This window comes from Enterobacter cloacae complex sp. IR5401 (assembly GCF_049238425.1).
In the GTDB taxonomy this organism is placed as follows: Bacteria; Pseudomonadota; Gammaproteobacteria; order Enterobacterales; family Enterobacteriaceae; genus Enterobacter; species Enterobacter hormaechei_C.
In genome coordinates this window covers 230,227-276,461 of sequence record NZ_JBMKHN010000007.1, presented here as the reverse complement: position 1 = coordinate 276,461, position 46,235 = coordinate 230,227, and the positions used below count along the sequence as shown (strand labels likewise).

General features: G+C 53.6%; 46 protein-coding genes, 1 pseudogene and 1 riboswitch (1 of these 48 running past the window's edge). Of the genes and pseudogenes, 29 read left to right on the top strand and 18 right to left on the bottom strand.

The window, feature by feature from the left end:
• Positions 1-130 precede the first annotated feature (130 nt).
• The 13 genes from ACOTX1_RS13355 to ACOTX1_RS13295 all read left to right on the top strand — a co-directional run bounded on the left by ACOTX1_RS13355 (position 131) and on the right by ACOTX1_RS13295 (position 12,881).
• On the top strand, positions 131-1,093 hold the full coding sequence (locus ACOTX1_RS13355; RefSeq protein WP_052696119.1) for a hypothetical protein: 963 nt from the start codon (positions 131-133) through the stop codon (positions 1,091-1,093).
• 112 nt (positions 1,094-1,205) lie between these two features.
• A complete protein-coding gene (locus ACOTX1_RS13350; RefSeq protein WP_045892369.1) occupies positions 1,206-1,592 on the top strand; it encodes a hypothetical protein in 387 nt (128 codons plus the stop codon).
• Between the two features lie 84 nt (positions 1,593-1,676).
• Positions 1,677-2,027, top strand: a complete 351-nt coding sequence (locus ACOTX1_RS13345; protein ID WP_045892371.1) for a phage tail protein — start codon at positions 1,677-1,679, stop codon at positions 2,025-2,027.
• A complete protein-coding gene (locus ACOTX1_RS13340) occupies positions 2,027-2,797 on the top strand; it encodes a phage minor tail protein L (RefSeq protein WP_045892372.1) in 771 nt (256 codons plus the stop codon). Before ACOTX1_RS13345 ends, ACOTX1_RS13340 begins: the two co-directional genes overlap by 1 nt.
• Positions 2,798-2,809: 12 nt before the next feature.
• The gene (locus tag ACOTX1_RS13335; protein WP_045346860.1) at positions 2,810-3,541 is read left to right on the top strand and encodes a C40 family peptidase; all 732 of its coding nucleotides are present in this window, start codon (positions 2,810-2,812) and stop codon (positions 3,539-3,541) included.
• Positions 3,529-4,122 (top strand): tail assembly protein, encoded by a 594-nt coding sequence (locus tag ACOTX1_RS13330; RefSeq protein WP_045346858.1) that lies wholly within the window; start codon positions 3,529-3,531, stop codon positions 4,120-4,122. The genes ACOTX1_RS13335 and ACOTX1_RS13330 overlap by 13 nt, the downstream gene beginning before the upstream one ends.
• Positions 4,123-4,177: 55 nt before the next feature.
• On the top strand, positions 4,178-8,077 hold the full coding sequence (locus ACOTX1_RS13325) for a phage tail protein (RefSeq protein WP_232969754.1): 3,900 nt from the start codon (positions 4,178-4,180) through the stop codon (positions 8,075-8,077).
• Position 8,078: 1 nt separating this feature from the next.
• Entirely contained in the window at positions 8,079-9,044 is a 966-nt protein-coding gene (locus tag ACOTX1_RS13320; RefSeq protein ID WP_059476497.1) for a DUF6453 family protein, read from the top strand.
• Positions 9,045-9,104: 60 nt separating this feature from the next.
• The gene (locus ACOTX1_RS13315) at positions 9,105-10,418 is read left to right on the top strand and encodes a phage tail protein (RefSeq protein WP_253161869.1); all 1,314 of its coding nucleotides are present in this window, start codon (positions 9,105-9,107) and stop codon (positions 10,416-10,418) included.
• A gap of 82 nt (positions 10,419-10,500) precedes the next feature.
• The gene (locus ACOTX1_RS13310) at positions 10,501-10,740 is read left to right on the top strand and encodes a hypothetical protein (RefSeq protein WP_232969676.1); all 240 of its coding nucleotides are present in this window, start codon (positions 10,501-10,503) and stop codon (positions 10,738-10,740) included.
• Entirely contained in the window at positions 10,740-11,063 is a 324-nt protein-coding gene (locus tag ACOTX1_RS13305) for a hypothetical protein (protein WP_232969677.1), read from the top strand. The genes ACOTX1_RS13310 and ACOTX1_RS13305 overlap by 1 nt, the downstream gene beginning before the upstream one ends.
• The gene (locus tag ACOTX1_RS13300) at positions 11,063-12,331 is read left to right on the top strand and encodes a Y-family DNA polymerase (protein WP_232969678.1); all 1,269 of its coding nucleotides are present in this window, start codon (positions 11,063-11,065) and stop codon (positions 12,329-12,331) included. Before ACOTX1_RS13305 ends, ACOTX1_RS13300 begins: the two co-directional genes overlap by 1 nt.
• A 142-nt stretch (positions 12,332-12,473) precedes the next feature.
• Entirely contained in the window at positions 12,474-12,881 is a 408-nt protein-coding gene (locus tag ACOTX1_RS13295) for a cell envelope integrity TolA C-terminal domain-containing protein (protein ID WP_032666022.1), read from the top strand.
• Positions 12,882-12,947: 66 nt separating this feature from the next.
• Here the strand turns inward: ACOTX1_RS13295 and ACOTX1_RS13290 are convergent, their stop codons facing one another.
• Together ACOTX1_RS13290 and ACOTX1_RS13285 are read right to left on the bottom strand one after the other, a co-directional pair.
• On the bottom strand, positions 12,948-13,619 hold the full coding sequence (locus ACOTX1_RS13290; RefSeq protein ID WP_263521543.1) for an SOS response-associated peptidase: 672 nt from the start codon (positions 13,617-13,619) through the stop codon (positions 12,948-12,950).
• A gap of 477 nt (positions 13,620-14,096) precedes the next feature.
• On the bottom strand, positions 14,097-15,077 hold the full coding sequence (locus ACOTX1_RS13285) for a VirK/YbjX family protein (RefSeq protein WP_023314335.1): 981 nt from the start codon (positions 15,075-15,077) through the stop codon (positions 14,097-14,099).
• A gap of 167 nt (positions 15,078-15,244) precedes the next feature.
• On the opposite strand from ACOTX1_RS13285, the gene pphA reads away from it, so the two are divergent.
• On the top strand, positions 15,245-15,889 hold the full coding sequence (gene pphA / locus ACOTX1_RS13280; protein ID WP_023314334.1) for a protein-serine/threonine phosphatase: 645 nt from the start codon (positions 15,245-15,247) through the stop codon (positions 15,887-15,889).
• A 34-nt stretch (positions 15,890-15,923) separates the two neighbouring features.
• Here pphA and ACOTX1_RS13275 read toward each other — a convergent pair whose 3' ends face one another.
• The 4 genes from ACOTX1_RS13275 to yebS form a co-directional block, all read right to left on the bottom strand.
• Complete coding sequence (locus ACOTX1_RS13275) at positions 15,924-16,163, bottom strand: YebV family protein (protein ID WP_003859885.1); 240 nt, start codon at positions 16,161-16,163, stop codon at positions 15,924-15,926.
• Between the two features lie 106 nt (positions 16,164-16,269).
• Positions 16,270-17,733 carry a 16S rRNA (cytosine(1407)-C(5))-methyltransferase RsmF gene (gene rsmF, locus ACOTX1_RS13270; protein WP_023314333.1) on the bottom strand — a complete coding sequence of 488 codons (1,464 nt, stop codon included), beginning with the start codon at positions 17,731-17,733 and terminating at the stop codon, positions 16,270-16,272.
• A 56-nt stretch (positions 17,734-17,789) separates the two neighbouring features.
• Positions 17,790-20,423: a PqiB family protein gene (locus ACOTX1_RS13265; protein WP_023314332.1), complete on the bottom strand. Its 2,634-nt coding sequence runs from the start codon at positions 20,421-20,423 to the stop codon at positions 17,790-17,792.
• Positions 20,392-21,675, bottom strand: a complete 1,284-nt coding sequence (gene yebS, locus ACOTX1_RS13260) for a membrane integrity lipid transport subunit YebS (protein ID WP_003859890.1) — start codon at positions 21,673-21,675, stop codon at positions 20,392-20,394. Before yebS ends, ACOTX1_RS13265 begins: the two co-directional genes overlap by 32 nt.
• A gap of 132 nt (positions 21,676-21,807) precedes the next feature.
• Here yebS and ACOTX1_RS13255 point away from each other — a divergent pair, with 132 nt between their 5' ends.
• From ACOTX1_RS13255 to htpX, 4 genes are all read left to right on the top strand, one after another.
• On the top strand, positions 21,808-22,305 hold the full coding sequence (locus ACOTX1_RS13255) for a GAF domain-containing protein (protein ID WP_006811006.1): 498 nt from the start codon (positions 21,808-21,810) through the stop codon (positions 22,303-22,305).
• 96 nt (positions 22,306-22,401) lie between these two features.
• Entirely contained in the window at positions 22,402-23,088 is a 687-nt protein-coding gene (gene proQ / locus ACOTX1_RS13250; protein WP_003859895.1) for an RNA chaperone ProQ, read from the top strand.
• A gap of 19 nt (positions 23,089-23,107) precedes the next feature.
• On the top strand, positions 23,108-25,156 hold the full coding sequence (gene prc, locus ACOTX1_RS13245) for a carboxy terminal-processing peptidase (protein WP_023314331.1): 2,049 nt from the start codon (positions 23,108-23,110) through the stop codon (positions 25,154-25,156).
• 193 nt (positions 25,157-25,349) lie between these two features.
• Positions 25,350-26,231: a protease HtpX gene (gene htpX, locus ACOTX1_RS13240; protein ID WP_003859899.1), complete on the top strand. Its 882-nt coding sequence runs from the start codon at positions 25,350-25,352 to the stop codon at positions 26,229-26,231.
• 51 nt (positions 26,232-26,282) lie between these two features.
• On the opposite strand, the gene ACOTX1_RS13235 is transcribed toward htpX, so the two are convergent.
• Positions 26,283-27,656, bottom strand: a complete 1,374-nt coding sequence (locus ACOTX1_RS13235) for an MFS transporter (RefSeq protein ID WP_023314330.1) — start codon at positions 27,654-27,656, stop codon at positions 26,283-26,285.
• Between the two features lie 178 nt (positions 27,657-27,834).
• Here ACOTX1_RS13235 and kdgR point away from each other — a divergent pair, with 178 nt between their 5' ends.
• On the top strand, positions 27,835-28,626 hold the full coding sequence (kdgR, locus tag ACOTX1_RS13230) for a DNA-binding transcriptional regulator KdgR (RefSeq protein ID WP_003859903.1): 792 nt from the start codon (positions 27,835-27,837) through the stop codon (positions 28,624-28,626).
• Between the two features lie 63 nt (positions 28,627-28,689).
• Here the strand turns inward: kdgR and ACOTX1_RS13225 are convergent, their stop codons facing one another.
• Complete coding sequence (locus ACOTX1_RS13225; RefSeq protein WP_003859905.1) at positions 28,690-28,929, bottom strand: YobH family protein; 240 nt, start codon at positions 28,927-28,929, stop codon at positions 28,690-28,692.
• Positions 28,930-29,089: 160 nt separating this feature from the next.
• Between ACOTX1_RS13225 and mgrB the strand changes: the two genes are divergently transcribed.
• The 6 genes and pseudogenes from mgrB to rlmA all read left to right on the top strand — a co-directional run bounded on the left by mgrB (position 29,090) and on the right by rlmA (position 33,447).
• The gene (mgrB, locus tag ACOTX1_RS13220; RefSeq protein ID WP_003859906.1) at positions 29,090-29,233 is read left to right on the top strand and encodes a PhoP/PhoQ regulator MgrB; all 144 of its coding nucleotides are present in this window, start codon (positions 29,090-29,092) and stop codon (positions 29,231-29,233) included.
• A 74-nt stretch (positions 29,234-29,307) separates the two neighbouring features.
• Positions 29,308-29,595 (top strand): YebO family protein, encoded by a 288-nt coding sequence (locus ACOTX1_RS13215; RefSeq protein WP_003859907.1) that lies wholly within the window; start codon positions 29,308-29,310, stop codon positions 29,593-29,595.
• A 668-nt stretch (positions 29,596-30,263) separates the two neighbouring features.
• Positions 30,264-30,408, top strand: a pseudogene (locus ACOTX1_RS13210) (DUF2627 domain-containing protein).
• 12 nt (positions 30,409-30,420) lie between these two features.
• Positions 30,421-30,630, top strand: coding sequence for a transcription antiterminator/RNA stability regulator CspE (gene cspE, locus ACOTX1_RS13205; protein ID WP_001062678.1), 210 nt, complete (start codon positions 30,421-30,423; stop codon positions 30,628-30,630).
• A gap of 216 nt (positions 30,631-30,846) precedes the next feature.
• Complete coding sequence (gene ftsI, locus ACOTX1_RS13200) at positions 30,847-32,592, top strand: peptidoglycan glycosyltransferase FtsI (RefSeq protein ID WP_003859909.1); 1,746 nt, start codon at positions 30,847-30,849, stop codon at positions 32,590-32,592.
• 39 nt (positions 32,593-32,631) lie between these two features.
• On the top strand, positions 32,632-33,447 hold the full coding sequence (gene rlmA, locus ACOTX1_RS13195) for a 23S rRNA (guanine(745)-N(1))-methyltransferase (protein ID WP_023314329.1): 816 nt from the start codon (positions 32,632-32,634) through the stop codon (positions 33,445-33,447).
• On the opposite strand, the gene mntP is transcribed toward rlmA, so the two are convergent.
• The 5 genes from mntP to manX form a co-directional block, all read right to left on the bottom strand.
• The gene (gene mntP / locus ACOTX1_RS13190; protein ID WP_003859911.1) at positions 33,444-34,010 is read right to left on the bottom strand and encodes a manganese efflux pump MntP; all 567 of its coding nucleotides are present in this window, start codon (positions 34,008-34,010) and stop codon (positions 33,444-33,446) included. The two genes, rlmA and mntP, sit on opposite strands and share 4 nt — an antisense overlap.
• Position 34,011: 1 nt before the next feature.
• A riboswitch (yybP-ykoY riboswitch) is annotated at positions 34,012-34,213 on the bottom strand.
• Between the two features lie 198 nt (positions 34,214-34,411).
• Positions 34,412-34,870, bottom strand: coding sequence for a DUF986 family protein (locus ACOTX1_RS13185; protein ID WP_003859912.1), 459 nt, complete (start codon positions 34,868-34,870; stop codon positions 34,412-34,414).
• 54 nt (positions 34,871-34,924) lie between these two features.
• Complete coding sequence (locus ACOTX1_RS13180; RefSeq protein WP_006810994.1) at positions 34,925-35,776, bottom strand: PTS mannose transporter subunit IID; 852 nt, start codon at positions 35,774-35,776, stop codon at positions 34,925-34,927.
• Between the two features lie 12 nt (positions 35,777-35,788).
• Entirely contained in the window at positions 35,789-36,589 is an 801-nt protein-coding gene (manY, locus tag ACOTX1_RS13175; protein WP_003859914.1) for a PTS mannose transporter subunit IIC, read from the bottom strand.
• Positions 36,590-36,636: 47 nt separating this feature from the next.
• Positions 36,637-37,599 carry a PTS mannose transporter subunit IIAB gene (gene manX, locus ACOTX1_RS13170; RefSeq protein WP_023314328.1) on the bottom strand — a complete coding sequence of 321 codons (963 nt, stop codon included), beginning with the start codon at positions 37,597-37,599 and terminating at the stop codon, positions 36,637-36,639.
• Positions 37,600-37,865: 266 nt separating this feature from the next.
• On the opposite strand from manX, the gene ACOTX1_RS13165 reads away from it, so the two are divergent.
• The gene (locus ACOTX1_RS13165) at positions 37,866-38,075 is read left to right on the top strand and encodes a protein YoaL (RefSeq protein ID WP_071785693.1); all 210 of its coding nucleotides are present in this window, start codon (positions 37,866-37,868) and stop codon (positions 38,073-38,075) included.
• Positions 38,063-39,622, top strand: a complete 1,560-nt coding sequence (gene yoaE, locus ACOTX1_RS13160; protein WP_003859916.1) for a CNNM family cation transport protein YoaE — start codon at positions 38,063-38,065, stop codon at positions 39,620-39,622. Before ACOTX1_RS13165 ends, yoaE begins: the two co-directional genes overlap by 13 nt.
• Positions 39,623-39,628: 6 nt before the next feature.
• Here yoaE and ACOTX1_RS13155 read toward each other — a convergent pair whose 3' ends face one another.
• From ACOTX1_RS13155 to pabB, 4 genes are all read right to left on the bottom strand, one after another.
• Positions 39,629-41,227 carry an EAL domain-containing protein gene (locus ACOTX1_RS13155; RefSeq protein WP_022651433.1) on the bottom strand — a complete coding sequence of 533 codons (1,599 nt, stop codon included), beginning with the start codon at positions 41,225-41,227 and terminating at the stop codon, positions 39,629-39,631.
• Between the two features lie 129 nt (positions 41,228-41,356).
• Positions 41,357-42,721 carry an L-serine ammonia-lyase gene (gene sdaA, locus ACOTX1_RS13150; protein WP_003859920.1) on the bottom strand — a complete coding sequence of 455 codons (1,365 nt, stop codon included), beginning with the start codon at positions 42,719-42,721 and terminating at the stop codon, positions 41,357-41,359.
• Positions 42,722-42,905: 184 nt separating this feature from the next.
• Positions 42,906-43,484: a CoA pyrophosphatase gene (locus ACOTX1_RS13145; protein WP_003859921.1), complete on the bottom strand. Its 579-nt coding sequence runs from the start codon at positions 43,482-43,484 to the stop codon at positions 42,906-42,908.
• Complete coding sequence (gene pabB / locus ACOTX1_RS13140; protein ID WP_032634188.1) at positions 43,481-44,815, bottom strand: aminodeoxychorismate synthase component 1; 1,335 nt, start codon at positions 44,813-44,815, stop codon at positions 43,481-43,483. Before pabB ends, ACOTX1_RS13145 begins: the two co-directional genes overlap by 4 nt.
• Positions 44,816-44,876: 61 nt before the next feature.
• On the opposite strand from pabB, the gene ACOTX1_RS13135 reads away from it, so the two are divergent.
• Complete coding sequence (locus ACOTX1_RS13135) at positions 44,877-45,059, top strand: YoaH family protein (RefSeq protein ID WP_003859925.1); 183 nt, start codon at positions 44,877-44,879, stop codon at positions 45,057-45,059.
• Between the two features lie 5 nt (positions 45,060-45,064).
• On the opposite strand, the gene ACOTX1_RS13130 is transcribed toward ACOTX1_RS13135, so the two are convergent.
• Entirely contained in the window at positions 45,065-45,409 is a 345-nt protein-coding gene (locus ACOTX1_RS13130) for a RidA family protein (RefSeq protein WP_126497696.1), read from the bottom strand.
• A 133-nt stretch (positions 45,410-45,542) separates the two neighbouring features.
• Between ACOTX1_RS13130 and ACOTX1_RS13125 the strand changes: the two genes are divergently transcribed.
• Positions 45,543-46,235 carry the start of an ATP-dependent DNA helicase gene (locus ACOTX1_RS13125; RefSeq protein ID WP_003859928.1) on the top strand. Its footprint extends 1,218 nt past the window's final position, so 693 of the gene's 1,911 nt are visible here — the first part of the coding sequence; it begins with the start codon at positions 45,543-45,545; the stop codon falls past the right edge of the window.

The following is a 46,235-nucleotide window of genomic DNA, read 5'->3' as shown; positions in this document are numbered from 1 at the left end:
TGCTTCAGTTTTAAACTCTTCAGGATAACGCTTACCGCTCATGGGCACCTCTCTTTAAGTCATCTTAAATGACTCTGAGGTGTCTGTTAAACGCGTGGCGATTCAAAGTCATATATTTATGGAGGTTGTCATGGAACGCAATGGGTGGGAAGAGCTTGGTCCATTTAACCTAAGCATTTCTGGTTATAACAAGGAGGAAGATGCAAGAAAGGTTGGGGATAATGTTGGGGAAATTATAAGAGCATTATCTAAGTTCATTGATCTTAGCTATCTTGATGGTGTCACCATAAGCTATTTTTACGAAAATGCTCTTCTTTCCTTGGATCGCGGCATTGAAACCGATACTAAGTTGCAACCTTCATCGGGGGAAGTTGTTGGTGTTGCAATGACGCCAATGGTTTTGCGCAACGGAACGGTAAAAAGTCATATTGTTCTTAATGCGGCTTTTATCGAGGGCATTCTTGACAATGACCTTCGTGGTGATGCATTTCAGCAAGCCCTTGCCATCATTGCTCATGAGTGCGGTCATGTCTCCAATTGTGGCGCGCTAGATAGGTCATTTCCTGGTAGAGCCCTAAATCATAGATATTCTGATATCCATGAAAATCTTCGTGGTGAATGTTGGTTGTCAGTCATTGAAGAGTATTGTGCTACAAGGATTACCGGCACAATTGGTTTTGATAATAACAAGCTATATGAAGAAACGTTCATTGGTTGCGCTGAAAAATTACGCACTAATATTTTCAACGCAAAATTTGAATATAGGTTTCATCATAATGTAGATAAGGTTTTGAAAGAGGTTTATGATTTAATTTCAACGTCGCTAAAATTTGCAGCCTATTTCTTGGGGGATTGTGAGGCCAAAGGGATTAATTATGCTAATAATGAAGCGCTGAAAGGAAATGAAATCATCTGGTTGCATCCATATATTGAAAGCCTAAATGAAGTCTGTCGGAAAATTTTTGATAACTACGGAAAGTGGGAGTCAGTCAGAGAAATGGAGTTAATTTCTGATGTTCTTGATGCTATGGCGAAGGATTGCGGAATTATTATTCGCAAGGTTGAAAAAGGGTTTTGGGTTGATGTTTTATAGGGCTGCTTGCTAACTCATTTAAGAGTGCTGGCATACTAATTTGGGTATAGTCGCCAATTTGTTTTTTGTAAGGCTGCTGCGACCTATACAACACACCGCAAAGGATATGATAATGCTTAAAAAGATGCTAAGAAAAACCTTAAAGACAATAGGTATGTTACTTCTTCTTGTTGTTGTGATTATTGTCGCTGCGTTGGTTAATAAACCAACTGAGCAAGAAAAGAAGCAAAAAGAAGCCAAGGAACTTACGGATAAAAAACTGGATGAGCTTCGCGATGCCTGTGAATCATACGTAAGGATGTCAGTCATTAACAAAAGCACTCTGGATATGTCGGTGTTTGGCTCGAACAGATGGCTCGGTGACGACGGTAAGTTTTACGTCACGCAGGAGTTTAGCGCCAAAAATAAATTTGGTCTTGAACAGAAATTCAGGGCCGAATGTATTGAAGACAAGGATGGGAAGACTGATTACCGGCTCGTAGAAATGAATGGTAGTTAAATCAAAATGGTCTGATAACCTTCCCTCCCATACTTTCAACCAGATTAAGCCTCGCAAATGCGGGGCTTTTTTTATGGAGTATATATGGCAGCTGAAACATATAGCTGGCGCTCTCAGCTCGGTGCTGGCGCGATTGAATATAGCCAGGCGGTACGCGCAGCGCAGTTCGGTGATGGCTATGAGCAGGTTGCTGATAACGGTATTAACAGCACGGCTATTCAGATCCCTATGAAGCACACAGGCGCAGAATCGGAAGTGGACAGGATTCGTGATTTCCTCCTTGCTCATACCGTGAAGGCTTTCATCATTACGCCGCCAGGTGAAGAAAAGGGGCTTTACCGCGTCGTAGCCGATTCGGTTCGTAAAACGCAGATCAGCAGCAAATATGCTGAGTTGACGTTCACCATCAAACGGGCTTACGGAGTGTACGCATAATGGCATTAGTCGATCAGGCGGCGATGCTGGCTCCGGGTGGCAGGGTCCGCCTGGTTGAAGTTGACGCCTCAGAGTTCAGTGGCGGGATCCACCGATTCCACTACGCACCTTTCCCCCATACCCCCGAAGAGATCGATGTTGCCAATGGAGATGAACAAAAGCTCGGACCCAAGCCAATCGTCTTCGGTGGCAATACCTACGATTTTTGGCCGTTTCAGGTTTCAGGCCTGGAGCTTTCAACAGACCAGGCGGCGGAGCCCACCCTAAGCGTCTCAAACCTTGACGGCCATATCACTGCGCTGTGCCTGCAATTTAAGGACATGGTTAACGCCAAAGTGAGCATTATCGATACCTATGCGGTCTATCTCGATGCCGTAAATTACCCTGGCGGTGTAAATCCTACAGCTGATTCGTCAATGTTCACGATTCAAACCTTCTGGCTTGACACCAAAACCTCCGAAGACGACGAGGTAGTTACCTGGTCACTCAGCAGCCCGGCCGATTTGCAAAATCTGGTCATTCCTGCACGGCAAATCACCTCTCTCTGCGAGTGGGCGCTGCGCGGGCAATACCGTAGCGGCGACGGCTGCACCTACAACGGCACGGCGTATTTTGATGCGAAGGGTAATCCTGTCGCTGACCCGGCGCTGGATGTGTGCGGCGGCTGCCTCAGTGACTGCCGTAAACGATTTGGCGCTGGCCTGGCAGACCCTGACGCGGCAATCCTCGATTTTGGTGGCTTCCCGGCAACCGTTCTCTTTATCCGATAACCGGACGTACCAATGAATAAAACCATAATGGCAGCTATCCGGGCGCATGCACTGGAGGAATCCCCGCGTGAGTGCTGTGGCCTCGTTATTCAGTCTGGCCGTCGCCAGCGCTACATTCCTGTGCCGAATACGCACGAAATTCCGACAGAGCATTTTCGCATCGACGGCGAGCACTGGGCTAACGCCGAAGATATCGGGACGATTATTCGCGTCATCCACTCCCACCCGGGCGACGGTGCCCGGCCTATTCCGTCCGATCTGGACCGCCAGCAGTGCAACAACTCCGGCGTGATCTGGGGTATTTACTCACCTGACAGCGATGAATACGCCGAGATAATGCCGGAGGCGGTGCCGCTTATTGGGCGTCCGTTTATCCTGGGCTCGAATGACTGTTGGGGTCTGATTATGGACTGGCATGCCATCCAGGGCGTCACGCTGAACGATTTTCGCGTCGATTACCCATGGTGGGAAAGCCAGTACCCGGACAACCTCTATTTCGAAAACTGGGAGCGGGAAGGGTTCGTCGAGTGCGATCCGGCACCAGGCTGTATGGTTATCATGCAGGTTGATTCCGATAAGTGGAACCATGCGGGCATCATCACTGAAGAAGGTGAACTACTCCACCATCTTTACGGCCAGCCTTCATGCATTACCCCATATTCCAGAGGCTATTTCAAAGACCGCACGATGATCTGCGTTCGTCACAAAAACTTGCCGCAGGAGATAAAGCCATGGCGCGTTTAACCACGATTCGATTGTATGGCGCACTGGGCGCCCGGTTTGGGCGCGTTCACCGGCTGGCAGTGCAGACATCTGCCGAAGCTGTCAAAGCTCTGTGTATCAACTTCGACGGACTGGAAAGCTTTCTGATGAATGCCAAAAAAAACGGCATGACCTTCGCGGTGTTTCGTGGCAAACGCAACATCGGAGAACAGGATTTCAAGGAGCTGGGTGGTGACAGCGATATTCGTATTGCTCCTGTAATGGAGGGGGCAAAAAAAGCAGGATTATTCCAGACGATCCTTGGCGCTGTAATGGTCGTCGCGGGTATCGTGGTGACAGGCCTTTCGTACAGCTGGGCTACACCAGTAGGCGGAGCCATGATTTCTGCTGGCATCGGTATGATGGCCGGCGGCATCTACCAGATGCTTTCTCCCCAGCCCAAAGGGTTACAGGGGCGAGACGATCCTGACAATAAACCCTCTTATGCCTTCGGTGGTTCAGTGAATACCCTTGCGATGGGAAACCCGGTCGCGCTTCTTTATGGTGAGCGAGAGATCGGCGGCGCCATCATCAGTGCAGGCATAGTCGCTGAAGACATCTGAAAACTCCTTTCTGATTATCAAGCACCCAGTCGGGTGCTTTTTTTATGGATGTAATATGGAAGCGATCACTGGTGCAAAGGGTGGCAGCCAGAAGCAGCACACACCTGTAGAACAACCTGATTCTGCGCAGTCAATGGCGCGCTGCCGCATGCTGCTGGCGCTCGGGGAAGGTGAGTTTGCTGGTGGTCTGGATGCGACCAGCATTTTCCTGGACGGTACGCCCCTGGGAAACGCCGACGGAACGATGAACTTTGAAAATGTTTCCTGGGAATTTCGTCCGGGAACACAGACCCAGACGCCGATTCCGGGTTTTCCCGCAGTGGAGAACGAAACTACGGTTGGCGTATCTCTGACAAAAGCCACGCCCTGGACGCGCGCGCTGAGTAACACCCAGATTGACGCTGTGCTCGTTCGCATTGGTATCCCGGGTTTGCAGCAACAGGAAAACGACGGGGATATTGTCGGCACTACCGTAAAATACCATATCGATCTTGCTGTAGATGGTGGTGCGTTCTCTACGGTCATGACAAGGACCGTGACAGAGAAACTCAGTTCGCTCTATGAACTCACCCATCGCATTAATCTTCCGAAAGCCAGTACGGGCTGGCAGATTCGCGTGGTCCGCGACACCGACGACAGCACCAGCCAGATGTTGCAGAACAAAACGCAGGTACAGGCGATCAATGAGGTGATTGATGCGCGCCTGCGTTATCCCCACACGGCGCTGCTGTATGTGTCGTTCAACGCCAAATCGTTCAACAATATCCCAAAGGTTTCCTGTAAACCTAAGGGGCGCATTATCCGCATCCCTTCGAATTACGATCCGATAGCCCGAACCTATAGCGGCACATGGGACGGGACGTTTAAGTGGGGCTGGACGAATAACCCAGCATGGATCTGGTTCGATGTGCTCACTGAGCCGCGTTTCGGACTTGGCCGACGCGTCACGGCGCAGATGCTGGATAAGTGGGAGCTTTACCGTATTGCCCAGCGTTGCGATCAGAAAGTACCTGACGGGAAGGGTGGCGACGGTACCGAGCCGCGCTTCATGTTTGATGTCTACATCCAGTCGCAGGCTGATGCGTGGCAGGTAATCAAAGACATCGCCGCAGGGTTCAATGGCATGACGTTCTGGGGCAACAATATGTTCAATGTTGTCTCGGACATGCCGGCGGATACGTCGAAGCTGCAAATCCTTACCCGCGCTTCGGTGGTGGGCAAACCGGTTTACTCGAGCGGCAGTGAAAAGACCCGCTTCTCCAGCGCGCTAATTAACTTCAGCGACCCTGACAATCACTATCAGGACCGCACAACAGCGGTGATGTTCCCGGACCTGGTTAAGCAGTTCAAGTTTAAGCAGACGCAGATCACCGCGATCGGCTGTACGCGCGAGAGCGAAGCACAGCGCCGTGGCGGGTGGGCTGTGTACTCCAACTCACTCGACCGGATTATCACGCTACAGACCGGGCTTGATGGCTATGTCTACGTGCCGGGTACCGTGTTTGCATTTGCCGACGAACGCCTTTCAGGGCGTGTTTATGGCGGGCGTATAACCGGATATAACGCCGGGTTGAAGGCTGTGACAACCGATCGGGGAACCAGTGCCGTTGCGGGTGACACACTGATGATCCGCACACGGGGCGGTACCGTTGAAAGCAGGGTGATCCAGGCCGTAAACGGCACGCAGCTGGTGGTTGCCACGCCTTTCACGGCAGAGCCGTTACCCAACGCTGTATTCGTCATCGATGCCGGGCAGTTGCGCCTGCAATACTTCCGCGTTACGAACCTGAGATTTGATGATGAAGAAAACACCTTCACAATCACCGGGGCCGAATATAATGCATCAAAATATGATGCGGTCGATAACAATGCCCGCCTGGACACGCCGCCAATTAGTCTGATACCAACCGGCCTCGTCAACCAGCCGACCAATATCGTGGTAGCGAGATATGACGCAGTGCGCCAGGGGCAGCGAGTGGCTACCCTGACGGCATCCTGGGATGCGCCGGTCGACAAGAACGGCAAACCACAGGCGGATGTCATAGCCTATCGGGTGCAGTGGAAGCGCGGCGACAATGAGTGGGTTAACGTACCGGAGACCGGTCTTCGCAATATCGAAGTGCCTGGCATCTTCGAGGGTGATTATCTGGTCCGTGTACGCGCGATCAACTCCGGCGGTGCATCGAGTCTCTGGGCAACTTCCACGCTTACACACCTGAAGGGACGCGCGGGTGAGGTACCCAAACCTGTCGGGCTTAAGGCCTCCGAAGACGTCGTATTCGGAATCAACGTCACCTGGGGATTCCCGGCTAATACTGGCGACACCCTGAGTACTGAACTGCAATACAGCATTGCCGCTGACGGTTCGAATCCGATGCTTTTGGCATCTGTACCGTATCCGCAGAAACTTTATCAGCAGATGGGGCTGAAGGCGGGGCAGGAATTCTGGTACCAGGCGCGGCTTGTCGACAGGATCGGGAATCAGAGTGGATGGACCGACTGGGTGCGCGGGCAGGCCAGCATCGATGTATCCGATATCACCGATGCAATCCTGGAGGACATGAAAGGCTCCGATACGTTCAAAGACTTGATCGAGAACGCGGTGGACAGCAGCGGAAAACTGGCAGAACTGGCTGATGCAATCAAAGAGAACGCAGACGGCCTTGCTGCTGCGGTTGGCTCGAACAAGCAGACCGCTGAAGCAATCATCGGAAACGCGCTGGCTATTGCCGATGTTGTCGTGCGCCAGACAGCCCAACAGGGCGCTAACTCTGCGACATTCGAACAGCTCCGGGAGGTGATCGCTACTGAAACGGAGGCGCGCGTAACGGATGTTACCCGTCTTGAGGCAAAAACTGCGCAGAACGAGGCGGGAGTTACCGAGGTAAGGCAGGCTCTGTCAGATGAAGCTCAGGCAAGGGCTACTGCTGTTGATCAGCTCACTGCGAGTACTCAGGTCATTTCTGATAAAGCTGATTCGGCTTCGAGTAAAGCTGACGCTGCATCAGGTAAGGCAGATGCAGCTGAACAATCCAGCTCACAAAACACTGCTGATATCACCACGTTGCGACAGGTTGTCACAGACACGACTTCATCAATGGCATCCCGCCTGGAGGAGCTGGGAGCAAGAACCGATACTGCCAGCGGCGGCATCCAGAATAACGCTATCGCGCTAATAACGAGTACGCTGGCGCAGGTTGATCAGCGGGTGAGACTCAGTGCGCAGTACGGTGACAGCAAGGCCGGCATCGATCGTATTGATAACGTCATGGCAAGCGACAGGGAGGCAACAGCACGTTCGCTGCTAAGTTTGCAGACTGACGTGAACGGCAACAAGGCATCCATCAACAGCCTGAATCAGACGTTCTCCGATTACCAGCAGGCCACCGCCACGCAGATAAACGGCATCACGGCGACCATCAACGGGCACACTTCAGCGATCACCACCAACGCGCAGGCCATTGCGAACGTCAACGGCGACCTGAAGGCGATGTACAGCATCAAGGTTGCCGTAGACGCGAATGGAAAGCAGTATGCCGCCGGAATGGGGATCGGTGTTGAGAATACTCCATCTGGCATGCAATCACAGGTGCTGTTTGTGGCTGACCGTTTCGCGGTAATGGCGCAGGCTGGTGGGGCGGTATCGTTGCCGTTCGTTATCCAGAACGGACAGACCTTCATCCGGGATACGTTCATCCAGGACGGTACCATCAGCAATGCCAAAATAGGTAACTACATTCAATCTTCAACCTGGGACGGCACCGGGAACGTTGGCTGGCACATCAACAAATCTGGCTACGCGACGTTTAACAACGTGACCGTTCGCGGCTCGATTTACGCCACAACGGGTAACTTTGGATTCAGTGGGCCGAACAAGGCGACGGTGATAGACAGTAATGGTGTAACTATCAACCTGACCGGAGGCGGCCGTATCGTACTTGGAGAATGGACATAACATGCCAAGAGGACTACTAATTGATCTGAATGATGGCGGAAAGCGGATGGAGATAACGGCGGGTCTTCGGTGCCCGTCGTTTGGGGCCAACTTTGACAGTGGCTACCAGAAAGCCAAGTACGCTGATGTTGCCGGTTATGTTTCCGGGGCGCAGGTGCTGTTTATCCCGCACGCGACGGCTTATCTTGATTCAGGGCTGCTTCATAAAATGAACTCGGTCACCATATCCGGTGGCCGTGTGACGCAGAACTCCACGATGAAGGACGTAAGCATCAGTGAGCGTGAGAGTACGTACACGTTCCCCGGAAGCATCTGGCAGATATTTCCTCCTGGCCAGCGTAAAGGAGAAGGCCTGCTTATTGATGACAGTACTGACTTCCTGGCGATTACCAATGCCACGCAGTCAGGGCAGTGTATCTGGAAGGGGACCGTCAATGTCCCCACTGGCGGCTGGGCAGTTCCCACAATAGCGGGATACGACAAGTCCAAATATATCGTCTTTGGGCGCTGCAATAGCGGTAATACAGTCGATTTCGATGGCAACACGGTCAGGTTCTTCAGCCCTCCATCCACCAACGATGATGCTCCGACGACCGGCACGATAGATATTGTCATCTTCGCCAGTGGCGTGGCGCCGCAGCCTGGCACGGGGCTAAACATCTTCAATGCAGCCGGAGCCTGCACGTTTTCAACAACCAGGCGTCCCTTCGTCTACCTCAATCAGCTCTGGACGCCTTCGAAAAATGCCGTGAGCATCGGCAAAGGTTATGTTCCGCTGGGCAGATTCGGGCTGATGGCCCATGAAGTAAATGGCATGTATGTGTATCGAATGTTTGGAATAAAAATACAGAACGGCAGTGCTTCAGTTCAGGGTGGGAAATATCTTGGGCGCGAGCGGTATGCAATTTTTGGTAATGACACGGTAACGCCACTGAACCTTCCCGTTCTACCCGATATGTACGTCTGAATAAACTATCTTTTTAATCAACCTCGCTCCGGCGGGATTTTTTTATTGCCTGGAGAAAACATGATTTATACCACTGGCACTATCGCCATCAGCGGAAACACCCTTACAGGTACCGGCACAAACTTCACTGCTGCTGGTTCTCTTATTCGTAACGGCTGTACCGTTATTGCAATGACCAGCCCAGCGCAGGTTTTCCAGATCACCGCGATTGGAAGCGCAACCTCTCTCACCGTTACGCCAGCTGCTAACCCTGCAATCCCTGCTGGAACAAAATATGCCATTCTTCTGAGTGACAGTCTGAGCGTGGATGGGCTGGCGCAGGATATCGCTGAAACCTTCACGATGTACCAGCGCTACATGAGCGGGTTCGCTGATGTAATGAACGGGACATCTGATGTCACCATCACTATCAACGGCACTGCCGTCACCGTACCGGGCCAGAAATCACTGGCGAAGAAAGGGGCAAACAGCGACATAACCAGTCTTTCCGGGCTGACCACAGCGCTCAGCGTTTCCCAGGGCGGAACCGGTGCAAAAACAAAGGAAGACGCTCGCACAAACCTCGCTTTGGGAAGTAGTGCTACCAGAGATGCGTATAGCTCGTCTGGAAAAATGTTATCCGAAGGAGATTTTGGGTTAGGCGGCGCAGCATTGCCGACTGGAAATGAACAGGCATGCGGATTTTACAGAGCAATAGCTGGTGCAAGTGGAAATCCTTTAAATAACTCAGGCGTTATTCTCAATTATCAGGTTTACGGCGCTAATGCATTCACAAGAATTGCCACTTCCTATGAGCTACCTGTTCCCAGGATTTTTGTATCAACAAAGGTGAACTCTACCTATTACCCATATTATGAATTTTACACCACGGGTAATACTACAAAGGCCAGCGATGGCACGCTCAAAGCAGCGTCTCCAGTTGCCCGTATAGTGAAAAGTCAGGAAGAGTGTCAACGTGCAGACATCGACGAGGCTGGTTTTGCCTGGTGTGGCTGCGGTACGGCGAACGCCGAGGCTGAAGGGATCAAAATCTCGCGGCTGGATGTTGGGGTGTATGTTCTTATCGGCTCGGCAGGCCTGGCATCAGAAGGTTGGCAATTGCTCCCGCCAATGGACCCAGGTGGAATGGGAGAACTGGGTGTAGTTGAAGCTGAGCAAACAGAAAGCGGTGGGCTGACGATTCGGCTTTTTAAGCGGAAATACATGCTGAGCGATGAAGGGGAGATCGTCAAAACAAAAGGGGCTCCTATGGATGTTCCGGCCAACAGCTGGATCGACGTTCGCCTCGATATGCCAGAGGATAGCATCTGGAAAACAAGAGCTACCGAAGCTTCTCTTGAACTGACAGAGCAGCCTGAAGACATTCAGCCTTAAAAATTAATAGGCGAACCCAAATTGATCTGCATTCCATTTGAAACTACTGTATATAAAAACAGCAGTGAAGGGAGTGCAGATTATGCCCCGAATTTCAGATATTCAGGCCGCCTTTATTGCGACCATAGAGCTTAACCCAAAGGGCTACCGCTACCTGAGAACAGACAGCTTTATAGAAAAGTTGCGTGGTTTTAACTGGCACTTCACCCGAGCCGACGCCAATGCATGGATAGAGCGCAATCAGCCAGGCTTCGCTGACAAGACGACAGACGGTAGTGATAACCGGTACTGGATCCTGAGAAACATGGGGAGGGTCCTCTGATGGGATTTGCATCACCTGCTACCGATTACGTCGAACGCCAACTTTCTCCATCCGTTCTGTGCAACATAGGGGCCGAAAGCAGGGTGCTTGAAACAGATGTTGGGTTTGCAGTCATTGAGCCAGCCACGAAAAAAAGGCCAGGAGATGTATTGTTAATTTTGTGCGACGGCCACACGCAGTTTGCAAAACTGATGGGCAAGGCGCTAATTACGGATGATGGTGAAGCGATTGAGGGATCAGCGCTTGAAGAAGTGGAAGTGCTGGGTAGGGTGACGTTCTTCATCAATCATGCGAGGGATGACGACGACAATCCGGTGATGTGATGTTTGCCCTGGTTGATGTGAACTCATTTTATGCCAGCTGCGAGACGGTGTTCAGACCCGATCTGCGCGGGCGGCCGGTTGTCGTTCTGTCGAATAATGACGGGTGCGTAATAGCACGTAGCGCCGAGGCAAAGGCAGCCGGGATAGCGATGGGTGAGCCGTTCTTCAAGCAGAAGGAGTTGTTTCGGCGAGCTGGGGTTGTTTGCTTCAGCAGCAACTACGAGCTGTACGCAGACATGTCCAGCCGGGTAATGACCACGCTGGAAGAAATGAGCCCGCGCGTGGAAATTTACAGCATAGACGAAGCATTCTGCGATCTGACTGGCGTAAGAAACTGCCGGGACCTGACTGAATTTGGGAAAGAGATCCGCGCGACTATTTTACAGCGGACGCATCTTACAGTCGGCGTCGGCATAGCGCAGACCAAGACGCTGGCTAAGCTGGCTAACCATGCTGCGAAAAAATGGCAGCGGCAGACGGGAGGCGTGGTCGATCTCTCAAACGTCGACCGGCAGCGCAGGTTAATGGCACTGATGCCGGTAGAGGATGTCTGGGGCGTTGGCCGGCGCATCAGCAAGAAGCTGAACGCTATGGGCATCAAAACCGCACTGGACCTTTCAGAGCAGAGCACGTGGATTATCCGTAAACACTTTAACGTAGTACTCGAGCGAACGGTCCGAGAGCTGCGCGGCGAGCCATGTCTGGATCTGGAGGAGTTCGCGCCGGTAAAGCAGGAAATTGTATGCAGCCGATCGTTTGGCGAACGCATTACAGACTATGAGCAGATGAGGCAGGCTATTTGCAGCTATGCGGCCCGTGGTGCTGAGAAGCTACGTGGTGAGCATCAGTACTGCCGTTTTATCTCCGCTTTTGTCAAGACATCACCTTTTGCCCTTAATGAGCCGTATTACGGAAACAGCGCATCGATAAGACTGCTCACGCCAACTCAGGACAGCAGAGACATCATCAACGCCGCGGTAAAGTGTCTGGACAAAATATGGAAGGACGGTCACCGGTACCAGAAAGCGGGCGTCATGCTGGGTGACTTCTTCAGCCAGGGCGTGGCCCAGCTCAATCTGTTCGACGATAGTGCGCCTCGAGCTGGTAGCGAGAAGTTAATGGAGGTGCTGGATCACCTGAATGCAAAGGACGGAAAGGGCACGCTCTATTTTGCCGGGCAGGGAATACAGCAGCAGTGGCAAATGAAGCGAGAAATGCTGTCGCCTCGATATACCACGAGATATTCAGATTTGCTTAGAGTCCGATAAATTTTCTTGATGTCTTGGTCCGCTTTATTCCAGAAGGGGACGAAGAATTGCTATTGCAAAAAAATTAGTAGTTGAAAAGATGGCAGAATGAAGGAAGAATGTGCCAATATTGCTGAGGTTTAAAGGGATTTAGGGGCAAGATATGGGATTGTCTAATACAGTACAGAAAATCGTTATATCAACCATTGCGTTCAGCCTGGTCGCGGGATGTGCGCCGTTGCATCCTTCTGACTGCCATAAGACCACAGCTACGGGTAATTGCAGTTCAGGACGCTGGGATGATCAGGATGAATGGGGTAAGCAAGCTCGGGCAATCAGGGCGGCAATAAATGACAAACTTGATGAGCCTCAGAAATGGAAGGGAAAAAAATGCAGGTTGCATATTGAATTTGCTCAGGATGGCACGGCTTTAAAAATATCAACCAGCAATGGTAATAAAGCCTATTGCGAAGCGATTGAATCAGCAGCCCATAAAGCTAAATTCCCGGCCTTCAACAATCCGGAAGTCTACAGAGATTTTCAAAAATCCGGCTTTAATATGGGCGGATAGCAAGGCGATGCCTATCTAAATGTTCACTTCTCGCTCATTTAGAACGCGCCTGGTTTCTTTAACTTTTTATTGTGCTGCCTCGATTAGTTCCTGCCCCTGGTTCTTAACATTCCCCACGGCACGCGTAACGGCGTGCCAGATAAACTTGTCGGCGGGAACTGTTCCGTCGGCAATTATCTCCTCGGCTTCCTTCCCGCCAACATCCTGACGCATCCACTCCCGGGCGGCTTCTGGTGACAAAACAAGAGGACTGCGGTCGTGAATGTACACCAGACCTTTGTCAGCAGCAGATGTCACGATCAGAAAGCCCTCAGCTTCATCGCCGCGTTCAAAAGGTGTGCTGCCGATCGCCGCCATGAATATTGGATGCCCGTCGGCCCGGTGAATGAAGTAGGGTTGTTTCTTGTCGCCTTCCTTCTTCCATTCGAACCATCCATCCGCAAAACAGATCGCCCGGCCATGCTGCCACAGAGGTTTAAACATTCTGCTGGTGGCCGCGGTTTCGACGCGCGCGTTTATCAGGGGTGCTTTATCCCACCACCCGAGCGCGTAGCCCCAGAACACCGGATCGAGATGTAACTGCTCATCGCGTTCGCTCAGCAGCAGCACTTTGGTACCGGGCGCCACGTTGTACCGGCTAATAGGTTCCGGGTCATATGCAATGTCGCGATCGCCTTCATCGGCAAGGTAGGCCAGATATTCTTCACGGGTTTGTGCTTGTGCAAAACGTCCACACATAGAAACCTCCAGTCGGATGTCAGACTGAAAGTATAGGGCAGGGAGAAAAAGTAGCGCGCGCTAGTTAAGTCTTACAATCGGATCGGTGGGGATTATGCTGATGGTATGGGAAGGCGTAAAGCAGCGTGTTACGAAACTGGAAGGAGCTACGCAAAGTTGGGGAGATTTCGAATCGAAGCGATCCCGAAGTTCACTCGTCGCCCACACGAAAAAGATGGCAACGGTTTGATCTTGAATGGATGTATTGGTAAGCATTGAAACCCGTTAAAAACGGGTTTCTGATATGTAAGTGTTTGAATAAATTCAAAAAAGACTGGTTGAAGCGGAAACAGGAATCGTATTCGGTCTCTTTTTATCCGCATGAAAATAAACGATAAAATCCGGTTTTCGTCTCAGCAGAAGGTTCACTTCCTGTGCGCCTGCCTCAAACATACCACAACCCGGCAGGCGTAAGTCCAGTCCTTTTTGGCTGTTTTGTTAAATTTTTGTTTGTATTTTGCCTGAGACGACTGCGGGATCAATGCGCGCCTGTACGGAAGCCGCAATATCATCAAGTAACGCAAAGCGGCGACGGTATTCGGCGCGTTTTTTGCTGGCAATCTCCTCCAGTGCTTTACGCTCCATCTGGAGCGGCAACTGCCAGCAGAAGGGGGAGAGTTTCTTTCCGTTCAGGCCTTCCCAGAACTCGTCGTAGCTGGCGTGAAAATGACGGCCTTTGCTCAGACGGTAGCGCAGCGCGCGGAAAACATGGCCTTCATCGCTGACGGCAAAAATCGCGCTAATGTTCGAGCGTGAGGCAAGCTGGAAGATCACCTCCATCAGCACGCGTTTCGGGAAAAGCCCATGGCAGGCACGGGTAGCCTGCTTAATCACCTCCCGTGAAACATGACGACGTGGACCCTGAAGGCCGCCGATCACCAGCACCGTACGGCCGTTACTGCGTGCGACACAGAACGTCAGGCTGGCAAGCAGCGTATTGTCATTGTCGTGCAGCCAAAGCGTGCTTTCGCCTTCGCGTTCGGCCTTACCTGCGGACGAGGCGTGGACGGTATAGATTTCGCCGTTTTTTGCCTCGAACCGGACAACTGGCGCCTCTTGCGGGCTGGTCAGCGCGTGGGCGAGGGCGATGTTTTTCAGACTATCAATCCACTGATAGTGGCTGATGATAGCATCGGCCCGATCGTTTGAGTTCAGGCCGCGCATCAGATACTGGCGGTGAGTTTTGCTCGGCAAGGTAATTTGAGAGGTGAGCAGCCTGTCGAAATCATCGCGCCCGGACAGGGCCTCCAGCATGCGATGGGTGGAGGACCAGAATAAAAGCGAGCGTAGAAGAAACTTTAACCGGTAATCACGTTTGTGCCAGATTGGGCCGGGAACGCGTTTTCCTCTCACCAGTTCAGAAATAATATTTGTGCGATGCGGATAAAAAACATCGTTTTGCAGGTGTATGTTTGACACGTGAAAATCCCTCTTTTTATTCCGCTCTATTTTAAAGGCCAGGGAATAAGGGATTAATAGCGCAGCGATCTTTATTTCCGGCTGGTTTATGGTTTGTTTGGATTCGCGAAATCCGACGCCAGTTCATGACATTTTCTGTGGCAGCTATACTTCTTACAGGAGGCGTTATGTATCAGAAAATAGAGGGAGAACACTGGCGTCATGTCTGGGTTGTCAGCGATATTCATGGTTGCTATCAGTGGCTTATGGATGAGCTGAAACGACGACATTTTAATCCTGATACGGATCTGCTGATCTCGGTGGGGGATATTATCGACCGCGGGCCTGACAGCGTAAAATGTTTACAGCTGATGCAGGAAAACTGGTTTTATGCGGTACGCGGTAATCACGAGCAAATGGCGTTAGATGCGCTTAAAAATAATGATTTTAGTCTCTGGTCGATAAATGGTGGTAACTGGTTTACCGGTCTTAAGGACGCTCAACAAAAACAGGCGAAGGGTTTACTCGACGCGTGTCGGGACTTACCGCACATTATTGAAATAACCTGCAAAAACGGTCTCAACGTGATTGCTCATGCGGATTATCCCTCCGCCGAATATGGCTGGCATAAGCCGGTGGATGCCCAGCGCGTGCTGTGGGATCGCGACCGGTTAATGGGCTTTATGGTGGGCAAAGGGCAGGGCATTAGCGGCGCGGATCACTTCTGGTTTGGACATACGCCTGTGGACAAACGCTACGATTTTAACAATCTGCACTACATTGATACGGGGGCAGTATTCGGGGGCTTTCTGACGCTGGCGCAGCTTCAGTAATAAATAACCCGCCTTCGGGCGGGTTCTCTTTGGATCAGGCAAGACGCAAGACCCAGGCATCGGTTTTACTGTCGTAATGCTCACGGTACAGAACGGAATGTTCCCCATCAAGGATTGCCGGGACGCTGGTATCTGCATCCCAGGCGTCCAGCTGCATGCACAAATCCGGATCGGATTTGCAGGGAATACTTAACGTTCGTTCGCCTTGTGATTCGCCGCGCAATTCAGCGTCGTCGATTTCAAAAGCGCCAATGCGTACGCTGGTTTTCGTCATAATGCTCTCCGGTTTGTTGCCCAAAATCTGGTATGACCAGTGCAGTCACCCATTTTTGATCCTAGACAAGGAGAGCGAAATCGCCAGTAAAAAAATGCGCTTTTTTTCAGGCGCTGCGGTTGTTACCGGTAAACAGGCGGCCATCGCGTACCAGTTCGCGCGGATAGCTGTTTTTCAGCCGCGAGCCGACTTTTTTCGCCAGCCCCAGCGGATAGCCCTGATACGTCACGATGACTTCATCCTGTGACGGGCCGTCTTCCGGGTAAACGTCACGACCGCGATACCACTCTTCCGCTTCCTGATGCGTCAGGGCAAAGGTGTTCTCACTGCCGGCCAGCGCAATGACCGCTTCGTGCTGCCAGCGATAGCCTTTGTTGTGGATCTCCGCCAGGCGAATACCGAGGCGGGAGAAACGCACCTTACCAATCAGCGGTTCGATGTTGACCGGGAACAGCCACAGCTCTTTGTCACGCATCCAGAGGCGCAGGCTCTCATCCCAGTGCAGGCCGACTTTGCTCGCAGCCGCTTGCGCCTGTGCCGCCTCACGGCCTTTGACCGGCGCGAACGGGAAGTTGCCGACCTTAAACTTAGGGGCAGGCAAGGGATCGACGGCGCGGGTTTTACGCAGACGGGCAACAAAGAAGCCTTCGCAATCGTAAATCTGCGGGAAGACATGCAGGAAGCCTTCAGGCGTGGCCGCATGGCTGGCCGAGTCGAAGAGGGTGTCCAGCGGCAGAAACTCGACGGCATCCACATAGCGTTGCTTGAGCCACAGGCAGACGTCCTCGTTTTCATCGCGATTCAGCGTGCAGGTAGAGTAAACCAGCGTCCCGCCTGGGCGCAGGGCATGAAACGCGCTGTCGATCAGTTCGCGCTGCGTGGCGGCGATCTCCAGGTTGCTTTCAACGGACCAGTTTTTTAACGCATCAGGATCTTTACGCACCACGCCTTCGCCGGAGCAGGGCGCGTCGAGCAGGATGGCATCAAAGGCTTCCGGCAGGGCAGCGCCAAACACGCGACCGTCGAAGTGCGTTAACGCGACGTTGTGGATCCCGCAGCGGCTGATATTGGCATGCAGGACTTTAACGCGGCTGGCGGAAAATTCGTTGGCGAGGATCGCGCCGCGGTTGTTCATCCGGGCGGCAATCTGCGTGGTTTTAGAGCCCGGCGCCGCCGCGACATCCATAACCCGCTCAGGCTGGTTCCCGTCGGCAAACAGCGCAGCAACCGGCAGCATGGAGCTGGCTTCCTGAATATAAAACAGCCCGCTCAGGTGCTCGGCGGTGCTGCCGAGCGGCAGGCTCTCCTCGTCATCCCGTTCGATCCAGAAACCCTCTTCACACCACGGCACTGGCGTTAATTGCCAGCCGTAGGGGGAGACGAGATCCAGAAACGCCCCGACGCTGATTTTCAGCGTATTGACGCGAATACTCCGGCGCAAAGGGCGCTGGCATGCGGCGACGAAATCGTCGAAAGAGAGATGAGCTGGAAGCGCCTCGCGCATCTGTGCGAGGAATTGTTCGGGAAGAAATACGGAGTTTTGAGCCACGGGCACACCACAGGGAAACATTCAGGTGCGCAGTGTAACATAAAGGCTCCGGCGCGTTGACACCGGAGCCTGCGAGATTAACGCGGCAGCGCCGTTCCCCATTCGCGCCACTCTTTCGGTTCACTTTCCAGCAGCAGGAAGTGTTTACCTGCCTGCGCCTTAGGCGCCAGAGGCGTGCCAGGCGGCGTCGCGAAGGCAATGCCGCCGCGAATGAACTGGTTAAAGGTCCCCGTTTTGACCACGCCACCGGTCAGGCCGAAGTCCAGCGAGTAGCCTGAAGCGAGCCAGAACACCGAGTTGTTGCGAACCAGATGCTGATAACGCTGGCTGATGCGCAGGCCGACCATCACGCGATCGGACAGATTACCCAGCGTCAGGCTTGTTACTGTCCCTACTTCAATGCCGCGGAACAAGACCGGCGTACCGATGCCCAGCGAACCGGCTTCCGGAACTTCAACCACAATGCTCAGACCGTCCAGATAACGGGAGTCGGTGATGGTGGCCTCCTGCAACTCAAATTCACGACGCACGTTGCCACGACCCGGTTCAACGTTTATGTACGGCTGAAGTATGGTGTCGAGATGCTCAACCCCTGCGGCAGAAATTTGCGGCGTAACCACCGAGAAGCGCGAGCCTGCCCGGGCGAACGTCTGCACATATTCCGGATAAAGCACGGCGGTCGCCTGAACTTCGTTGCGCGCGGTGATCAGCGTCAGCTTCTGGACCTGCCCGATATCAATGCCGAGATAGCGGATGGGCATGCCTTCAGCCAGTTTACCGGCATCAAAGGTGTGCAGGGTAATCTGCCCCCCGACCGCGCGCGCCGCGGTTTCGGACGGGAAGAGGATCCGCTTGTCACCTTTACGCATGTTGCCGCCCGCGCCGCTCAGGTTATCGAAGCTGATCGCACCGCGCAGGGCACGGGAGAGGGGAGACGCCTGTACGGTCAGCCCGCTGCCGTTGAGCTGCACTTTCGCGCCGCCTTCAGCCCAGAACACGCTGTTTGGCGTGAGCAGCTTGCGGTACTCCGGCTTGATATGCAGTTCGATATCAAACGCGTCCGCACGAGGACGAACGGTGATCACTTCCCCGACTTCAAACTTACGATAAAGCACGACGGAGCCTGCCTGGACGTCCGGCAGCGTTTCAGCGCTTAAGGTCAGCGTGGTGGTCGGCAGGTCGCCAAGGCTGTTTTCAATGGCTTTGTCCAGATTGGCGAACAGCGGATAACTCTCGCGCAGCGCACCTTTGCTGCCCGGCAGAATGCGGATCCCGCCGTTAACCCACTCGCTGGCGCTGGCGCCGAGGAACTCAACGCCGTCCAGACCCACCTTCACGTCGACCCGGCTGTTAACCACAAATTTACTGTCGCCGTGAACCAGATTGCTGTACTGCGGATCGATGGCGGCGGAGAAGGAGACCCCTTTTTCTGTCAGCTTACGTTCGAGGACCTGGCCCACCTGCACACCGTGCAGGATCAGCGGTTGCCCGGCTTCGATACCGTAGCTTTCCGGCGCATTCAGCGTAACCGTCAACACGCCCGGTTTTTGCAGCAGGGCTTTATCCGCCGGGGCGATAACAAAGTTTTTGTTCGGCGCGCCTTCACCGGGGATCAGCTCAAAGGTGCTTCCCGTCAGCAGGGAACTGATGCTGGCGTCGCTGAGGGAGAGCTTCGGATTACGCAGTTCAATGCGCGTTTTTTCCCGCAGGAGATCCACCACGCTCGGATCCACCGTCATTTCGCCGGTAACGGAGCCGCCCGCATTGAGGGTTAATTTTGTCAGTTGCCCGACCTCTAAACCCTGGTACATCAACGGGGTCGAACCGGCTTTCAGGCCTTTGGCATCCGGCAGGGTCAGCTTGACGATGACACCGCGCTGGCTGTGCGCCAGGTCGGCGTACAGGCCAAAGGTATCTTCTGCGGCGGCAGGGCTGGAGTCAGCAGGTGAGTCGAAGGCGATAGCGCCATTCACCAGCGCCGCCAGGCTCTCAAGCTTCACTTTCGCACCGCTTAAGCTCAGGTCGGCATCGACGCCGGAGACGTTCCAGAAGCGGCTGCCTTTTTTCACCAGGTTGGTAAAACGGCGCTCGATGAGTACATCAATGGTCACGCCATCTTTGTTCGGGTTAATGGCGTAGTCGTAAACGCGACCAACCGGAATTTTGCGGAAATAGACCAGAGAACCACTGTTCAGCGAACCCAAATCCGGCGCGCGGAGGTGGATCATCAAATCGCCGTTATTCAGCCGATATTTCGGCTGGGTGTCCAGCGCAACAAAGTGATCCTGTGGCTCGCCTTTGCCGGGCATCATGCCGATATAGTTACCGCCCACAAGCGCATCCAGCCCGGAAACGCCGGCCAGGGAGGCTTTAGGCGTGACCAGCCAGAACTGCGTTTCGGCGCGCAGGGCATCCTGCATATCAGACTTAATGCTCGCCCGGACCTGAATTTTGTTCAGCCCTTTGCCGAGGGAAATATCCTGCACGGTACCCACTTCCACCCCCTGGAAGCGAACGGGGGTACGTCCGGCGACAATGCCGTCCGCAGACTGGAAATCAATCGTGATGGTACTTCCGCGATCTTCATAGCTCGTCCAGATAAGCCAGCCTGCGATCATCAGCGCGATGACAGGTAGCAACCAGAATGGCGAAATGCGGCGTTTTGTTTTAATTCTCGCTTCAGTCGGCGAAGCGGGCGTTTCCTGACTCATGTGCGTCCCAAAGTAAGCGGCTGTCCAGCCATTCCACTGCAAGAATAGTCAATATCACCGCAGAGCCGAAATAAAAAGCTGCGGGTCCCATGGTAAAAGCAAGTAACTGATCGCGATTGATGAGCGACATCATCAGCGAAATCACGAACAGATCCAACATCGACCAGCGACCAATCCAGGTCACGAATCGCAGAAGCAGGATGCGGGTGCGTAGTCCTTGTTCGCATTTAAAGTGAATGCTGATAAGCAGCGTAAACATCACCACCACTTTGGTAAAGGGCACCAGAATACTGGCGATGAAAACAATGGCGGCGACCCCCACGTTACTGTGCGCCAGAGAGATAATCCCTGAAAGGATAGTATCTTCCTGACGGGCGCCGTTCACATAAATTACGGAGATCGGCAGCATGTTGGCCGGGAACAAAAATACCAGGGAGGCGATAAGCGCCGCCCAGCATTTTTGCAGGCTGTTGTTGCGTCGCAATCTTAACGGAATGTGGCAGCGCGGACATCTCCCGCGTTTATCCGGAAAACCGGTGTAATGGCACCCCAGGCAGACGCGCAGGTTGTCATCAGGCCGGGTCGCGGGACGCTGCGGGTAAAATCGCTCCCAAAGCTGTTCAACATTGAGATGAATCAGGGTCAGAATACTCAGCAGGACCAGTGAAATAAACGCAAAAAGGCCAATGCCAGGTTGTAAAAATGCATAATCCTGCACCTTGATAGACGCCACGCCGACGCCCACCAGATAGATGTCCAGCATCACCCACTCCTTGAGCTTTTCCAGCATGAGCAGGACGGGGCGCAGGTTCATCCCCAGTATGTTGCCAAACCACAGGTAGGCAATTGCCGCGACCAGCACCAACGGCGCGCCGACGACGCAGAACAGCACCATGGCGGCCGTAAGCGGATCGCCCTGGCGCGTCATCTGCCAGATCCCCTGCAACACGTTAGCGTCAATACGCACGCCAAGCAGGTATAGCTTTAACAGCGGCTCGGTCCAGGCGAAGGGCATCAGCAGCAGCATGGTTACCGCCATTGCCGCCAGACGCGTCAATGACCAGTCCCGGCCATCGCGAATTTTGGCATCGCAGCATGGACAAAAAGCACTTTGGTGCGATTTCATCTTCGGCAACATAAAAAGCGTATCGCACTGGGGACAACGCTGATAATGTGCACGGGGCAGAGCCTGGCTTACCGTACGGACAACGATCTTTCGTGTCGGCGTAATTTGGGGTGTTTTTAGGGCCATCAGTCGCACACAGATTAGTATTGTTGAAAGTTATAATAACTCATGAACGGATTCATCTTGAGCATGAGCGCATTTAATGCTTATTTTAATAGGCTATGCGGTAACTATGTAAGATAACTAAGTGATTGAATAATGAACAAAACAGAATTCTACGCGGATCTGAATCGCGATTTTAAGGCATTAATGGCAGGGGAAACCAGTTTCTTAGCCACTCTGGCAAATACCAGTGCGTTACTGTTCGAACGCCTTTCTGACGTGAACTGGGCGGGCTTTTATCTGCTGGAAGGCGACACGCTGGTACTGGGGCCTTTCCAGGGGAAACTCGCCTGCGTGCGTATCCCGGTAGGTCGCGGCGTGTGCGGTACCGCAGTGGCGACCCGTCAGGTTCAGCGTGTCGAAGATGTTCATGCGTTTGACGGCCACATCGCCTGCGATGCCAGCAGCAATTCTGAAATCGTACTGCCGCTGGTGGTTAAAAATCAGATTATTGGCGTTCTGGATATCGACAGCACGGTCTTCAGTCGCTTTACTGCCGAGGATGAGCAGGGGCTGCGCGCGCTGGCCGCAAACCTGGAAAATGTTCTGGCAGAGACCGATTATCATAAATTCTTTGCGAGCGTCGCAGGATAATCAACGGATAACGTAGCATTTACTGATAGCGTCATTATAATGTCGCCTGTTCATGCCTGCGCTTGTTGGCAACGTCCGTTGTAATCAGGAAATTTCATGGAAAATCAACCTAAGTTGAATAGCAGTAAAGAAGTTATCGCATTTCTGGCCGAGCGTTTCCCGCAGTGCTTCAGCGCTGAAGGTGAAGCGCGTCCTCTGAAAGTCGGTATCTTTCAGGATTTGGTCGCGCGCGTTGAGGGGGAGATGAACCTCAGCAAAACGCAGCTTCGTTCTGCCTTGCGCCTTTATACCTCGAGCTGGCGTTACCTGTACGGTATCAAGCCGGGTGCGACCCGTGTCGACCTTGACGGCAACCCGTGCGGTGAGCTGGACGAGCAGCACGTAGAACATGCGCGTAAGCAGCTTGAAGAAGCCAAAGCTCGCGTGCAGGCACAGCGTGCGGAACAGCAGGCGAAAAAACGCGAAGCCGCAGCGGCAAACGGTCAGGAAGACGCCCCTCGTCGCGAGCGTAAACCGCGCCCGGCACCGCGTCGTACTGAAAATAACGATCGCAAACCGCGTGCTGACAAACCAGCAGCTAAAGCCCCACGTGCGCCGCGCGAAGAGCCGCGCCACACCCCGGTTTCTGACATCAATGCGCTGAGCGTAGGTCAGTCTCTGAAGGTGAAAGCGGGTAACAACGCGATGGACGCCACCGTACTGGAAATCACCAAAGATGGCGTTCGTGTACAGCTGACTTCTGGTATGTCAATGATTGTACGCGCAGAACACTTGTTGTTCTGAAACGGAGGCCGAGCCTGGCATGAACACTTTTTTTAAGCTCACCGCGCTGGCTGGCCTGTTTGCTATAACAGGCCACGCTTTCGCTGTGGACGATATTACGCGTGTTGATCAAATTCCGGTTCTCAAGGAAGAGACTCAGCACGCGACGGTGAGTGAGCGCGTGACGTCGCGCTTTACTCGTTCGCACTATCGTCAGTTCGATCTCGATCAGGCCTTTTCGGCCAAAATCTTTGACCGTTATCTGAACTTGCTGGATTACAGTCATAACGTACTGCTGGCCAGCGATGTCGAACAGTTCGCTAAACGCAAATCCGAAGTGGGTGATGAGCTGCGCTCCGGAAAACTCGATCTGTTCTACGATCTGTACAACTTATCGCAAAAGCGCCGTTTTGAGCGTTATCAATACGCGCTGAAAGTGCTGGAACGTCCTATGGACTTCACCGGCAACGACACCTTTAATCTGGACCGCAGCAAAGCGCCATGGCCGAAAGACGAGGCTGAACTGAATGCGCTGTGGGATGGAAAAGTCAAATATGACGAACTGAGCCTCAAGCTCACAGGCAAAGACGAGAAAGAGATCCGTGAGACGTTAAACCGTCGCTACAAGTTCGCTATTCGCCGACTGGCGCAGACCAACAGTGAAGATGTTTTCTCGCTGGCGATGACCGCGTTTGCGCACGAAATTGATCCGCACACTAATTATCTCTCTCCACGTAACACCGAACAGTTCAATACCGAAATGAGCCTGTCTCTGGAAGGTATCGGTGCTGTGCTTCAGATGGACGATGACTACACCGTAATCAACTCCATGGTGGCCGGTGGCCCTGCATCGAAAAGCAAAGCGATCAGCGTAGGCGACCGTATTGTCGGTGTGGGCCAAATCGGAAAGAGCATGGTGGACGTGATTGGCTGGCGTCTTGATGACGTAGTTGCGCTGATCAAAGGGCCGAAGGGCAGCAAAGTTCGCCTGGAGATCCTGCCAGCCGGTAAGGGGACCAAAACCCGTATCGTTACTCTGACCCGTGAGCGTATCCGTCTGGAAGATCGCGCGGTGAAAATGTCGGTGAAAACCGTGGGTAAAGAGAAGGTTGGCGTTCTGGATATCCCAGGTTTCTACGTCGGCCTGACCGATGATGTGAAAGTGCAGCTTCAGAAGCTTGAAAAGCAGAATGTCAGCAGCGTGATCATTGACCTGCGCAGCAACGGCGGCGGGGCATTGACCGAGGCCGTCTCGCTTTCCGGGCTGTTTATCCCGTCTGGCCCGGTGGTACAGGTGCGCGATAACAACGGTAAAGTGCGTGAAGATGCGGATACCGATGGTGTGGTCTACTATAAGGGGCCGCTGGTGGTGCTTGTCGATCGCTTCAGCGCCTCTGCATCGGAAATCTTCGCTGCTGCCATGCAGGATTACGGCCGGGCGTTAATCGTCGGCGAACCGACGTTTGGCAAGGGCACCGTTCAGCAGTACCGCTCTCTGAACCGTATTTACGACCAGATGCTGCGCCCTGAATGGCCGGCGCTGGGCTCAGTACAGTACACCATTCAGAAGTTCTACCGCGTCAACGGCGGCAGCACGCAGCGCAAAGGCGTGACGCCGGATATTATGATGCCGACAGGTACCGAAGAGACGGAAACGGGCGAGAAGTTTGAAGATAACGCGCTGCCGTGGGATAGCATTGATGCCGCGACATTCGTGAAATCGGGTGATATGAAACAGTTCGGACCGGAACTGCTGAAAAATCACAACGATCGCATCGGGAAGGATCCGGAATTCCAGTACATCATGAAGGACATCGCGCGTTTCAACGCCCTGAAAGCAAAACGGAACATTGTGTCTCTGAACTACGCTCAGCGTGAGAAAGAGAACAATGAAGATGACGCGACACGTCTGGCGCGTATCAACGATCGCTTCAAACGTGAAGGCAAGCCTCTGCTCAAAAAACTGGACGATCTGCCTAAGGATTACCAGGAGCCCGATCCGTATCTGGACGAGACGGTGCATATCGCGCTTGATCTCGCGAAGCTGGAAAAAGAGAAACCTGCTGTGCAACCTGCTCCGACAAAATAATCCCCCAACAGGCACAAGAAATTGTGCCTGTTTCTTTTTGTTCCTCATCCTTCCGTCAGGCAGATTTCCAATTGTGTAAAGTTGTGTCTTTCTGGTGACTTACGCCGTCTGGATGCTTGAAAATAGCCGTAATACCCATACGATGTGGGTAATCGCATAGTGCGTTTTGTTAAACTGAGGTTAAAAGAATATTATGATGCGAATCGCGCTCTTCCTGCTCACCAACCTGGCGGTGATGGTGGTATTCGGGCTGGTGCTAAGCCTGACGGGAATTCAGTCGAGCAGCGTTCAGGGTCTGTTGATTATGGCGCTGCTGTTTGGTTTCGGTGGCTCTTTCATTTCACTGCTAATGTCGAAGTGGATGGCACTGAAATCCGTGGGCGGTGAAGTTATTGAGCAACCGCGTAACGATATGGAGCAGTGGCTGATGAGCACGGTTGCTCAGCAGTCAAAGCAGGCAGGCATTGCCATGCCACAGGTAGCCATCTACCACGCGCCGGATATCAACGCGTTTGCTACCGGTGCGCGTCGTGACGCGTCCCTGGTGGCCGTCAGCACCGGTCTGCTGCAAAACATGAGCCGTGACGAAGCGGAAGCGGTTATTGCTCACGAGATCAGCCACATCGCCAACGGCGATATGGTCACCATGACCCTGATCCAGGGCGTGGTGAACACCTTCGTTATCTTTATTTCCCGTATTCTGGCGCAGATTGCTGCCGGGTTTATGGGTGGCAACCGTGATGAGGGTGAAGAGAGCAACGGCAACCCGCTGATCTATTTTGCTGTTTCAATGGTGCTGGAGCTGGTGTTCGGTATCCTGGCAAGCATTATTACCATGTGGTTCTCCCGTCATCGTGAGTTCCATGCGGATGCCGGTTCCGCGAAACTGGTGGGTCGTGAAAAGATGATTGCTGCGCTGCAACGTCTTAAAACCAGCTACGAGCCGCAGGAAGCAAACAGCATGATGGCCTTCTGCATCAACGGCAAGTCAAAGTCGCTGAGCGAGCTGTTTATGTCTCACCCGCCGCTGGATAAACGTATTGAAGCGCTGCGTAGCGGCGAATATCTGAAGTAACGTAATCGGGTTGAAAACAACCGGGCAGGAGTCCTTCTCCGCCCGGTTTTTTTATGCCTGCGCCTTTGGCTGGGTGACACGAAGACCGCTAATGACAGCCGCGAGGGTCGCCAGTGTCCCTGCGGTAATCAGCGCAACGTGTGTCGCATTCTGCCCGGCCAGGTTAAACATCAAGGCTACCAGTGCGGCCCCGGTGCTTTGCCCTAACAGTCTTGCCGTGCCCAGCATCCCGCTGGCGCCACCGCTGCGATGACGTGGGGCAGAGGTGATAATCGTGTGGTTATTAGGGGACTGGAACAGACCAAAACCGGCCCCGCACAGGATCATGCGCCAGATAATATCCAGATCCCCTGGCGAGGCGGGCAGGAGCGCCAGTGCAAACAGTCCCACCGCCATGACAACCAGCCCAATCGCCCCCAGAAGCCCGGCATGAACGCGCTCAATAAGGTAACCGGCCAGCGGGGCCATCACCATGGTTGCCAGAGGCCAGGGCGTGAGCAGCAAGCCTGTTTCCACTTCCGAACGGCCAATCACGCTCTGCAAAAAGAACGGCAGCGCAACCAGCGCCAGCATCTGGGCGCAGAACGAGCAAATGGAGGTACAAATGGATAGCGAAAACAGCGGAATACGCAGCAAATCCACCGGCAGTAACGGCACGGGTAGCGCCAGCTGACGTCGTACGAAGAAAAATCCGATGATAAGCATGGCAACGATTTCTGCGGCAATGAGCGACAGAGACTGCCCCTGCGCAAATCCGCTCAGCGCGGTAATCAGCAGGCCAAAGGTCAGCGCGTTCATCACGGCGCTGGGCAGGTCAAAACGCGGCATGGTGTTTTTCGGACCATTTTCCGGAAGATAGCGCAGGGCGAAGAAGATCGCCACAATACCCAGCGGCACATTAATGGCAAACAGCCACTGCCACGAGGCAACGGACAGAATGGCGGCGGCAATCGTCGGCCCGGCAGCGGACGACACGGCCACAATAAAGGAATTAATGCCCATGCCGCGCCCCAGGTGGCGGTGAGGATAGATAAGCCGTATGAGGGCCGTGTTCACGCTCATTAGCGCCGCGCCGCCAAAGCCCTGCGCGATACGCGCCAGGGTGAGGGTGTGCAGTGAATCGGAAAGGGCACAGAAGAGCGAGGTGAGGGTAAAGACCACCAGCCCGCACTGGTAAACCCGGCGATAGCCAAACATATCGCCCAGGAAAGAGAGTGACAGGAGGGAAATCACAATTGCTATCTGGTACGCGTTCACAATCCAGATAGAGCTTGCGGGAGAAGCATTAAGGTCTTTTGCAATGGTAGGAAGAGCAACGTTGGCAATCGCACCGTCAAGGACAGCCATCGAAATACCGATGACAATAGTGGCAATTGCCCCGTACCGCTGCGGTAAGGGCAGGCCATCAGAAACGTTTTTTTGCATGGGAAAAGAATGACTCAGCGTGAAATTATTTTCAGAGTAACTATTTTAGCATCGTTATTTCGGTTTTATGTCGCAGATTTGTAACGAAGTAAACCCAGATAGATTGCAGCACGCATCACACGAATTTATAATAAAAACCGGTTCTGATTTTTATAAAACACTCTCCATGAGGTGATAAATGGCAATCGCAGATTTGGATAAGCAGCCAGATTCTGTTTCTTCCGTGCTGAAGGTGTTTGGCATCTTGCAGGCGCTCGGAGAAGAGCGTGAAATTGGTATTACAGAGTTGTCGCAGCGTGTGATGATGTCGAAAAGCACCGTTTATCGCTTTTTGCAGACGATGAAATCATTGGGTTATGTCGCGCAGGAAGGAGAATCAGAAAAATATTCTCTGACGCTGAAACTGTTTGAACTGGGCGCCCGCGCCTTGCAGAACGTGGATCTGATCCGCAGCGCTGACATTCAGATGCGTGAACTTTCACGACTGACGAAAGAGACAATTCACCTCGGTGCGCTGGATGAAGACAGCATTGTTTACATCCACAAAATTGACTCCATGTACAACCTGCGCATGTATTCACGCATCGGTCGTCGTAACCCGCTCTACAGCACCGCAATTGGTAAAGTACTGCTGGCCTGGCGCGATCGCGAAGAGGTGAAGCAGATCCTTGACGGGGTGGAGTACAAACGCAGCACCGACCGCACCATTACCAGTACGGATGAACTGCTGAGCGTGCTGGATAACGTGCGTGAGCAGGGTTACGGGGAAGATAACGAAGAGCAGGAAGAGGGGCTGCGTTGCATCGGTGTGCCGGTATTTGACCGCTTCGGCGTTGTCATTGCGGGCCTGAGCATTTCGTTCCCAACGCTGCGTTTCTCTGAAGAGCGTCTTCATGAATATGTGGCGATCCTGCATACCGCAGCGCGCAAAATTTCAGAGCAGATGGGATATAACGATTATCCGTTCTGATCGACGCTTTCAATAAAAACGCCGCAACAGTGCGGCGTTCTTGTAAGCGAAATTCAACGCTGATTAACCGTTATCAATCACATCAGATGATTTACGCAGCACAGGACAGTTGGTTAACCCGATGATCCCGCTGTCGGAATGAATGTACTGCGCCGTGCTTACCCCCCGGGCGGTAAGATATTTACACTGGATACCCAGACCCGCGGCATTTTCTTTGCTTCCCATTAATACGCCGTACCCACTTAATAACAGGCCGATCCACACAATGGCCAGTACAATTACTGTACGAATAAGTAAACGCATCGTTGCCTCTTTTTTCTTTGTTGTCATGGAGTAAGCGTAACGGGTTTACGCAGTGAAACAAGTGCACGATTCCGAAAAGCGTCTGTTGAAGGTACAGTTAGCCCCTGTTTAAGATAACCGTGATAACCTGGCTGCATCAGGTCATAAGACGGAGTGTGGAGTGAAAAAAATACGCTGGGTAATTCTGATTATAGTGTTGATAGCTTGTGTGGTGCTGTGGACGCAGACTATCAATGTGATGTGCGATCAGGATGTACAATTCTTTAGCGGCATTTGTTCAATCAATAAGTTTATCCCCTGGTAGAGGCCATTTTTACGCTGAGTGATGTCCTTACGTGGCGGCAGTGGTAAAATGACTGTTTTTACTGAGGTGGTGAAATGGGTGAGTTACTGAATTCGGGGCTGCTGAGCATTGCATCCCTGGTAATGTCTTTGGTGGTGCTGGTCGTTGGGCTGGTACTGTGGTTCTTCGTTAACCGCGCCAGCTCCCGCACAAACGAGCAGATTGAACTGCTGGAAGCATTGCTCGATCAGCAGAAACGGCAGAATGCGTTGCTGCGTCGTCTGTGCGAAGCCAACGAGCCGGAGGAGAAAGCGGTACCTAAGGACGCTGTTGCTCAACAACAGGACGAGGAAGACTTCATTCGCCTGGTAGCCGAACGATAGTTTGCCCGGAAAGGGAGGTGGCCTGACGTACGGCGTAAATCCCCTCCCTTATCAAATGTGATCCACAACATCCCAACATATAATTAAGCAGCAGTTAACTATTGTTTCAGCATACTGAAAACTGGTGAATATTTATCCTTATTCGATAATTACCGTTTCGTTGAATAAATTGTGTGTTTTATCTTTCCCGAAGTGTTTTATTTTTATCGAAACGTTTTGCTTGCCTTGTTTTGAGGCAGAGTCATAAAAATTTCATTATTTTGGTGCAGAATAACGCTAATTAAATGGTGGATTTTAATACAATTAGCAAAATGTAATTAACATCGTATATTCCCTGACACATGTCGGTGCGTTGCAATGTTTTCAGCATAACTTTTCACAAAATGTTCTAACTCAGTCATTCTTTTAAAGAAAATCAGGGATTGGGATGGACGCTTTGAAATGATTGAGCTATGTTTAAAAAGTCTTTGATTACAGGGCGCGTCAACGCACCCTGCGGGCAGTGAGGTCAGGTAGCGCTTCATTTGACAATTCGCATAACCGTGCAGATTGTTATGGAGTAACACCTGAATTTGTGCGGCGGATCGAGACATGTTTAAAAATGGCTTGCCATATTAAACGTTGTGTGTGATAACACGTTTTGGGTCAAACGAGGTACAGTTCTGTTTATGTGTGGCATTTTCAGTAAAGAAGTCCTGAGTAAACACGTTGTCGTTGAATACCGCTTCTCTGCCGAACCTTATATTAGTGCCTCAAGCAGTAATGTCTCAGTTTTATCTAAGTCAAAGCCTGCGGGCTAAGAAAACACTCTAAGGAATTTTGCAAATGGCAAAGATTAAAGGTCAAGTTAAGTGGTTCAACGAGTCTAAAGGTTTTGGTTTCATTACTCCTGCTGACGGCAGCAAAGATGTGTTCGTACACTTCTCTGCAATCCAGGGTAACGGCTTCAAAACTCTGGCTGAAGGCCAGAACGTTGAGTTCGAAATTCAGGATGGCCAGAAAGGCCCAGCTGCGGTTAACGTAACTGCTATCTGATCGAATCACTGCTGACTGAAGCGCTCAGCGCTTCGATCTCAGACATAAGCCTCGCCGATGCGGGGCTTTTTTATTCGCTTATTTTTCAAAATATTACGTAATCCTCCGCTGTTATTATCTTGTTGCAAACCCTCGAGATTATTAGCATTGTTTTCCCGCCTTCTTATCCGCTTTTCCCGTTAAATCAGGGCGTTGATCAACAGCCCTGGGGTTAAGGTGAAAAAAAAGACAATAACGACCACCGGAAACTTTACTCCGGCACGTTTTGCACTTCTGTGTCTCGCTATCTTTTGTAGTCTTGCGTTTCTGCTGGGCCGCGTGGCGTGGCTGCAAATTATCAAACCGGATAATCTGGTTAAGCAGGAGGATATGCGCTCCCTGCGCGAAGTGGCGATAGACGCCCCGCGGGGGATGATTGTGGACCGTGAAGGACGACCCCTTGCGGTGAGCGTACCTGTCCAGGCCGTCTGGGCCGATCCCAAAACAGTGCTGGAAAAAGGGGGGATCGGTTATGATTCGCGCTGGCAGGCCCTGGCAAATGCCTTACACCTTTCTCTGAGCACGCTCGCATCGCGAATCAACAGTAACCCGCACGGGCGATTTATTTACCTTGCCCGTCAGGTTGATCCCTCCCAGGCAAAGTGGATCGATAAGCTGCGTCTTCCGGGTATCAACCTTCGCGATGAGTCCCGCCGCTTTTATCCTGCCGGGCACGTGGCGGCGAACCTGATTGGCTTCACCAATATTGATGGTCAGGGCATTGAGGGTGTCGAGAAAAGCTTCAACACGCAGCTTACCGGGAAGGCAGGCGTGCGGCTGGTCAGGAAAGATCGCTACGGACATGTGGTGGAGAACCTCACGGAGGTGGCTCCCGTACCTGCACATAATATCCAGCTTAGTATCGATGAACGCCTGCAAACTATCACCGAAGACGCGCTGGATAATGCCGTGGCGTGGAACAAAGCTGAGTCAGGCGCGTCGGTGCTAATTAATATCCAGACGGGCGAAATTCTGGCAATGGCGAGCTTCCCCGACTTCAACCCCAACAACCGGGAAGGGGCAACGCTGGATGATTTTCGCAATCGCGCGATCAGCGACACCTTTGAACCTGGCTCTACCGTTAAGCCTCTGGTGCTGATGACGGCGCTACAGCAGGGGCTGGTACAGCCTGACAGCGTCATAGACACGCATCCCTACACCATTGATGGCCATCGTATCCGCGATGTGGGCTACTATCCCGAGCTGACGATGACCGGCATCCTGCAAAAATCCAGTGACACGGGCGTGTCCCGTCTTTCGCTGGCGATGCCTGTGCAACGGTTACTGGATACCTATAAACACTTTGGCTTTGGCGAGAGTACCGGGCTTGGCTTAACGGGAGAAAGCGCAGGTTTACTGCCGCAGCGGAAATTCTGGAGCCAGTTAGACCGGGCGACCTTTGCCTTTGGATATGGCCTGATGGTAACCCCCCTCCAGCTGGCGCATGTGTATGCCACCATCGGCAGCTATGGCATTGAACGGCCTCTGTCCATCACCCGAATCGATCCGCCGGTGATTGGCAAGCGGGTGATGCCCGAGGAAATTGTTCACGAGGTGGAGCACATGATGGAGAGCGTCGCATTACCCGGCGGTGGTGGAATCAAAGCGGCGGTGCGTAACTATCGCGTGGCGATAAAAACCGGGACGGCCAAAAAAATCGATGAACACGGTAAGTATGTGGATAAATACGTCGCCTATACCGCAGGCGTTGCGCCTGCCAGCGATCCCCGTTTTGCGCTGGTGGTGGTGATTAACGATCCGCAAAACGGTGCCTATTACGGCGGGGCCGTTTCCGCGCCCGTTTTCAGCGAAATTATGGGGAACGTTCTGCGTCTGGAAAACGTAAAGCCTGACGGGCTGCCGGCAGATTCTGACCATCTGATCGTGATGCATCACCCAGCCGTTTATAACCCTGGCGAATAGCGGTACACTTCGCCTTTTGGTTTACGCCCTGGAGCTGTCATGTCTTTCAGTTGTCCCCTTTGCCACGCGCCGCTGACGCGCGCGGAGAAAACGTTTATCTGTCCACAGGGACATCAGTTTGACCGGGCGAAAGAGGGCTATGTAAATCTTCTGCCGGTACAGCACAAGCGCTCCCGGGACCCGGGTGACAGCGCGGAGATGATGCAGGCGCGCCGGGCGTTTCTCGATGCCGGGCATTATCAACCGCTCAGGGATGCCGTTGTCGCCATACTCCGTGAATATCTGACAGAAGGCGCATCCGCCATGCTGGATATCGGCTGCGGCGAAGGCTACTACACCGCCACGTTTGCTGACGTAGCGGCTGAGAAGGGCGCCGAAACTTACGGGCTGGACGTGTCGAAAGTGGCAATCCGTGCGGCAGCCAAACGCTACTCAGCGGTAACGTTCTGCGTGGCCTCCAGCCACCGCCTGCCGTTTGAAAAAGCGAGTATGGACGCCGTGGTGCGTATCTATGCGCCGTGCAAGGCAGAGGAGCTGGCGCGCGTCGTTAAGCCCGGCGGCTGGGTTATCACCGTTACGCCAGGGCCGCGTCATCTGCTGGAGCTAAAAGGGCTGATCTATGATGAAGTTCACCTGCATGCGCCGCACTCTGAACAGCTGGCGGGCTTTGCGTTAAAGCAGGCGCAGTCGGTAGCGTATGAAATGACGTTGCAGGGAAGTGAAGCGGTGGCGTTACTGCAAATGACGCCGTTTGCGTGGCGGGCAAAACCAGAGGTGTGGGAAACGCTGGCAGCGCAGACAGAATTTCGCTGCCAGACGGATTTCAGCATCCATTGCTGGCAGCGCGAAGGTTAACCCGCGAAGTGTGCCCAAAGGATTTGGGCACCAATCCCGATCAACACGATACCGCCCAGAATTTCGGCGCGTTTGCCTAACAGCGGGCCAATGAACCGACCCACCATCATCCCCAGCGTTGACATGATCAGCGTGGCGCAGCCAATCGCCAGCGCGGTGGCGATAATATTGACCTGCAAAAACGCCAGACCGACACCCACGGCCATTGCATCCAGGCTGGTTGCGATGGCGGTTGTCACCAGAAGCCAGAAGCCGTGGCGTTGCAGCGGCGCATCATCTTCATCGCCGTTGCCACGAAAACCTTCAATCACCATACGTCCGCCGAGGAACACCAGCAGCACGAAAGCAATCCAGTGATTCCACTCCAGCACAAACTGGCTGGCGAGCATCCCCAGTCCCCAGCCGATAAGCGGCGTCAGCGTTTCGATAGCGCCAAAGATGAGACCGGTACGCAGGGCTTCGGAAAATTTAGGTTTATGGAGAGTGGCACCTTTGCCGATAGAGGCGGCAAATGCGTCCATGGACATGCCAAAAGCCAGAAGGATCGTAGCGGAGATATTCATAAGAGCGTCCAGACCGGGGATATCCATATGACACATCACTGCCCCCAGTAAACAGCAGTTGATGTATCTATGGTCTCGCCTGATCGCTTCTGGCACAGTAATTGTGCTTAAAAACGATCCGTACGCGCCACGTTTTTCAACGAGTATGTTGACACGTACATTTCCCGCAGGCAGGAAATCGGCTACTCCCCAACGACGGGCGCAACCTTAACATATTTTGAGAATATAAAACAACAACGAAGATGGCTTTATATAGCCACTATGTTGATAACGATTTTCATTTAGATTTATGCGTGAAAATATCGTTAATAAATATAAGTCAATTAACAGAGGAGATATAGCACCGGCTATATTGCTGGTTCAAGAATAATGCAATATATAGCCGATGCTATAATTATAAATCATTGAGTTTTAACAAGTAATTTGTATATCTTTTCCAGGTCATCAATATTTCTGACCCGGATGAGCAGGCGGCGTTGTTCTAATTGCATCACCAGAACCCCGTCTTCGGATAAATTCATCTCTTTAATACGGTTATATTCTATCCAGACATTGGCGAAGAAGAATCCGTGTTTTTTAAAAATGAGTTTTGGCGAGCGGATCCAGAACAGGTAAATCGCCATTAATGCCAGCGCACATAATAACCATGTGGTTAATATTGCGCCGTGGCTGGTCACATTATTGTAAATGAGGATGACTACCAGACCGGCGAAGATAAACGCATCAATGCGTCCACGGCGTAAGAGGGGAAGGGTCAGCAGCGTCTCGCCGTGGCGGCGAGGCATAATAAACTCGTCATAGATCGCGTAAGCCAGAAGGGCAACAATAAATAAAACCAGTACGGTGTCCGTGACAGTCATTCATCCTCCAGATAAAAAGACCGGGGGCAAGCCCCCGATCAGTAACGCATTTTATTACAGACCCAGCAGGCCGACAGCGTAGCCCGCGATACCGATGACGAAGAAGCCAACGATGATCCAAAGCGGGTTCACTTTCTTACGCAGCAGCCACATACAGGCGAAGGTTAACAGCAGCGGTACCAGGCCCGGCATCAGCTGGTCCAGAATGGTCTGCACGGTGGTAACGCGCGTCTGACCATCCTGACCGGTGATCGTTGATACCACCAGCGGGATGTTTACGTGCGTCCACTTGTTAACCAGCGCCCCCATTACAAACAGGCCGAGAATTGACGCCCCCTCAGTCAGTTTTTGCAGGAAGCCGCCGCCCATATCCTTAACGATATCCACACCTTTACGATAGCCGTACGCCACGCCGTAGTAACGGGTCAGCAGACGCACCGCGTTGAACAGGATGAAGAACAGCAGAGGACCGAGCAGGCTGCCGCTCATGGCGATCCCGGCGCCCAGCGCCGCAAAGACCGGACGCACGGTACCCCAGAAAATCGGGTCGCCCACGCCTGCCAGCGGCCCCATCAGACCAACTTTGATACCGTTGATGGCACCATCGTCGATTTCAGCCCCGTTCGCACGCTGCTCTTCCATCGCCAGCGTCACGCCCAGAACCGGCGCCGCAACATAAGGATGGGTGTTGAAGAATTCCAGATGACGCTTAATTGCCTGACGGCGTGCTTCGTTGTTTTCCGGATACAGGCGTTTGATGGCCGGCACCATGGAGAAGCAGAAGCCGAGCGCCTGCATACGTTCGAAGTTCCATGAACCCTGAAACAGGTTAGAACGGATGAACACGCCACGAATATCACCCGGAGTGAGTTTTTTCTCAGTGGTAGTTTTTGTCATATCAACCATTTCGCTCACCTGTTAGTCCAGTTCGTTATCGAGATCGTTGTTACCAGCAGCCTGCGCAGGGGCACCCGCGACACGGTTGTATTTCGGGCTGAGCTGGATATAAAGAATCGCCATCACCGCACCAATCACACCCAGCGCAACCAGGTTGAAGTTGGTGAACGCAGCGGTAACGAAGCCGAGGTAGAAGAATGGCATCAGGTAGCCCGCGCGCATCATGTTGATGACCATCGCATAACCGACCACCACGATCATACCCCCGGCGATATTCAGACCGCTGGTGACCACTTCAGGGATCGCATTCAGCATGCCCTGAACTTCGCTGGTACCGACAGAAATCGCCACGATAACTGCAGGGATCGCGATACGCATCGCTTGCAGGAACAGGGAAGAAACGTGGATCCAGGAGAGCGCGGTGAGGTTGCCGTTTTCGGCCGCCTTATCCGCCGCGTGCTGGAAGGCCACGGTAATAGTACGGACAATAATGGTCAGCACCTGACCCGCTGCGGCCAGCGGGATGGCCAGCGCGATACCGGCACCAATACTCTGATGACCGGCGATAACCAGAACGGTCGAAATAATGGACGCCAGCGCGGCATCTGGCGCAACTGCCGCACCGATGTTCATCCAGCCGAGGGCGATCATTTCCAGGGTACCACCGATGATGATACCGGTTTTCATGTCACCGAGAACGGCGCCAATCAACGTACAGGCCACCAGAGGGCGGTGGAACTGAAATTCATCAAGTACGGACTCCATACCCGCAATACACGCGACGATGAACACCAGCACAATCTGAAGAGTAGTAATCTCCATTGCACTTCTCCTATTACATAAGCTCTATATGAAAAACCGGCCCGGGCTTATTTCCCCACTTTGCCGATCAAATCCATCATTTTCAGTTTCTGATCCGTGGAAACCTTACGGGCTTCCAGCTCGATACCGCGTGCATTCAGCTTGTTGAAGGCCTCGATATCTTTCGCATCCACTGAAATCGCGTTGTTGACCTGCGTTTTGCCCTGACGGAAAGCCATACCGCCAATGTTAACGGAGGTGATTTTCACGCCGCCTTCAACAATGCGTTCAACGTCTGTCGGGTTGGTGAACAGAAGCATCACGCGTTCGCCCGCGTATTTCGGGTTGTTGTAAACGCGGATCATTTTGGCGACATCCACGACGTGCGCGGTGACGCCCGGCGGTGCAACCTGGGTAAGAAGGGTTTTACGGACAGTGTCGGTGGCCACTTCGTCACTGACCACGATGATGCGTTGTACGTTGGTCTCTTTGGTCCAGCGCGTCGCCACCTGGCCGTGGATCAGACGGTCATCAATACGCGCAAGGCCGATAACCATGTAATCGTTCGGACCCATTGGCTTCGCCGGTGCAGCGGCTTTTGGTGCAGCAGGGGCAGGGGCAGGTTTTTCAACCGGCTGCGCTTTCAGCGCCTTCACGCCTTCGCGACCGGTTTCCACCGCCAGCGCCACCAGCTCGTCAAAGCCTGGGTTGTCGTCACGCGCCATGAAGGTTTCCACCAACATCGGGATATTCACCCCGGCGACGACTTCATAATGCTCTTTATCGACGACAATGCGGCTGGCAGCGTTGAACGGGCTGCCGCCCCATGTATCCACGAGAAACAGCACGCCTTTGCTGGTATCCAGCTTCTCAAGCTGAGCAGTGTATTTTTCAATCAGCGTCTCGGCATTTTCACCGGGAACGAAATCGATCCAGCCGACGTTATCCTGCTCGCCCAACAGCATTTCTGCCGTTTTGAGTAACTGCTCCGCAGCCAAACCATGTGTGCCTATGACAATAGCAATGGTCACTTGCTACCTCCTTTTATTATCATTTATACGTCTGCCAGGCAGGCGTACTGAGAATCGTATTGGCGAACCGAATCGATTCAGATAAGGGTTAGAGTTCAAAAAAACTAAGACTTCCGCGAATTATTTTAGATAGTGAAAAAATAATTTATGTGATGAAGATCCGTAATTTAGCTACGCCTTACAGATTTTTCTCTAAGATAATCCGCGTGTGTTACAGAAGTTTGCAAAGGAACGTAAATCTTTGCTAAAAACCAATTGTCTCTGATATGTTTAGCGTCCGTTTAATTATTCAGGAGTATAGGGCTACAGCCCACTATATGGACCGTCACCGACGTCAGTCATCTTCCAGGCCATTCCGCGCCTTAATCACCGGCGATCTTCGCCACGCATCGACTCTCATTCCCTTTGAAATGCCCGACATTAGCGGGGCACCGTTTTGTCATTCCTTTAGCAGGAGCGTGTCATGGAATTCTTAATGGACCCGTCAATCTGGGTAGGCTTGCTTACGCTGGTCGTGCTGGAGATCGTTCTCGGTATTGATAACCTGGTGTTTATCGCCATCCTCGCAGATAAACTGCCGCCGAAACAGCGTGATAAAGCCCGTCTGATCGGCCTCTCGCTGGCGCTGATCATGCGTCTGGGCTTACTGTCTGTTATCTCGTGGATGGTCACCCTGACGAAGCCCCTGTTCACCGTCATGGATTTCACCTTCTCCGGCCGCGATTTAATTATGCTGGTAGGGGGACTGTTCCTGCTGTTCAAAGCCACAACAGAGCTGCATGAACGGCTGGAGAACCGGCAGCACGATGATGGCCACGGTAAGGGTTATGCCAGCTTCTGGGTGGTTGTTCTACAGATTGTGGTGCTTGATGCGGTCTTCTCACTGGATGCGGTGATTACGGCGGTCGGCATGGTGAACCATCTGCCGGTGATGATGGCGGCGGTGGTGATTGCGATGGCGGTAATGCTGCTGGCGTCGAAACCGCTGACGCGTTTCGTCAACCAGCATCCGACGGTCGTTGTGCTGTGTCTGAGCTTCCTGCTGATGATTGGTCTGAGCCTGGTGGCAGAAGGGTTTGGCTTCCATATTCCGAAAGGCTACCTGTACGCTGCGATTGGCTTCTCGATTCTGATCGAGCTGTTTAACCAGATTGCGCGCCGTAACTTTATTAAGCAGCAGTCGAATCAGCCGCTGCGAGCCCGTACCGCAGATGCGATTCTGCGACTGATGGGCGGGCGTCGTCAGGTGAACGTGCAGGCTGATAACGAGAACCGCAACCCGGTTCCGGTGCCGGAAGGCGCGTTTGTGGAAGAAGAACGCTACATGATCAATGGCGTGCTTTCGCTGGCTTCCCGCTCCCTGCGCGGTATTATGACGCCGCGCGGCGAAATCAGCTGGGTGGACGCCAACCTGAGCGTCGACGAAATTCGTCAGCAGCTGCTCTCCTCGCCGCACAGCCTGTTCCCGGTCTGCCGGGGTGAGCTGGATGAGATCATCGGTGTGGTACGCGCGAAAGAGATGCTGGTGGCGCTGGAAGAGGGCGTTAACGTCGAGGCCGTAGCGGCCGCGTCGCCCGCTATCGTGGTGCCTGAAACGCTGGATCCGATCAACCTGCTGGGCGTATTGCGCCGTGCTCGCGGGAGCTTTGTTATCGTCACCAACGAATTTGGTGTGGTACAGGGCCTGGTGACGCCGCTGGACGTGCTGGAAGCCATTGCCGGTGAATTCCCTGATGCGGATGAAACCCCGGAAATCGTTGCCGACGGTGACGGCTGGCTGGTGAAAGGCACCACCGACCTGCACGCACTCTCGCACACGCTGGGCGTCGAAAACGTGGTCAATGATGATGAAGATATTGCCACCGTGGCGGGGCTGGTGATCTCCGTTAACGGGCAGATCCCGCGTATCGGTGATGTGCTGGAGCTGCCGCCGCTGCAAATTACCATCGTCGAAGCCAACGACTATCGCGTTGATATGGTGCGTATTGTTAAAGAGCACTCTGCGCACGATGAAGAAGAGTAACGTTATCTAGCGTAACGGCAGTAAGGGCACGATGTGTCCGTTGTGACGGGCTGGCGGAGAGTGACTTTCCGCCAGCCATTTCGGAAACTCGCGCAGCGGCATTGGCCGCGCATACAAGTACCCCTGCAAAATATGTACGCTGTGACGGCGCAGGTAGCGTGACTGCTCCTCGGTTTCCACCCCTTCCGCAACCAGTTCAATATTCAGCCGCTGGCCAAGCGCAATAATAATATCTGTTACCGTTGAGTTCACGGCGTCGGTGCCGATCGCGGTGGTGAAGGATTTATCAATTTTCAGCACATCCGGATGCAGTTTTTCTAGCCATGAAAGTGAGCTGTTGCCGGTACCAAAATCATCAATCGCAAGTTTCACCCCTTTGCGGTGCAGCTCCCGCACGATGCGGTAATCCACATCCAGCAACGCATCGCGTTCGGTTAACTCCACGATCAACTGTTGAACAGGGCTGGCGTTAAACCAGATGCGGTTGAGATCCTGGATAAGCGCAGCGCGGCGAAAATGGCTGGCGGCCACGTTAATGCCGATATGGAAATCGCGCGAGGCAGGGAAATAGCCTATCTGCCGCACCGTTTCGCTGATGACGTAGCGGGTAAGCGGAACAATCAGGTTATGTTCTTCGGCCAGAGGGATAAAGACATCGGGCGAAATCCATCCCTGACGCGGGTTGTTCCAGCGCAGGAGGATCTCGACGCCGACGCATTCCCGGGTGCGGGCATTCACCAGCGGCTGGCAGAAGAGCTCAAACTCCCTGGCCGCAATTCCCATGTTGATTTCCCAGGTGAAACTGATTCGCCGCGCCGTGGCGAGCCAGGCGATATAGCCCATCAGTAAGCTGAGCATCAACGCCAGCGGCAGCTGGGTGGGCAGATTTTTTAACGCCATTTCGCCAGGCCCGGGGCCGCTCACCGTGACGCTGAAAGGGTAATGTTGTGACGACTGTTCCAGCAGGGAGGCGTTTTCATCGAAGGTCGGCGTAGTCGTCACCTGTTGCCCGTCGCGGAGGAAGTTATCTCCTACTCTCAGGACAACGTCGGTGATCTGCGGCCGCTGCGGCTCGAGAATCATTTTAGTGATGAGATCGATATTCACCACCTCCATCACCCCGTCGTTGCCGTCGCCCGCAACGGGAGACCACTGAATCAGTACCGGGCTGCCTTTTACCAGCCACCGGTCAGTCGACAGCAGCAGCCTGGATTCACTGACTGGAAGCTCCGGCACAAACTCACTGACGGGCACATTACGGCTGCCAAAGACGCTTGAGCAATACAGTATTCCGTCTTGAATGAGGGCGATGGAGCGTACGGTCTGGAGGATCGCCGCCTGTTTTCGCAGGATCAGATTTGCTTCGGAACAGGGTATGCCAACCAGTGAAAGTAGCGTTTCACGCTGGACCTCTAACGAGAGAAGCACCTTATCAAGCGCACGCACGGTGTGGTGGGTAAAGTCGTGGATCCGATCCTGATTTATGTTGCGCTGTGAAATAAAGCGAATGCCCAGCGTCAGGACGAGCGTAACGAGCGCAACCGTGACACAGACGATAACGCGTTTTCGGCGATAGTCTTTAATGATCGTTTGTGCAGTTTGCATGAACGGTCGCCTGTTAAGCACCGGCCAGAAAAGCCAGACGCAACAGTGACAGTGTAGTGGGGAATACGTGAAGCGACGAGACGAGAGGGGAAAATTCGCCCATCTGTTGCAGATGGGCGAAAGGAAGGCTTAGTCGCACTGCACCTTAATGGCCAGACCGCCGCGCGAGGTCTCACGGTACTTCGCGTTCATGTCCTTGCCGGTTTCGTACATGGTTTCAATAACCTTATCCAGCGACACGCGTGGCTCGCTGGTACGGCGCATCGCCATACGCGAGGCGTTGATCGCTTTGACGGAGGCGATGGCGTTACGCTCAATGCACGGCACCTGCACCTGACCGGCAACCGGGTCACAGGTCAGACCGAGGTTGTGCTCCATACCGATTTCCGCCGCCACGCACACCTGCTCAGGGCTGGCGCCCAACAGTTCCGCCAGACCCGCTGCCGCCATAGAGCAGGCCACGCCCACTTCACCCTGACAGCCTACTTCGGCACCAGAGATGGACGCATTCATTTTGTACAGCGCGCCGATAGCGCCTGCCGCGAGGAAATAACGGATATAGATATCCGGTGTCACGGGCTCAATAAAGTGATCGTAATAGGCCAGCACCGCCGGAACGATACCGCACGCGCCGTTGGTCGGCGCCGTCACCACGCGACCACCCGCTGCGTTCTCTTCGTTAACCGCGAGGGCAAACATGTTCACCCAGTCGACCACGTTCATTGGGTCATTGGAGAACTTGTCGGTGGTGACCAGCATGCGGCGCAGCGCAGAGGCACGACGCGGTACGCGCAGAGGCCCAGGCAGAACACCCTCGGTGTTCATCCCGCGGTCAATACAGGCGCGCATGGTTTGCCACACGTTAGCAAAATAGTCTTCGATCTCTTTCTTGCTGTGCAGCGCCAGTTCATTCTGCATCACCATGCCGGACAGGGACAGACCGGTCTCTTTGCAGTAGCCCAGCATCTCGGTGGCCGATTTAAACGGATAGGGCACATTGACGTCGCCCGCGCTCTCTTTACCAAAGTGTTCTTCGTCAACGATAAAGCCGCCGCCGATGGAGTAGTAGGTTTTACTGTAGATCTCTTTTTCGCCGCTCCAGGCGTGGATGGTCATGCCGTTTTCATGCAGCGGCAGGTTGTCGCTACGAAAACGCATCCCGTCATCCTGCGGGAAGTCCACTTCGTGCTGACCGTTAGCCAGCAGTAAGCGTCCGCGCGTTTCCACGTCGCGGATAAATGCCGGAATGGCATCAATATCAACAGTGTCCGGCATATTGCCTGCCAGACCCATAATAATGGCGATATCGGTGTGGTGGCCTTTACCCGTTAATGACAGTGAACCGTAAACGTCTACGGCGACACGGGTAACGCTTTCCAGTAATCCTTTTTCGACCAGATCATCGACGAACTGTTTACCGGCCTTCATCGGCCCTACAGTGTGGGAAGAGGAAGGACCAATCCCCACTTTGAACATGTCGAATATACTAATCACTTTCACACTCCTGACAGGGTTACTGGGGTTCCAGTAACGATGTTATAACTGCGCATAGTGTAAGAGGGAACACCAACCTCGGCTTAACTATTCACATGAATTAAACTAATGGTTAACGATGGTTTTGCTAATAGCGCGACGCCGATCGCAAACCTGCCAGAAAAGGGTGGAATGTAAAGTATAGTCAAGGCTTCAGGCCGATTTGCAGGGCCAGCTCACGAATGATGCCTGCCGTCATGCCCCAGACAAAATAATGCTGATACCACGACAGCCAGACCCGATGATCGTGTCCGCGGCGGTGAATATCCAGTGGGTGATAGCGGCCCAGACGAAGGGCCTCTTCCAGCGGCATTTCGAACACCGCTGAAACTTCATCGACGCTGGCGTGATACTGAAGATCGGGCGGAATAATGCCAACGACCGGCGTGACCTGAAAACCGGTTACGCTGTCCACTGGCGGCAGCACGCCGATCACCTCGACTGTCTCCGGGGGGATCGCCACTTCCTCATGCGCTTCACGCAGTGCGGCGGCAATCAGGGATGCATCGGTGCTGTCCACCGCGCCGCCCGGAAACGCAACCTGACCGGCGTGTTTTCGCATATGCGGTGAGCGCTGGGTAAGCAACAGACCCGGCTGCTCACGGCGCACGACCGGGATCAGCACCGCCGCCTGACGTTGATTCAGCGTGGCGCGGCTAACCTGGGGCCGCAGAAGCTGAAAGCGTGACAGAAAATCATCCAGCGTCAGGTTGTCTTTCTTCACCGTGAGTTCTCCAGTTGTTTCAGGATACGATTCACTTTATCAAAGGTTTCCTGATATTCCGCCTCGACCTGGCTATCGGCCACAATGCCACCGCCTGCGGAACAGTACAGGTTACCGTCGCACGCCGTCAGGGTGCGAATAGTGATGCTGGTATCCATGGTGCCGCACAGACTCACATAGCCGATGCTGCCGCACCAGGCGTTGCGGCGATGTGGTTCCAGTTCGTCGATGATCTCCATCGCCCGGACCTTCGGCGCGCCGGTGATGGAGCCGCCCGGAAACGCGGCGCGGAGCAGATCGCAGGCGGTTCGCGAGGCCGGCAGGCGTGCGGTGATGGTGCTGACCAGATGATGCACCGCCGGGAAAGGCTCCACGACGAACAGCTCCGGCACGCGCACGCTGCCCGGCTCGGCGACGCGACCAATATCATTGCGCATCAGATCGACAATCATCAGGTTTTCGGCACGATCTTTGGGAGAGGCCGCCAGCGTCTCCGCCTGCTGGCGGTCGGCGTCGGCGTTGGCAAGGCGCGGCAGTGTGCCCTTTATTGGGCGGGTCTGAATCATACCGTCAGCCAGGTGGATAAAACGCTCAGGCGAAAGGCTGAGTATGGCGCCGTGTTCAAAGCGTAAAAATGCACTGAACGGGGCCTTATTGCTGGCATTGAGGCGGGTAAACGCCTGCCATTCGTCTCCCTTGTACGCCGCCTGGAAACGCTGGGCAAGGTTGACCTGATAACAGTCGCCACTGTGAAGATACGCCTGCACACGGGAGAATTTTTCCGCGTATTCCTCCGCGCTCATGTTCGAGCGCCAGCCGGAGGTCAGCATAAAGTGTTCCGGGGCGGCGGGCCGTTGCGCCTCAAGCCAGGACAGACGCGCCTGTACGTCCCGGTGGCTCAGCAGAGAAACCGTCTGCTTACGGTGATCCACGATCAGCGCCCAGTCATACAGCCCCACCGCCATATCCGGCAGGGAAATATCCGCCTGCGCATGCTCGGGCAGCTTTTCGAAACGGCGACCCAGATCGTAACCAAACAGGCCCAGCGCGCCCCCCTGGAAAGGCAGATCCGGATCCGGTGTGGCAGTTAAGCCCAGAGCATCGATCTCGTTCTGAAGCCGCATCAGCGGATCGTCCGTTGGCGACAGCGCATCGGTCGTCAGCGTTTTAACCGGGTCGGCCACCAGAATATCAAAGCGGCTGTAGGGGTGATCAGCATGGCCGGAGTGCAGCAGCATGGCAAAAGGAAGGTGGCTTAGACGGGCAAACCAGAACTCGGCGGCGTCAGCACGCCAGGGCAAGGTCATAACAGTGGGGAAGCGCATGTTCATGTATGGCATACTACCGGGCAGCGTGAAATAATTAGCGCGAATAATTTAGCAGGAGTTAACGATGTTTGCAGGTTTACCTTCTCTCAGCCATGACCAACAGCAGAAAGCCGTTGAACGTATTCAGGAGCTGATGTCCCAGGGGATGAGCAGCGGACAGGCAATTTCCCAGGTCGCGGAAGAACTTCGCGCCACCCATACCGGCGAGCGGATCGTGGCGCGCTTTGAGGATGAAGATGAAGAATAACCGGCTTACACTGCCGCGATAATCTTGATCTCAACCTTATATTCCGGTTTCATCAGCGTGGCCTGTACGGTGCAGCGTACAGGCGCGTGACCCGCCACCACCCACGCATCCCATGCTTTATTCATCGCCGCGAAATCGTCTTTATTCGCCAGAAAAATCGTCGCATCCAGAATGCGGGATTTGTCGCTGCCCTGTTTTTCCAGTACGGCGTCGATCTGCGCCAGGGTGTTGGCGGTCTGCTCGAAGGCGTCGGCGTCCAGATTGGCAGGGACGCCGATGTAGTACAGCGTCTGGTTGTGGATCACCACATCAGACCAGCGGGCTTCGGCATCAATGCGCGTAATTGTCATAAACGTATCCTCGTTATCTTTCGTCGTCAGGCGGCAAGACTGCCATAATGTTCCGCCGTCGTCACTATTTGGGGTGGCACCGGAGAGAAGGGGCTGACATAATCCCTGTGCAAAAATACAGTGAGAGAACACCGTGGCAGACGATTTTTCCCCAGAGGGTCAGTTAGCACAGGCTATTCCCGGCTTTAAACCGCGCGAACCCCAACGTCAGATGGCGCATGCCGTTGCGCACGCTATCGACAAGGCGCAGCCGCTGGTCGTGGAGGCCGGTACCGGTACGGGGAAAACGTATGCTTACCTCGCTCCTGCGCTGCGGGCGAAAAAGAAGGTGATCATCTCTACGGGATCAAAAGCGCTCCAGGATCAGCTCTACAGCCGCGATTTACCCACGGTGGCGAAAGCGCTGAAATACAAAGGGCGTCTGGCCTTGCTGAAAGGGCGTTCTAACTACCTGTGTCTGGAGCGTCTTGAACAGCAGGCGCTGGCGGGCGGCGACCTGCCGGTACAAACCCTGAGCGATGTGATCGTCCTGCGCGCCTGGGCCAACCAGACGGAGGAGGGGGACATCAGCACCTGCGCGAGCGTGCCGGAAGACTCCCCGGCCTGGCCGCTGGTGACCAGCACCAATGACAACTGCCTCGGCAGCGACTGCCCGCTGTATAAAGACTGTTTTGTGGTGAAAGCGCGTAAAACCGCGATGGACGCCGACGTGGTGGTGGTGAACCATCACCTGTTTCTTGCGGATATGGTGGTCAAGGACAGTGGTTTCGGCGAGCTGATCCCGGAGGCGGAGGTGATGATCTTCGATGAAGCCCATCAGCTACCG

Coding starts and splice junctions, on each gene's coding strand:
- ACOTX1_RS13355 (WP_052696119.1), top strand. CDS start 131: ATGGAACGCAATGGGTGGGAAGAGCTTGGTCCATTTAACCTAAGCATT.
- ACOTX1_RS13350 (WP_045892369.1), top strand. CDS start 1,206: ATGCTTAAAAAGATGCTAAGAAAAACCTTAAAGACAATAGGTATGTTA.
- ACOTX1_RS13345 (WP_045892371.1), top strand. CDS start 1,677: ATGGCAGCTGAAACATATAGCTGGCGCTCTCAGCTCGGTGCTGGCGCG.
- ACOTX1_RS13340 (WP_045892372.1), top strand. CDS start 2,027: ATGGCATTAGTCGATCAGGCGGCGATGCTGGCTCCGGGTGGCAGGGTC.
- ACOTX1_RS13335 (WP_045346860.1), top strand. CDS start 2,810: ATGAATAAAACCATAATGGCAGCTATCCGGGCGCATGCACTGGAGGAA.
- ACOTX1_RS13330 (WP_045346858.1), top strand. CDS start 3,529: ATGGCGCGTTTAACCACGATTCGATTGTATGGCGCACTGGGCGCCCGG.
- ACOTX1_RS13325 (WP_232969754.1), top strand. CDS start 4,178: ATGGAAGCGATCACTGGTGCAAAGGGTGGCAGCCAGAAGCAGCACACA.
- ACOTX1_RS13320 (WP_059476497.1), top strand. CDS start 8,079: ATGCCAAGAGGACTACTAATTGATCTGAATGATGGCGGAAAGCGGATG.
- ACOTX1_RS13315 (WP_253161869.1), top strand. CDS start 9,105: ATGATTTATACCACTGGCACTATCGCCATCAGCGGAAACACCCTTACA.
- ACOTX1_RS13310 (WP_232969676.1), top strand. CDS start 10,501: ATGCCCCGAATTTCAGATATTCAGGCCGCCTTTATTGCGACCATAGAG.
- ACOTX1_RS13305 (WP_232969677.1), top strand. CDS start 10,740: ATGGGATTTGCATCACCTGCTACCGATTACGTCGAACGCCAACTTTCT.
- ACOTX1_RS13300 (WP_232969678.1), top strand. CDS start 11,063: ATGTTTGCCCTGGTTGATGTGAACTCATTTTATGCCAGCTGCGAGACG.
- ACOTX1_RS13295 (WP_032666022.1), top strand. CDS start 12,474: ATGGGATTGTCTAATACAGTACAGAAAATCGTTATATCAACCATTGCG.
- ACOTX1_RS13290 (WP_263521543.1), bottom strand. CDS start 13,619: ATGTGTGGACGTTTTGCACAAGCACAAACCCGTGAAGAATATCTGGCC.
- pphA (WP_023314334.1), top strand. CDS start 15,245: ATGTATCAGAAAATAGAGGGAGAACACTGGCGTCATGTCTGGGTTGTC.
- ACOTX1_RS13275 (WP_003859885.1), bottom strand. CDS start 16,163: ATGACGAAAACCAGCGTACGCATTGGCGCTTTTGAAATCGACGACGCT.
- rsmF (WP_023314333.1), bottom strand. CDS start 17,733: ATGTTTCCCTGTGGTGTGCCCGTGGCTCAAAACTCCGTATTTCTTCCC.
- ACOTX1_RS13265 (WP_023314332.1), bottom strand. CDS start 20,423: ATGAGTCAGGAAACGCCCGCTTCGCCGACTGAAGCGAGAATTAAAACA.
- yebS (WP_003859890.1), bottom strand. CDS start 21,675: ATGGCCCTAAAAACACCCCAAATTACGCCGACACGAAAGATCGTTGTC.
- ACOTX1_RS13255 (WP_006811006.1), top strand. CDS start 21,808: ATGAACAAAACAGAATTCTACGCGGATCTGAATCGCGATTTTAAGGCA.
- proQ (WP_003859895.1), top strand. CDS start 22,402: ATGGAAAATCAACCTAAGTTGAATAGCAGTAAAGAAGTTATCGCATTT.
- prc (WP_023314331.1), top strand. CDS start 23,108: ATGAACACTTTTTTTAAGCTCACCGCGCTGGCTGGCCTGTTTGCTATA.
- htpX (WP_003859899.1), top strand. CDS start 25,350: ATGATGCGAATCGCGCTCTTCCTGCTCACCAACCTGGCGGTGATGGTG.
- ACOTX1_RS13235 (WP_023314330.1), bottom strand. CDS start 27,656: ATGCAAAAAAACGTTTCTGATGGCCTGCCCTTACCGCAGCGGTACGGG.
- kdgR (WP_003859903.1), top strand. CDS start 27,835: ATGGCAATCGCAGATTTGGATAAGCAGCCAGATTCTGTTTCTTCCGTG.
- ACOTX1_RS13225 (WP_003859905.1), bottom strand. CDS start 28,929: ATGCGTTTACTTATTCGTACAGTAATTGTACTGGCCATTGTGTGGATC.
- ACOTX1_RS13215 (WP_003859907.1), top strand. CDS start 29,308: ATGGGTGAGTTACTGAATTCGGGGCTGCTGAGCATTGCATCCCTGGTA.
- cspE (WP_001062678.1), top strand. CDS start 30,421: ATGGCAAAGATTAAAGGTCAAGTTAAGTGGTTCAACGAGTCTAAAGGT.
- rlmA (WP_023314329.1), top strand. CDS start 32,632: ATGTCTTTCAGTTGTCCCCTTTGCCACGCGCCGCTGACGCGCGCGGAG.
- mntP (WP_003859911.1), bottom strand. CDS start 34,010: ATGAATATCTCCGCTACGATCCTTCTGGCTTTTGGCATGTCCATGGAC.
- ACOTX1_RS13185 (WP_003859912.1), bottom strand. CDS start 34,870: ATGACTGTCACGGACACCGTACTGGTTTTATTTATTGTTGCCCTTCTG.
- ACOTX1_RS13180 (WP_006810994.1), bottom strand. CDS start 35,776: ATGGTTGATATGACAAAAACTACCACTGAGAAAAAACTCACTCCGGGT.
- manY (WP_003859914.1), bottom strand. CDS start 36,589: ATGGAGATTACTACTCTTCAGATTGTGCTGGTGTTCATCGTCGCGTGT.
- ACOTX1_RS13165 (WP_071785693.1), top strand. CDS start 37,866: ATGTTTAGCGTCCGTTTAATTATTCAGGAGTATAGGGCTACAGCCCAC.
- yoaE (WP_003859916.1), top strand. CDS start 38,063: ATGGAATTCTTAATGGACCCGTCAATCTGGGTAGGCTTGCTTACGCTG.
- ACOTX1_RS13155 (WP_022651433.1), bottom strand. CDS start 41,227: ATGCAAACTGCACAAACGATCATTAAAGACTATCGCCGAAAACGCGTT.
- pabB (WP_032634188.1), bottom strand. CDS start 44,815: ATGAACATGCGCTTCCCCACTGTTATGACCTTGCCCTGGCGTGCTGAC.
- ACOTX1_RS13135 (WP_003859925.1), top strand. CDS start 44,877: ATGTTTGCAGGTTTACCTTCTCTCAGCCATGACCAACAGCAGAAAGCC.
- ACOTX1_RS13130 (WP_126497696.1), bottom strand. CDS start 45,409: ATGACAATTACGCGCATTGATGCCGAAGCCCGCTGGTCTGATGTGGTG.